At 69.1% G+C, this 57,671-nt stretch carries 41 protein-coding genes (1 of these 41 running past the window's edge); 20 read left to right on the forward strand and 21 right to left on the reverse strand.

Features of this window, described 5'->3' with window-relative positions; genetic code table 11:
* The first annotated feature begins 46 nt into the window (after positions 1-46).
* Positions 47-7,426 carry a hypothetical protein gene (locus AC07NI_RS04770; RefSeq protein ID WP_494616550.1) on the forward strand — a complete coding sequence of 2,460 codons (7,380 nt, stop codon included), beginning with the start codon at positions 47-49 and terminating at the stop codon, positions 7,424-7,426.
* Positions 7,427-7,432: 6 nt separating this feature from the next.
* Here the strand turns inward: AC07NI_RS04770 and AC07NI_RS04775 are convergent, their stop codons facing one another.
* The 7 genes from AC07NI_RS04775 to AC07NI_RS04805 form a co-directional block, all read right to left on the reverse strand.
* The gene (locus tag AC07NI_RS04775) at positions 7,433-7,843 is read right to left on the reverse strand and encodes a Ros/MucR family transcriptional regulator (RefSeq protein ID WP_494616552.1); all 411 of its coding nucleotides are present in this window, start codon (positions 7,841-7,843) and stop codon (positions 7,433-7,435) included.
* 90 nt (positions 7,844-7,933) lie between these two features.
* Positions 7,934-9,481 carry a SulP family inorganic anion transporter gene (locus AC07NI_RS04780; protein ID WP_494616553.1) on the reverse strand — a complete coding sequence of 516 codons (1,548 nt, stop codon included), beginning with the start codon at positions 9,479-9,481 and terminating at the stop codon, positions 7,934-7,936.
* Positions 9,478-10,173 (reverse strand): carbonic anhydrase, encoded by a 696-nt coding sequence (locus AC07NI_RS04785; RefSeq protein ID WP_125157796.1) that lies wholly within the window; start codon positions 10,171-10,173, stop codon positions 9,478-9,480. The genes AC07NI_RS04780 and AC07NI_RS04785 overlap by 4 nt, the downstream gene beginning before the upstream one ends.
* A gap of 145 nt (positions 10,174-10,318) precedes the next feature.
* Positions 10,319-11,641 (reverse strand): ATP-binding protein, encoded by a 1,323-nt coding sequence (locus AC07NI_RS04790; protein WP_494616555.1) that lies wholly within the window; start codon positions 11,639-11,641, stop codon positions 10,319-10,321.
* Positions 11,638-12,408 carry a response regulator gene (locus AC07NI_RS04795; RefSeq protein ID WP_494616557.1) on the reverse strand — a complete coding sequence of 257 codons (771 nt, stop codon included), beginning with the start codon at positions 12,406-12,408 and terminating at the stop codon, positions 11,638-11,640. The genes AC07NI_RS04790 and AC07NI_RS04795 overlap by 4 nt, the downstream gene beginning before the upstream one ends.
* Before the next feature lie 197 nt (positions 12,409-12,605).
* On the reverse strand, positions 12,606-12,836 hold the full coding sequence (locus tag AC07NI_RS04800) for a hypothetical protein (RefSeq protein WP_494616558.1): 231 nt from the start codon (positions 12,834-12,836) through the stop codon (positions 12,606-12,608).
* Positions 12,837-12,873: 37 nt separating this feature from the next.
* Positions 12,874-13,521 carry a hypothetical protein gene (locus AC07NI_RS04805; RefSeq protein ID WP_494616559.1) on the reverse strand — a complete coding sequence of 216 codons (648 nt, stop codon included), beginning with the start codon at positions 13,519-13,521 and terminating at the stop codon, positions 12,874-12,876.
* A gap of 203 nt (positions 13,522-13,724) precedes the next feature.
* Between AC07NI_RS04805 and AC07NI_RS04810 the strand changes: the two genes are divergently transcribed.
* Positions 13,725-15,095 carry a glycoside hydrolase family 28 protein gene (locus AC07NI_RS04810; protein ID WP_494616560.1) on the forward strand — a complete coding sequence of 457 codons (1,371 nt, stop codon included), beginning with the start codon at positions 13,725-13,727 and terminating at the stop codon, positions 15,093-15,095.
* A gap of 3 nt (positions 15,096-15,098) precedes the next feature.
* Here the strand turns inward: AC07NI_RS04810 and AC07NI_RS04815 are convergent, their stop codons facing one another.
* Positions 15,099-16,040 carry a LysR family transcriptional regulator gene (locus AC07NI_RS04815; RefSeq protein WP_494616561.1) on the reverse strand — a complete coding sequence of 314 codons (942 nt, stop codon included), beginning with the start codon at positions 16,038-16,040 and terminating at the stop codon, positions 15,099-15,101.
* A gap of 94 nt (positions 16,041-16,134) precedes the next feature.
* Between AC07NI_RS04815 and AC07NI_RS04820 the strand changes: the two genes are divergently transcribed.
* From AC07NI_RS04820 to AC07NI_RS04845, 6 genes are all read left to right on the forward strand, one after another.
* Entirely contained in the window at positions 16,135-17,322 is a 1,188-nt protein-coding gene (locus tag AC07NI_RS04820; RefSeq protein WP_494616562.1) for a mandelate racemase/muconate lactonizing enzyme family protein, read from the forward strand.
* 63 nt (positions 17,323-17,385) lie between these two features.
* A complete protein-coding gene (gene dctA, locus AC07NI_RS04825) occupies positions 17,386-18,642 on the forward strand; it encodes a C4-dicarboxylate transporter DctA (protein ID WP_494616563.1) in 1,257 nt (418 codons plus the stop codon).
* A gap of 21 nt (positions 18,643-18,663) precedes the next feature.
* Entirely contained in the window at positions 18,664-22,404 is a 3,741-nt protein-coding gene (locus tag AC07NI_RS04830) for a LamG-like jellyroll fold domain-containing protein (protein WP_494616565.1), read from the forward strand.
* Positions 22,405-22,442: 38 nt separating this feature from the next.
* Positions 22,443-22,649, forward strand: a complete 207-nt coding sequence (locus AC07NI_RS04835) for a hypothetical protein (RefSeq protein ID WP_494616566.1) — start codon at positions 22,443-22,445, stop codon at positions 22,647-22,649.
* A 154-nt stretch (positions 22,650-22,803) separates the two neighbouring features.
* Positions 22,804-25,635, forward strand: a complete 2,832-nt coding sequence (locus AC07NI_RS04840; protein WP_494616567.1) for a TonB-dependent receptor — start codon at positions 22,804-22,806, stop codon at positions 25,633-25,635.
* 116 nt (positions 25,636-25,751) lie between these two features.
* Positions 25,752-26,912 (forward strand): YncE family protein, encoded by a 1,161-nt coding sequence (locus tag AC07NI_RS04845; RefSeq protein ID WP_494616568.1) that lies wholly within the window; start codon positions 25,752-25,754, stop codon positions 26,910-26,912.
* Here the strand turns inward: AC07NI_RS04845 and AC07NI_RS04850 are convergent.
* The 10 genes from AC07NI_RS04850 to AC07NI_RS04895 form a co-directional block, all read right to left on the reverse strand.
* A complete protein-coding gene (locus tag AC07NI_RS04850; RefSeq protein WP_494616570.1) occupies positions 26,909-28,030 on the reverse strand; it encodes an alpha/beta hydrolase in 1,122 nt (373 codons plus the stop codon). The genes AC07NI_RS04845 and AC07NI_RS04850 overlap by 4 nt on opposite strands.
* Positions 28,031-28,084: 54 nt before the next feature.
* Complete coding sequence (locus AC07NI_RS04855; protein WP_494616573.1) at positions 28,085-29,254, reverse strand: alpha-hydroxy-acid oxidizing protein; 1,170 nt, start codon at positions 29,252-29,254, stop codon at positions 28,085-28,087.
* Positions 29,255-29,324: 70 nt separating this feature from the next.
* Complete coding sequence (locus AC07NI_RS04860; protein WP_494616574.1) at positions 29,325-30,980, reverse strand: hypothetical protein; 1,656 nt, start codon at positions 30,978-30,980, stop codon at positions 29,325-29,327.
* Positions 30,977-33,082 (reverse strand): DUF4175 family protein, encoded by a 2,106-nt coding sequence (locus AC07NI_RS04865; RefSeq protein WP_494616575.1) that lies wholly within the window; start codon positions 33,080-33,082, stop codon positions 30,977-30,979. The genes AC07NI_RS04860 and AC07NI_RS04865 overlap by 4 nt, the downstream gene beginning before the upstream one ends.
* Positions 33,079-34,212, reverse strand: coding sequence for a BatA domain-containing protein (locus AC07NI_RS04870; RefSeq protein WP_494616577.1), 1,134 nt, complete (start codon positions 34,210-34,212; stop codon positions 33,079-33,081). The genes AC07NI_RS04865 and AC07NI_RS04870 overlap by 4 nt, the downstream gene beginning before the upstream one ends.
* Complete coding sequence (locus AC07NI_RS04875; protein ID WP_494616578.1) at positions 34,209-35,096, reverse strand: DUF58 domain-containing protein; 888 nt, start codon at positions 35,094-35,096, stop codon at positions 34,209-34,211. The genes AC07NI_RS04870 and AC07NI_RS04875 overlap by 4 nt, the downstream gene beginning before the upstream one ends.
* Positions 35,097-35,105: 9 nt before the next feature.
* Positions 35,106-36,107 (reverse strand): AAA family ATPase, encoded by a 1,002-nt coding sequence (locus AC07NI_RS04880; RefSeq protein WP_494616580.1) that lies wholly within the window; start codon positions 36,105-36,107, stop codon positions 35,106-35,108.
* A gap of 28 nt (positions 36,108-36,135) precedes the next feature.
* The gene (locus AC07NI_RS04885; protein WP_494616581.1) at positions 36,136-36,855 is read right to left on the reverse strand and encodes a DUF4159 domain-containing protein; all 720 of its coding nucleotides are present in this window, start codon (positions 36,853-36,855) and stop codon (positions 36,136-36,138) included.
* Positions 36,856-36,862: 7 nt separating this feature from the next.
* Positions 36,863-38,194 carry a TldD/PmbA family protein gene (locus AC07NI_RS04890; RefSeq protein WP_494616583.1) on the reverse strand — a complete coding sequence of 444 codons (1,332 nt, stop codon included), beginning with the start codon at positions 38,192-38,194 and terminating at the stop codon, positions 36,863-36,865.
* A 22-nt stretch (positions 38,195-38,216) separates the two neighbouring features.
* On the reverse strand, positions 38,217-39,848 hold the full coding sequence (locus AC07NI_RS04895) for a TldD/PmbA family protein (RefSeq protein WP_494616584.1): 1,632 nt from the start codon (positions 39,846-39,848) through the stop codon (positions 38,217-38,219).
* Between the two features lie 261 nt (positions 39,849-40,109).
* Here AC07NI_RS04895 and AC07NI_RS04900 point away from each other — a divergent pair, with 261 nt between their 5' ends.
* Positions 40,110-41,006 (forward strand): LysR family transcriptional regulator, encoded by an 897-nt coding sequence (locus tag AC07NI_RS04900; protein ID WP_494616585.1) that lies wholly within the window; start codon positions 40,110-40,112, stop codon positions 41,004-41,006.
* Between the two features lie 119 nt (positions 41,007-41,125).
* Here AC07NI_RS04900 and AC07NI_RS04905 read toward each other — a convergent pair whose 3' ends face one another.
* Positions 41,126-41,413 carry a hypothetical protein gene (locus tag AC07NI_RS04905; protein WP_494616586.1) on the reverse strand — a complete coding sequence of 96 codons (288 nt, stop codon included), beginning with the start codon at positions 41,411-41,413 and terminating at the stop codon, positions 41,126-41,128.
* A gap of 222 nt (positions 41,414-41,635) precedes the next feature.
* Here AC07NI_RS04905 and AC07NI_RS04910 point away from each other — a divergent pair, with 222 nt between their 5' ends.
* The 3 genes from AC07NI_RS04910 to AC07NI_RS04920 are packed head-to-tail and all read left to right on the forward strand — an operon-like array spanning position 41,636 to position 44,815.
* Complete coding sequence (locus AC07NI_RS04910; protein WP_494616588.1) at positions 41,636-42,247, forward strand: glutathione S-transferase family protein; 612 nt, start codon at positions 41,636-41,638, stop codon at positions 42,245-42,247.
* A 22-nt stretch (positions 42,248-42,269) separates the two neighbouring features.
* Complete coding sequence (locus AC07NI_RS04915) at positions 42,270-44,318, forward strand: 2Fe-2S iron-sulfur cluster-binding protein (protein WP_494616589.1); 2,049 nt, start codon at positions 42,270-42,272, stop codon at positions 44,316-44,318.
* A gap of 32 nt (positions 44,319-44,350) precedes the next feature.
* Complete coding sequence (locus tag AC07NI_RS04920; RefSeq protein ID WP_494616591.1) at positions 44,351-44,815, forward strand: nuclear transport factor 2 family protein; 465 nt, start codon at positions 44,351-44,353, stop codon at positions 44,813-44,815.
* A gap of 23 nt (positions 44,816-44,838) precedes the next feature.
* Here AC07NI_RS04920 and AC07NI_RS04925 read toward each other — a convergent pair whose 3' ends face one another.
* Positions 44,839-45,477: a helix-turn-helix domain-containing protein gene (locus AC07NI_RS04925; RefSeq protein ID WP_494616593.1), complete on the reverse strand. Its 639-nt coding sequence runs from the start codon at positions 45,475-45,477 to the stop codon at positions 44,839-44,841.
* 128 nt (positions 45,478-45,605) lie between these two features.
* Here AC07NI_RS04925 and AC07NI_RS04930 point away from each other — a divergent pair, with 128 nt between their 5' ends.
* The 8 genes from AC07NI_RS04930 to AC07NI_RS04965 all read left to right on the forward strand — a co-directional run bounded on the left by AC07NI_RS04930 (position 45,606) and on the right by AC07NI_RS04965 (position 56,657).
* Positions 45,606-47,633 carry a serine hydrolase domain-containing protein gene (locus AC07NI_RS04930; RefSeq protein ID WP_494616594.1) on the forward strand — a complete coding sequence of 676 codons (2,028 nt, stop codon included), beginning with the start codon at positions 45,606-45,608 and terminating at the stop codon, positions 47,631-47,633.
* Positions 47,633-48,646 (forward strand): dipeptide epimerase, encoded by a 1,014-nt coding sequence (locus tag AC07NI_RS04935; RefSeq protein WP_494616595.1) that lies wholly within the window; start codon positions 47,633-47,635, stop codon positions 48,644-48,646. Before AC07NI_RS04930 ends, AC07NI_RS04935 begins: the two co-directional genes overlap by 1 nt.
* Complete coding sequence (locus tag AC07NI_RS04940) at positions 48,643-49,905, forward strand: peptide MFS transporter (protein WP_494616596.1); 1,263 nt, start codon at positions 48,643-48,645, stop codon at positions 49,903-49,905. Before AC07NI_RS04935 ends, AC07NI_RS04940 begins: the two co-directional genes overlap by 4 nt.
* A gap of 174 nt (positions 49,906-50,079) precedes the next feature.
* On the forward strand, positions 50,080-52,317 hold the full coding sequence (locus tag AC07NI_RS04945; protein ID WP_494616597.1) for a TonB-dependent receptor: 2,238 nt from the start codon (positions 50,080-50,082) through the stop codon (positions 52,315-52,317).
* Positions 52,318-52,321: 4 nt separating this feature from the next.
* A complete protein-coding gene (locus tag AC07NI_RS04950) occupies positions 52,322-53,377 on the forward strand; it encodes an N-acetyltransferase DgcN family protein (RefSeq protein ID WP_494616598.1) in 1,056 nt (351 codons plus the stop codon).
* Positions 53,374-54,489 (forward strand): YkvI family membrane protein, encoded by a 1,116-nt coding sequence (locus AC07NI_RS04955; RefSeq protein WP_494616599.1) that lies wholly within the window; start codon positions 53,374-53,376, stop codon positions 54,487-54,489. Before AC07NI_RS04950 ends, AC07NI_RS04955 begins: the two co-directional genes overlap by 4 nt.
* Positions 54,486-56,045 carry a serine hydrolase gene (locus AC07NI_RS04960; protein WP_494616600.1) on the forward strand — a complete coding sequence of 520 codons (1,560 nt, stop codon included), beginning with the start codon at positions 54,486-54,488 and terminating at the stop codon, positions 56,043-56,045. Before AC07NI_RS04955 ends, AC07NI_RS04960 begins: the two co-directional genes overlap by 4 nt.
* 99 nt (positions 56,046-56,144) lie before the next feature.
* Complete coding sequence (locus tag AC07NI_RS04965) at positions 56,145-56,657, forward strand: MarR family transcriptional regulator (protein ID WP_494616601.1); 513 nt, start codon at positions 56,145-56,147, stop codon at positions 56,655-56,657.
* Here the strand turns inward: AC07NI_RS04965 and AC07NI_RS04970 are convergent.
* Positions 56,654-57,671: the 3' portion of a PepSY-associated TM helix domain-containing protein gene (locus AC07NI_RS04970; protein ID WP_494616602.1), read on the reverse strand. It continues 488 nt past the right edge of the window; 1,018 of the gene's 1,506 nt are visible here — the last part of the coding sequence; the start codon falls outside the window, past its right edge; the stop codon is at positions 56,654-56,656. The two genes, AC07NI_RS04965 and AC07NI_RS04970, sit on opposite strands and share 4 nt — an antisense overlap.

Genomic DNA, 57,671 nt, shown 5'->3' on the forward strand with positions numbered 1-57,671 from the left:
GGCTTCTCGGGGGAGAGTGGCTGTGCGGAATTCATCGAGCCAAGCCATGACGCGTGTCGATCGTCTGGCGAGCCTGACTTCGGCCCTGGCCCAGCTGAACAGCCGAATCCGCGCCGAGAGCGCCGATGTCGCCACCGCCTTGGCTCTGCGCGAGCGCTTCCTGCCCGCCTTGCCGGCGCTGGACGAGACGCGGGCCGCGATCATCGCCCAGCTGGGCCGGGGCCGGGTTTCCAACGAGACGCTGCTGACCCTGTACGGCGCGCTGGGCGAGCTGTCCGAAGCCCTGAACTCGCCCTTGCCGGAGCAGGTGGTCGTCCCGTTGTCGCGGCAGGCCGATCGCCTGGCCCAACAGCGCGCCGAGCGGTTGGACGCCAGCGCCCGCAAAATGCTGGGCGCGATCGGCAAGGCCTTGGCGGCCGGGTCGAGCGCGGCGGTGCTGGTCGCGACGCCGGTCTCCGCCAGCCTGTCGAACAATCCCGCGTCGACCAATTTCGCGGTCCCGGACATGGCGATGGCCCTGGCGCCCAAGCCGGCCGTGCCCGTTGTGACGGTCAAGAACCAGGCCAGCGGCGGCAGCGGTGGCGGCGCCTGGTCGGATGGCGACAACGGCGACAGCTCCGCCAACCTGACGCGCAGCATCAATGACCCGAACCACGCCATCGTGGCGACCGGCGAGCCGGGCATCTTGATCAGCACGCGCGCCGGTTACGGCGGCAAGGGCGGCAACGCGGGCGTCGGCGGCAGCGGCGGCGACGGCGGCTGGGGCGGCCGTGGCGGGACCGTGACGCTGGACGCCCTGATCGACATCGTGACCAGCGGCGACGACGCTCATGGCATCGTGGCGATCAGCGCCGGCGGCGGCGGCGGCAACGGCGGCAACTTCGCTGTGGGCGTCGGCTCGGCCGGCGACGGCGGCCAGGGCGGTCCGGGCGGGGCGGTCAGCGTTCACTACGGGGCCAGCAGCATCGTCACCAGCGGCGTCCGCTCGGACGGTATCTTCGCCTCCAGCGTCGGCGGCCCAGGCGGCAGCGCCGGTAGCTGCGATGTCGCCATCTGCGGCAGCAGCGGCGGCGGCAACAGCGCGATCGGCGGGACGGTGTCGGTCTATACCGAGGCCGGCGCGTCGATCGCGGTGAACGGCGACTTCTCCAAGGGCATCCGCGCCGCCAGCCTGGGCGGGTTTGGCGGCAATGGCGGCGACTCCTATTTCGCGGCCGGCTACGCCTCGAACGGCGGCAGCGCCGGCGACGGCGGCCAGGTCGTGGTGACCAACAACGGCCTGATCGTCACCCACGGGGTCAATAGCGACGCCATCTTCGCCCAGAGCGTGGGCGGCGGCGGCGGCGATGGCGGCGACAGCGGCATCAGCATCTTCTCGCTGGGCGGTGGCGGTTCGCACGGCGGGGCCGGCGGCTCGGTCTCGGTCACCAACGGCAAGACCGGGGCCATCGAGACCTGGAACAAGTATTCGCGCGGCATCCTGGCCCAGTCGATCGGCGGCAGCGGCGGTTCGGGCGGCTCGGCCTCCAGCCTGGTGTCGATCGGCGGCAACGGCAGCGGCACGTCCAACGGCGGTGAGGTCACGGTCAAGAACGACGGCGCGATCGTCACCCACGGCGAAGGCTCGCAAGCCATCTTCGCCGAGAGCGTCGGCGGCGGCGGCGGTGACGGCGGCGGCGCGGCGGGCCTGGCGGCGGTCGGCGGCATCGGCGGCGGTGGCGGCGACTCCAAGACGGTCACGGTCGGCAACACCGGCTCCCTGAGCACCAGCGGCGCGGACGCCTCGGCCATCTACGCCCAGAGCGTGGGCGGCGGCGGCGGCGACGGCGGCGGTACGGGCGGCATGATCTCGATCGGCGGCTCGGGCGGCGACGGCGGCAAGGGCGGGGTGGTCGACATCGGCAACAGCGGCCAGATCCGCACCACCGGCGATCGCTCGATCGGCGTCTTCGCCCAGAGCGTGGGCGGTGGCGGCGGCAACGGCGGCGGCGCGGCCAGCGTCGGGGCCTTCCTGAACATCTCGGTCGGCGGCACGGGCGGCAAGGGCGGCGACGGCGACATCGTCACGGTCAAGGCCGACACCGGCAGCGACATCCGCACGGCCGGCGAGCGCGCGTCGGCGATCTTCGCCCAGTCGGTCGGCGGCGGCGGCGGCAACGGCGGCTACGGCGCCGGGGCGGCGGTCGGGGCCTTCGGCGCGCTCAGCATCGCGGTCGGCGGCTCGGGCGGCGACGGTGGCGACGGCAAGGCCGTGACAATCGACACCAAGGGCTATCTGGAGACCATCGGCGCGGACTCGCAGGGCGTCTTCGCCCAGAGCGTCGGCGGTAGCGGCGGCAATGGCGGCTTCGCGGTCGCCGCGGCCCTGGCCGGCGGCAAGGTCGCCGTGTCCGGCGCGGTCGCCGTGGGCGGCGCGGGCGCGGGAGCGGGCGATGGCGACAAGGTCTCCGTGACCAATGCCGCCAACATTAACACAACCGGTGACCGCTCCAGCGGCCTGCACGCACAGAGTGTCGGCGGCGGCGGCGGCCATGGCGGTTGGAGCGGCGCGATCGCCGGGGCGGGCGGCGTCGTGGCCGGCGCGATCTCGGTCTCGGTCGGCGGCTCGGCCGGCGGCGGCGGCGCTGGCGGCGTGGTCGATCTGAAGAACACGGGTGGCATCACTACCAAGGGCGAGGACTCCTACGGCATCCTCGCGCAGTCGGTGGGCGGCGGCGGCGGCACGGGCGGCTTCTCGGTCAGCGCGGCGGTCGGCGGCGGCAAGACGGCCGGCGGCGCCAGCCTGGCGCTGGGCGGTTCCGGCGGTGACGGCGGCAGCGCCAAGGGCGTCACGGTCGACAGCCAGGGCACGATCCTCACCGGCGGTGACCGGGCGGTCGGCATCCTGGCCCAGAGCCTGGGCGGCGGCGGCGGCGCGGGCGGCTGGAGCGGCGGCCTGGCGGTCGGCGTGGGTAGCAACGCCGGCTCGGCCTCGGTCACGATCGGCGGCTCGGGCGGCAAGGGCGGCGACGGCCTGATGGTTGGCGTCGACAGCGGCAGCAACATCGCCACCACGGGCGACGGCGCCCACGCCATCTTCGCCCAGAGCGTGGGCGGCGGCGGCGGCTCGGGCGGCTTCTCGCTCTCCGGCGCTCTGTCGGCGGGCGCGCAGAACAGCCTGGCCCTGAACGCCAGCATCGGCGGCAGTGGCGGCGTCGGCGGCGTCTCCAACGACGTCAAGGTCGAGGCCTCGGGCGCGACCTGGACCACAGGTGACGGCAGCCACGGCGTCTTCGCCCAAAGCGTGGGTGGCGGCGGCGGCGACGGCGGTTGGGCCGGCCGGCTGACCGGCGCGGTCGGCGCGAACAAGAGCGTCACCCTGGGCGTCAGCCTGGGCGGGCAGGGCGGTTCGGGCGGCGGCAGCGGCGATGTCGAGGTCGACATCATCGGCGACATCCTGACCGAGGGCGACGCGTCGCACGGCGTCTTCGCCCAGTCGGTGGGCGGCGGCGGCGGCACGGGCGGCTTCACGATCGCGGCCAATCTCGGGGCGACCAAGGCCGTCAATATCGGCCTGGCCCTAGGCGGCAGCGGCGGCGGCGCGGGCATGGCCGGCGACGTCCATGTCACCACCACCAAGACCATCAACACCAAGGGCGACGGCGCGATTGGCGTCTTCGCCCAGAGCGTGGGCGGCGGCGGCGGCTCGGGCGGTTCGGCCGGAAACATCGCCATGTCCGGCAGCCAGTCGGTCAATGTCACCGCCAGCATGGGCGGCTTCGGCGGCAACGGCGCGACCGGCGGTTATGTCGAGGTCGACAACATGGGCGCCATCTGGACGGTCGGCGAGCTGTCGCACGGCATCCAGGCCCAGTCGATCGGTGGCGGCGGCGGGCACGGCGGCGTCACCGGCCTCGATAAGGACGAGTTCGCCGACTACGCGTTCGGCGGCAGCGGCTCGGTCTCGTTCGGCGACCGCAGCCAGAACATCTCCATCGCCATGGGCGGCTCGGGCGGCAAGGGCAATCACGGCGGCGAGGTCAAGGTCATCAACTCGGGCGCGATCCGCACCGACGGCGCGCAGAGCAATGTGATCTTCGCCCAGAGCGTGGGCGGCGGCGGCGGCGACGGCGGCATCGCCACCTCGGTGTCCGGCGCGGTGGGCGCGGGCAAGAACGGCGTCTACTCGATCGCCATGGGCGGCTTCGGCGGCGTCGCGGGCAATGGCGGCAAGGTGACGGTGCAGAACACCGGCATGCTGCTGTCCAACGCCGACGGCAGCCACGGCGTCATGGCCCAGTCGGTGGGCGGCGGCGGCGGCGCGGGCGGCGACGCCCGGGGCTTCGCCCTGGCCTTCTCGAACACCAAGTCGAAGGGCTCGACGTCGGTGTCCGTCTCGCTGGGCGGCTATGGCGGCGCGGCCGGCGACGGCGGCGAGGTCACGGTCGACAATGACGGCGCCATCCAGACGATCGGAGCCCGTTCGTTCGGCGTCATGGCCCAGTCGGTGGGCGGCGGCGGCGGGGCCGGCGGCTCGGTCTCCGACGAAGGCGAGGAAATCCCCAACATCCTCGACCTGATCAACAAGGGCCAGGGCAAGGCCGCGCAGATCGCCATCGGCGGCAGCGGAGCCGCGGCCGGCGACGGCGGCTTCGTCCGCGTGCTGAACGACGGCATGATCCACACGATCGGCGAGGGCAGTCACGCCGTCTTCGCCCAGTCGGTGGGCGGCGGCGGCGGCCTGGGCGGCTCGGGCCTGGCCGGCGAGGTCAGCGTCGGCGGCCAGGGCGCGGCGGCCGGCGACGGCGGCGAGGTCTATGTCGTCAACAAGGGCCAGATCGTCACCGAAGGCGACATGGCCCGCGGCGTCTACGCCCAGTCGATCGGCGGCGGCGGCGGGGTCGGCGGCGCGACCGACGCCGAGAGCGAGGACAAGGAACGCGACGGCTACGCGGCGACCATGACCACGGTCGGCAACCTGACGGCCACGGCCGAGTTCGCCAAGTCGCTGAAGGAGCCCGCCTTCGGGATCGGCATCGGCGGCATGGGCGGCGCGGCCGGTAACGGCGGCAAGGTCACGGTGATCAACGAGGGCAAGATCGAGACCTTCGGCGTCAACGCCAACGGCATCTTCGCCCAGTCGGTGGGCGGCGGCGGCGGCCAGGGCGGCGAAGGCATCATGTCGGCCGTCGGCCAGGTGGTGTTCTCCGGGCTCGGCGGGTCGGCCGGCGACGGCGGCGAGGTGATCGTCACCAACAAGGGCGACATCGTCACCCACGGGGCGGGGGCCACCGGCATCTTCGCCCAGAGCGTGGGCGGCGGCGGCGGCCTGGCCGGCGACTATTCGCTGGGCCTGGCCTCGTGGGGCAACACCACGGCCTTTGGCGGCCAGAACTACAGCGACATCCTCGATTTGCAGCTGAACCCGATCCACGCCAATGGCGGGAACGGCGGCGACGTGACGGTGACCAACACCGGCAATATCACGGTCACCGGCACGGGCGCGGTCGGCATCTTCGCCCAGTCGGTCGGCGGTGGCGGCGGCCTGTTCGGCGGCAAGCTGCTGCTGGGCTTCATCGGCTCGATGGAAGGCGTCGGCGAGGGCGGCAAGGTCACTGTCGTCCAGAACGGCAATGTCATCGTCGGCGGCAAGAACGGCATCGGCGCGGTCTTCCAGAGCGCCTCCAAGGACGGCAACGACGACATCACCGTCACCCTGAACGGCGACGTGAAGGGCGGCTCGGTCTACGGCATGGGCGTCCTGATGGACGGGGGCAAGAACAACACCCTGACCCTGAACGGCGTGACCTGGTCGGATTCCAAGCTGGCCGTCACCGGCACCGGCGGCAACGACGCGGTGATCAGCAACAAGGGCCTGGTCGGCAATGTCGACCTGGGCTTGGGCGTCAACAGCGTCACCAACAACAGCAAGTCGTTCTTCGTCTCGCTGGACTACGTGAAGCTCAATGGCGGCGCGTTGGTGAACCATGGCCTGCTCAGCCCCGGCGACGCGGGCACGGTGCAGACCACGACCGTCCAGGGCAGCTTCACCCAGTCTGCCACCGGCAACATGCTGACCGACCTCGATCTGCTCCGCACCGGCAAGTCGGGCGAGATCGACCAGTTGAAGGTCAGCGGCCCGATCGACATCAAGGGCGCGTTCACGCTCAACATCCTGAACCCGGGCTATGCGCTCCCGGGCTCGCATACCGTCACGATCCTGGACGGTTCCAGCACGCTGACCCAGTCGGGCGTGACGCTGAACAAGCCGATCTCGGCCGTGGCCAGCTTCGCCCTGGCGGCGACCAGCCAGGACCTGAACCTCAAATACGACATCGACTTCTCGCCGACCGGCCTGAACCGCAACCAGACGGCGCTGGGCGACCACATCAACGCCATCCAGACGGCCGGCAGCTCGCCGACCTTCGCGCCGGTGACGGCGGAGCTGTTCTACGTGCCGACGGTCCCGGCTCTGGCCAAGTTCTACGACAGCTACTCGCCGCAGGCCTATGCCGCGCAGCAGGCGGGCCAGATCTTCGCCAGCCAGCAGTTCGCGGACTCGATGTTCAGCTGCCCGAAGACCAGCGAGGGGGTCGCCTTCTCGGAGCGCGGCTGCGTGTGGGTCAAGCCGGCCGCGCGCTGGCTGAAGCTGTCGGGGACCTCGGCGGCCCTAGCCTATAACGAGCACTCGACCGGCCTGTCGAGCGGCTTCGAGGCGGCGGTCGGCGACAACGCCTGGCGGGTCGGCGGCGCGCTGTCGGCCGAGGACGTGGGCGGCGGCGTCAACAATTTCACGAACGCCGACGGCCAGCGCTATCAGGCCGGCCTGGTGGTCAAGCGCGACCCGAACCACGGCTTCGGCGCGGGCCTGGCGATCCAGGGCGGCAAGTCCGACATGGACACGCGTCGCCTGGTCTACTTGCCGGCCTCGCCCTCGCGCCTGGCCAAGGCGACGCAGAAGATGGACTTCATGGCGGCCACCGCCCGCGTCTCGTACCGCTGGGGTTCGGACCGCGCCTACGTCAAGCCGATGGCCGAAGCCAGCGCGGTGAAGGTCGAGACCAAGGCCTTCACCGAGACCGGGTCCGGAGCGCTGGACCTGGTCGCGCCGAAGCAGAAGGACACCTATGCCCGCGCCAGCGTCAAGCTCGAGGCGGGGACCGAGTTCCAGGCGGGCGGCGCCGCCATCCGGCCCTATGGCCGAGTGGGCGCGACCGTCTCGTCGGACGCCAAGGCGGCGCTGTTCGCGGCGGCGTTCCAAGGCGCGCCGGCGGCGGCCGCCGGCGGTTTCACGGTCAATCCGGGTCTCGACAAGACCACCCTGGACACCGAGCTGGGCGTGTCGGTCGTCGGTCGCGGGGCCAGCGGCCGCCTGGCCTGGACCGGCCAATTCGGCGACCGGACCGACAACCAGACCCTGTCGCTGAAGATCGCGATCCCGTTCTAGGCGAGGCTACTCCGCCGCCACGGCCACGCCGCCGAAGCGCTGGGCGCGGGCGGCGTTGGAGCGCAGGTCCGAGAAGCTCTGGGCCACCAGCGGATAGTCGGCGGGCAGGCCCCACTTGGCGCGGTACTGCTCTTCGGACAGGCCTAGCTGGCTCAGGTGCCGGCGCAACGAGCGATAGCGGCGGCCGTTCTCGAAGCTGACGATGGCGTCATGCGTGATGCTGGCGGCGATCTGGTCGGGCGTCGGCGGCTCGACCGGCAAGGTCGCGGCGGCCGGGCCGGAGAACACCGCTTCCAGCGCGGCATAGGTGCGGGCGCTCAGCGCCGGCAGGTCGTCCGGCGAGACGGCGTTGCGGCTGAGATAGGCGCACAGCACTTGGGCGGCGATCTCGGCGGCGCGTTCCTGGGCTTTGTTCATTGGCGGTCTCCTCTCTCTGGTTTGTTTCTATGGAAGGGACCCAGGGGCGGATCGCACCCCTGGGCCAGTTGACGGACGCGCGGGTGGGTCTCAGTGCGCGCCCGCGGCTCTCAAGCGATCTCCGAAGGCGCAGGACGGCGGCAGCTCGACCTTGACGCCGGCCCGGGCCTTGCCTTTCAGCCAGTCGCTGAGGGCTTCGGCGACCGTGTGGTCCAGGCTGGTCAGGCCGCGCGTGTCCAGCTTCAGCCGGCCGTTGTTGCGCGCGCCATCCAGGACCTTGGCGATCTTGGGCAGCTGGATGAACGTGGCCGCGCCTTCCAGACGGATCTCGCTCTCGTCGGGGCCCAGCTCGCGCTGGAACACCTTGAGGCGCATCTTGGTCAGGTTCGGGATCAGCTCCAGCAGCGTCAGGCCCATGCCGACCAGCACGCCGGTCAGCAGGTCCGTGGCCACGACCATCACGAAGGTCGCGCCCCAGATCATGGCCGGCAGCAGGCCGTAGCGGGCGAACAGGTGACGGACGTGCTGCAGGCTGACCAGCTTCCAGCCCGTGACGACCAGCACGCCGGCGAGGGCGGCGCTGGGCACCATGCGCAGCAGCCAGGGCAGCAGGGCGACGAAGGCCAGGATCCACACGCCGTGCAGAATGGCCGACATACGGGTCATGGCGCCGGCCTGGACGTTGGCCGAGCTACGCACGATCACACCGGTCATCGGCAAAGCGCCGACCAGGCCGCACAGCATGTTGCCGACGCCCTGGGCGCCCAGCTCCTTGTTGTACTTGGTGCGCTCGCCGTCGTGCATGCGGTCCACGGCGGCGGCCGACAGCAGGGTCTCGGCCGAGGCGATGAAAGCCACCGCGATGGCGGTCACCAGCAGCATCGGATCGGACATGCGGGCGAAGTCGGCGACGCCGGGAATGGCGATGGCCGCGGCGATCGATTCCGGCACGACGATCTTCTGGACGTCCAGGCCCAGGACCGTGGCCAGCACGGTGCCGGCGACGACGCCGAGCAGGGCGCCCGGGACCAGCTTCAGCGCCTTGGGACGGAACTTCTCCCACAGCAGGATCGAGCCGATCGTCACCACGCCGACGGCCAGGGCGGCCTCGACCTGGGTCAGGGTCGCGAACTGCACGCCGGCCAGGGCGCCGGGGATGGCGGCCAGGTTCTGCAGGCCGTGGGCCTTGGGCGAGTCGCCGAACAGGACGTGGAACTGGCCCGCGACGATCAGCACGCCGATACCGGCCAGCATGCCGTGCACGACGGCCGGCGAGATGGCGCGGAACCAGTTGCCGAGCTTGGCGGCGCCGGCGAGCAGCTGGATCAGGCCGGCGACCATCAGGATCGGACCCAGCATGGACAGGCCGTGCTTGGCGACGATCTCGAAGACGATGACGGCGAGGCCGGCGGCGGGGCCGCTGACCTGCAGGGGCGAGCCGGCCAGGGCGCCGACGATGACGCCGCCGATGATGCCGGTGACGAGGCCGCGTTCGGCCGGAACGCCGGAGGCGACGGCGATGCCCATGCAGAGGGGCATCGCCACCAGGAAGACGACGATCGACGCGATGAAGTCACGCGACAGGATCGTCGAGAAGCCCGGCTTTACGCTGGAAGCGGGTACAGAAGCCTGGGTCATTCGGCGGCGATGCCCAGGTGGTCGGCGGCGACCATGCGGCGCGAGGGGCGCTGGGCGACGGGCAGGGGAGCGCCTTCGTAAACTTGCTCGAACTGGCCGGTGTCGCCGTTATAGGCCTGGATCTGGCCGGTCTCGATCTCGAAGAACCAGCCGTGCAGGGTCAGCTTGCCCTGGGCGATGGCCGAGGCCACCGACGGGTGGGTGCGCAGGTGGTTGAGCTGAACGACGACGTTTTCCAGCGACAGGGCGCGGGTCGTGCCGTGCTCGTCCAGGCCGTGATAGGCGTTGCAGACGACGCTGTGGGCCGCGTGGGCATGGCGCAGCCAGGCGGCGACGTTCGGCATCTTCTCCAGGGCAGCCGGGTTCGAGAACGCTTTCATCGCGCCGCAGTCCGAGTGGCCGCAGACGACGATGTCGCGGACGCCCAGCGCCATGACGGCGTATTCGACCGCCGACGAGACGCCGCCGTTGGCTTGACTGAAGGGCGGGACGATGTTGCCGGCGTTGCGGCAGACGAACAGATCGCCCGGCGCGGCCTGGGTGATCAGTTCAGGGACGACGCGGCTGTCGGCGCAGGAGATCATCAGGGCCGAAGGGCTCTGACCGTGGCTGGCCAGGCGTTCGTAGAGGGCGCTCTGGGCGGGGAAGACCTGGCCGCGAAAGAGAGCGGCGCGTTCGAGAAACTGTTCCAAGGGACCTCCGTCGACTGATCGCCGCGACGCCCAAAAGGGGGATGAACGTCGCGGCGAGCGTTACGGCGAGAAGCGCCGGACGCGTCGATGAAGGTCGTTCTGCGTCTTTGCTGCGATGCAGCGGCTTTGTGACAAAGGATGTCCGCTAGAGCGCGGGCAGGCGCAGCTCGACGCGCAGGCCGCCCTGCTGGCGGTTCTTCAGCACCAGGACGCCGCCCTCGCGCTGCAGGATCTGCTGCACGATGGTCAGGCCAAGACCCAGGCCCGCCGTGTTGCGAGTGCGAGCGCTGTCCAGGCGATGGAAGGGCTGCAGGACGTGGGCCATCTCGGAGGCGGGGATGCCGGGGCCGCTGTCCTCGACGGCCAGGACCGCCGTGTCGCCATCGCGCGTCAGGGTGATAGCCGCGTCGCCGCCATAGTGCAGGGCGTTGTCGACAATGTTGCTGATCGCCCGCTTCAGCGACACCGGCCGGCCCAGGACGGGCAGATGTTCGAGGCCCGTATAGGTCGCCGGCCGCTCGGCGTCGGTGGCGTTATCGACCAGGGTCATGGCGATGGCGGCCAGATCCGTTCGCCGCTGCGGCTCGGGATCTTCCTGGCCGCCCAGATAAGCCAGCAGCGAGTCGAGCATGGCCGTCATCTCGTCGACATCGGCTTCCAGCGCCTCGCGGGCGGTGGCGTCCTGCACGAATCCGGCCCGCAGGCGCAGGCGGGCCAGGGGCGTGCGCAGGTCGTGGCCGACCGCCGCCAGGGCTTCTGTGCGAGTGTTCAGCAGGCCGGCGATGCGGTCCTGCATGGCGTTGAAGGCCTTGGCCACCAGCTTCAGGTCGCCGGCGCCGCTCTCGGCGATGCTGACATGCGCGCCTTGCCCGACCTTGTCGGCGGCCTCGGCCAGGGCGCGCAGGGGGCGGCTGAGATTGCGCAGCACCAGGGTGGCGGCGATGATCACGCCCAGGCCCAGGGTGAAGGCCGAGCCGACGCCGCTCAGCAGCACGGCCCAGGGCGCGACGTGGATGCGGGTGTTCAATGTCATCCAGCTGCCGTCGCGCAGCTGAAGGGCGACCTTCAGATGGGTGTCGCGGGGCACGGCGTGGTCGATGCCGGCGCGAAGGCGCAGCTCGCGGCCTCGCAGGCCGGGCTCGGCATCGAGGAACTCCTCGCGGAAGTCGTTCTCGGACTTGCGACCGCCGTCGACCAGGGTGGGCAGGACCGACCAGCTCAGCTGGGTGGCCCGGGTGGACATCACGGCCGCCCGCGCCGCGCGTTCGCCCTGAGGCGCGTCTTCCAGGAGCGCCTCGGCGGTGACCAGCTGTTCGGCCACGCGCTTGGTCTGGTTCTCGATGTCGGGATAGAGGCGGCTGTGCTCGAACAGGATCGAGCTGCCGATGAACTCCAGGGCCACGGCCAGCATCAGGACCAGGGTGACCTGGCCCACCAGACGCTGAGGCCACAGCCGCAAGGGCTTCATCGGCGTTCGACGGCCGCAGTGAAGATGTAGCCGACGCCGCGCACGGTGCGCAGCAGCGGTTCGGCCTGGCCGACTACGGCCAGTTTGCGGCGCAGTCGGCTGACCAGCACGTCGATGCTGCGGTCCGAGGCGTCGGAGAAGCGGGCGCGCGACATCTCCAGCAGGCGCTCGCGGCCGATCACCCGCTGGGGCGAGCTGACGAACGCTAGCAGCAGGTCGAACTCGGCGCCCGACAGATCGACAAAAGCGCCGTCCGGCGACAGCAGCTCGCGGCGGCCCGGATCCAGGCTCCAGCCGGAGAAGGTCATGCGCTGGTGGCCGCGCGGCTGGCTCGATTGCGAACCGGCCTGCGTCCGGCGCAGGATGGCGCGGATGCGGGCGATTAGCTCCTTCTTGCTGAAGGGCTTGCCGATATAGTCGTCGGCGCCCAACTCCAGCCCGATCAGGCGGTCGGTCTCGTCCTGACGTGCACTGAGCATGACGATCGGCACGTCGCTCTCGCGGCGGACCATCCGGCACAGATCGAAGCCGTTGCTGCCCGGCAGCATGACGTCGAGCAGGATAAGGTCGACGGCGTTGGTCTCCAGCACCCGCGCCATCTCGGCGCCATGGCCGGCGCTGAGCGGCTGGAAGCCCTCCTCGCGCAGCAGACGCATCAACAGGGTGCGCAGGGACGGATCGTCCTCGACGACGAGAACCGTGGGGGCAATTGGCGCGGTCGCCAAGTCGCGCGGCAGCGCGATCGTTCCGGGGCCAGAAGAATCCATATGCTCAGGCTACTTAGGCGCCATAGCGCCGGTCACAAGACTGGAGCCGACGATTTCTCGCCGGCTCCAACCCAAAAGCGGGGGATACTCTCGTATCCCGCGAAACTGGGCCCTCGCGCGCATTTTGCAGGTAGGGGAGCACGCGAGGGCGGGCCGTCGGAGATGATGAAGCTCCGGCGACCGTCCGGGACACCGCGCTAGCTGGCGCGGCAGGTGTCGGGGGCTTCCTTGGACTCGGCGCTGGCCTTGTCGGCGGATTTCTGCGGGGCGCAGTCCGCGGCCGCCTGGGCCTCGGCGGCGGCGCGCTTCTGCAGGTTCTTCTTCATGACCTCCTCGGTGAAGGTCAGGCCGGTGCCGGCGGGGCCGGCCATGGCCGGGGTGGCCAACAGGCAAGCGGCGACGAGGCCGAGGGATGCGAAGGCTTTCATAGGGAAACAGACTCCAGGGAACTGGGAACGCGGGGGATTAGCCGCCCGCCGTGGTGTCGGCCTGCGCCTGGCTGGCGGGCAGGGTGCGGCGGTAGGTGTCGACGGCCTTCAGCAGGCCCTCGATCTCGGCGTGGGTGATGGCGGTGCGGTGCTCGTAGCCCTTGCCCGAGGTGAACTTGAAGGCCCAGGCGCCCGGCGTGGCGGCGGCGCGGCGCAGCTCGCTTTCGCTGATGCCGAACGAGACCTCCTCGCGGCACACTTCCGGCGCTTCGAACAGGAAGCAGTGGCTGGCGTTGTCGCGGATCTTGGTCAGCGGCGCTTCGACCGGCCATTGGCCCGTCTGGTACGAGACCTCGGTGAAGCCGCGGATCGAGCCCGGATAGATGAGGGTCTGGCGCACTTCGAAGCGGGTCGCGCCCGAGCGCTTGTCGACGACCGCCCGCAGGTGGTTGTCGTTGCGGGGCGACTTGAACATGCCCTTGCCGGTCTGGAAGCCGCGCTCGGTGCTGACCACGGTCTCGATGTCGAGCGGGTCGTCAATGACCTGGGTCTTGGCGTGGAAGTGGTCGGCCGACAGGGCGGTTTGCTTGGCGGGCAGGCGGACGGTTTCGGCGCTCGCGGCGCCGGCGACGGCGAATCCAGCGATAGCGGCCAGGGCCAACAGGCGGGTGTGTGTCTTGCTCATCCTTGTTCTCCCGAACAGGGGCCGCGCCATCGGGGAGCGGCCTTTCAACACGTTCGAGAGTGGCGAGGCCGCCTTGCGGCTCTGCATCGCGATTGTGACAAAGCATGACAGGCAATGCCCGGTCGGCATGACGAACTTCGATTTCGGCATGGGCGAACGGGGGGCGTGTCTCCTAGTCTCCGGCAAAATTCTGGGAGGCGAGTATGCGAAACGGTCTGATCACGGCGACCGCGTTGGCGGGCGGTCTGTTGCTGCTGGGTAACGCCGCCCAGGCCCAGTCGACCAACAAGTTCCCCGCCAAGATCTGCGACGTCCGTGAGTACGGCGCCGGCGGCACGCGCATCTGGTTCGACACCGAGGCCTTCCAGAAGGCCATCGACACCTGCGCGCAGGCCGGCGGCGGCACCGTGCGGGTGACGCGCGGCGAATACCTGATCGGCCCGATCTGGCTGAAGTCCAACATCCGCCTGGAAATCCAGAAGGGCGCCGAGGTGTTGGCCGGCACCGACGCTTCGCTGTTCCCGCAAGGCGAGCGCGTGGGCGTGATCAATGTCGATGGGGCCGAGAACGTCGCCCTCGTCGGCGAGGGCCTGGTCGACGGCCAGGGCCAGGTCTGGTGGGAGCGGATCCGCGCCGTGTGGCGCTCGATCCCCGACTACGCCACCAACGGCCAGGCCCGCCAGCAGCAGAAGGACGAGCGTCCGCGCCTGGTCTGGATCAACAAGAGCAAGAACGTCCTGTTCGAGGGTCTACGCTTCGAGAACTCGCCGTCGTTCCATCTGGTGATCAACAACAGCGACTACATCACCATCAACAAGGTCCGCATCACCGCGCCGGCCCACGCGCCGAACACCGACGCGATCGACCCGATGAATACGCGCCACGTCGTGATCACCAACAACGTCATCAGCGTCGGCGACGACATCGTGGCCATCAAGTCGAACGGCCCCGACGCGCGCTATCCGGACGCGGTGTCGTCCGACATCCTGATCGCCAACAACACCATCCTGGAAGGTCGCGGCATCTGCATCGGCAGCGGCTCCAGCGGCGGCGTCCAGCGCGTGCGGGTCGAGAACAACACCTTCGAGGGCTCGATGTACGGCCTGCGGATCAAGTCGATGCGCGGCAAGGGCGGGACGATCAAGGACGTGGTGTTCAAGAACAACACCATGAAGGACGTCGAGACCCCGCTGGTCTTCACCAGCTACTACGAGTACAGGCCGCTCGACATCGCCTCGGCCGAGAAGCAGCTGCAGCCGGGCGGCTTCATCCTGGGCAACCAGATCTGGCCGGGCCCGACCGATCCGGCCCAGCCGTTCGTCCGTGACAAGACGCCGGACATGTCGGGCATCGTCGTCGACGGCGTCACCGCCACCGGCGCGGACCTGGCCGGCATCATCGTCGGCCTGCCCGAGAAGCCGATCGGCATCACGCTGAAGAACATCAAGATTTCGGCCAAGAAGGGCCTGCTGGTCCGCAACGCCGAGGTGGTGACGCAGGCCGTGGCGATCGCCTCGACCGACAAGACGCCGCTTCGGCCCGAGGCCGGTGGTGTGATCAAGGCCGGGAAGTAGGCCTCAGCCGTTCACGGCCAGCGCGTCGCCTTCGGGCGGCGCGTCGTCCGTTCCCTTGAACGCCCCCAACTCCGACCAGAAACCCTCGGCCGCCAGGCTTTGGCGAGCGGCGGGGCGGAAGACGCGGATGTCGACCGCGACGTCCCATTCGGTCCCGCCGGCGCGGACCAGGCGGCCCTCGGAGACTTCGAGTTCGGCCAGCGTCGCCGGCAGCCATGCCACGCCGCGTCCGTCACGGGCCATCGGCATCAGGCTGGCGGCCAGGCGAGCCGAGAACACCTCGCGCAGGCCCGAGGCGCGATCGACGAACCGCTGCGATTCCAGGATCCGGCCCAGGCCTGACTCGGCGCTGTAGCCCAGATACGGGATGTCGGCGTCGTCCTCCGACAGCCTCCAGCGCGGCTTGCCCGCTTCATCGGGCGCACAGAACGGGACGAGCGCATCCCGACCCACCACCACCGAACGGAACTGCGAGCCGAAGCGCCCCGGCGCGGCGGCATGGTGATGGCACAGCAGGAACTGCGCCTGGCCGTGCAGCATCAGCTCCTCGCAGGCCTGCATGCTGTCGGAGATCAGGCGCACGGGCCCCAGCGGCGCGCGCGACTCCAGCAGGCGCATCCACTGCGGGAAGAAGGTGTAGGACAGGGCGTGGGTGGCGGCGAAGCGCAGGGTCGCGGCCTCCTTGCCGCCGGCCTCGCGCGCTTCGCGGCGCAGCTGGATGATCCGGCGGATCAGCTCGTCGGCCCCGGTGCGGAACTGCTGGCCGGCGGCGGTCAGGGCTACGCCGTTGGCGGTGCGGTCGAACAGCGGCGCGCCGATGCAGTCCTCCAGCGCCCGGATGCGACGGCTGAAGGCGGGTTGGGTGACGTTGCGGTTCTCGGCGGCGCGCGAGAAGTTGCCCGTCTCGGCCAGGGCCACGAAATCTTCCAGCCAGATCAGTTCCATGGATGATGCCTGTTACGCATAGCGACCGTCGAGAATGGCATTGGCCCGTCGAAAGGGTGTCGGCCTAGGGTTTGCCCGACAAGTGGAGAACCCCGTGCGCATTCTAGACATCCGCGAGAAGACGGTCTCAATCGCCTCGCCGATCGCCAACGCCTATATCGATTTCTCGAAGATGACCTGTTCGGTTGTCGCCGTCATCACCGATGTCGTGCGCGACGGCAAGCCGGTCATTGGCTACGGCTTCAACTCCAATGGCCGGTACGGGCAGGGCGCCCTGATGCGCGAACGCTTCCTGCCGCGCCTGGCCGAGGCCAAGCCCGAGAGCCTGATCGACGAGAAGAACGACAACCTCGACCCGTTCGCCATCTGGAACACCCTGATGACGAACGAGAAGCCGGGCGGTCACGGCGAGCGCTCGGTGGCGGTCGGCACGATCGACATGGCCGTCTGGGACGCCGTCGCCAAGATCGCCGAGAAGCCGCTGTACCAGCTGCTGGCCGAGCGCTATCGCGGCGGCCAGGCCGACGACAAGGTCTGGGTCTACGCCGCCGGCGGCTACTATTATCCGGGTAAGGACGACGCCCAGCTGCAGGCCGAGATGCGCAGCTATCGCGACCGCGGCTACAAGGTCGTCAAGATGAAGATCGGCGGCGCCTCGCTGGACGTCGACCTGCGTCGCATCGAGTCGGTGCTGGAGATCGTCGGCGACGGCCAGAACCTGGCGGTGGACGCCAACGGCCGCTTCGACCTGGAGACGGGTCTGGCCTATGCCGAGGCCCTGAAGCCCTACAATCTGTTCTGGTACGAAGAGGTCGGGGACCCGCTGGACTACGCCCTGCAGGCCGAGCTTTCGAAGCACTACGAGTTGCCGATGGCGACCGGCGAGAACCTGTTCTCGCACCAGGACGCCCGCAACCTGCTGCGCCACGGTGGCATGCGTCCGGACCGCGACTATCTGCAGTTCGACTGCGCCCTGTCGTACGGCCTGGTCGAGTATCTGCGCACGCTGAAGGTGCTCGACGAGAACGGCTGGTCGTCGCGCCGGATCGTGCCCCACGGCGGCCATCAGATGTCGCTGAACATCGCCGCCGGCCTGCACCTGGGCGGCAACGAGTCCTATCCCGACGTTTTCAAGCCGTTCGGCGGCTTCGCCGACGGCATCCGGGTCGAGAACAGCTATGTCGGCCTGCCGGACGTCCCGGGCGTCGGCTTCGAGGCCAAGTCGGAGCTCTACGCCCTGATGCGCACCCTGACCGAGGATGTCGCCCACCGCGCGGCCTGATACGAGCACTGAAACGGGACGACCCGGCGAAGACAGCCGGGCGTCCTCGGGGGGACTAACCACTTGAACGCCAAGCGCCTGCTCTCGCAGATCTACATCCAGGTCCTGATCGGTATCGTGATCGGGGCCCTGGTCGGCTATTTCTTCCCCCAGGTCGGGACGGCGATGAAGCCGCTGGCCGACGGCTTCATCAAGCTGATCAAGATGCTGCTGGCCCCGATCATCTTCGGGACCGTGGTGGTGGGCATGGCCCGCATGGGCGACCTCAAGGAGGTCGGCCGGATCGGCGCCAAGGCCCTGATCTATTTCGAGGTGCTGTCGACCATCGCCCTGGTGATCGGCCTGATCGTCGTCAATCTGGTCAAGCCGGGCGTCGGGATGAACATCGACGCCGGGGCCCTGGACGGCAAGCAGCTGGCGACCTTCACCGAGGCGGCCAAGGAGCAGGGGATCATCCATTTCCTGCTGGAGATCATTCCCACCACCTTCGTCGACGCCTTCGCCAAGGGCGCGATGCTGCAGGTCATCCTGCTGTCGGTGCTGACCGGCGTGGCCGCCAGCCAGATGGGCGAGCGGGCCAAGCCGATGGTCGACTTCATCGACGTCTTCCTGGAAGCCCTGTTCAAGATCGTCGGCATCGTCATGCGCCTGGCGCCGCTGGGCGCGGGGGCGGGGATTGCCTTCACCATCGGCAAGTACGGCCTGGACACCCTGTGGTCGCTGGGCCGCCTGCTGCTGGCGCTCTACATCACCTCGGCGGCCTTCGTGATCATCGTGCTGGGCCTAGTCATGCGCTCGACGGGCCTGTCGTTCTGGAAGTTCCTGGGCTTCATCCGCGAGGAGATCTTCGTCGTTCTGGGCACCTGCTCGACCGAGGCGGTGCTGCCCAAGCTGATGCAGAAGCTGGAAAAGATGGGCTGCGCCAAGCCGGTCGTGGGTCTGGTCCTGCCGGCCGGCTACACCTTCAACGCCGACGGCACCTGCATCTACCTGACCCTGGCCACGGTGTTCGTGGCCCAGGCGACCAACACCCACCTGTCGATCTTCGACCAGGTGGTGATCCTGGGCGTGCTGCTGCTGACCTCGAAGGGGTCGGCGGGCGTGGCGGGCGCCGGCTTCATCACCCTGGCCGCGACGCTGTCGACCCTGCACGCGATCCCGGTCAGCGGCCTGGTGCTGCTGCTGGGCGTCGATCGTTTCCTCAACGAGGCGCGGGCGGTGACCAACCTGATCGGCAACAGCGTCGCCACGGTGGCGATCGCCAAGTGGGACGGGGCCCTGGACATGGACCAGGCTCGCGCGACCCTGAAACAAGCTTAGTGAGTAAGAAGGAGCACCTCGGTGCGTCGATCCCATAAGGCCCTTCGGGCCGCGCTGCTCGCCTCCGCCGCTTTTCTGGCCCTGCCGACCATCGGCAGGGCCGACGGCCTTTTGTTCCACCTCACGGGCGACAAGGGCCTGAAGGCGGACGTGGCGGCCGGGGAGGCGACACCCAACTTCGTCGACAAGGTCAAGCTCAAGACCGATCCCGTCCACGGCGCCTATATCGAGGCCTCCAGCGAGCAGGTGCTGAGCTGGATGGCCCCGGGCAACATCTACGCCCAGCGTGGCACGCTCAGCTTCTACTGGCGCGGCCGCGACCCGATCGGGACCACGCCGTTCCCGCTGTTCCGCGTCGGTTACGCCGACCACGCCAGCTGGGACATGGCCTGGCTGCGCATCGACTGGAACGGCAAGGGCTTCGACGCCTTCGTCACCGACAACAATCTGTCCCGTGTGCGGGTCTCGACGACCCAAGCCGCGCCCAAGCCCGACCAGTGGGTGCTGGTGACCTTCACCTGGGACGAGGCCAAGGGCATCGCCCTCTATATCGACGGCAAGCCCGTGGCCGCGAAGGCGCAGACCGCCGCCCTGGACGCAGGCCTGGATCAGTTCGGACCGCACAGCCGGGTGGTTTCGCCCCACCAGGTGCAGAGCGCCTACCAGTTCATCCGCGGCGGCGATGTCGACGACATTCGCATCTACGACCACGCCCTGGGCGACGCCGACGTGGCGACCCTGGCCGGCGGCAAGGAACCCTCGGGCGCCGCGCCCGGGCCGGACATGAAGGCTTGGCTCTATCGTTATGGCTGGAACCGTCCGACCGATCCGCCGCCGTACCTGGCCGACGCCGCCACCAAGATCCGCAAGGTCGAGTTCACCGACCAGTTCGATCTGAAGGAACGCATGAGCCTGGGCTCGGACGGCATCCCCGAGACCACGTGGCCGGGCGTCTACAACCGCTCCAAGCTGCCGGGCCGCCACGACTATTTCGAGCTACCAGACTGGAACGTCTACACCGAGGGCGGTAAGGGCATCACCTTCACCCTGCCGAACGAACAATGGAACCGCCTGGAGTTTCAGGGCGCGGCCTATGGCACGCTGAACGGCCCCGACAAGCTGGTGATCAAGCGCCCGCAGGGCGAGCTGCGCACCCTCAACCAGTTCGCGACCCGCACCGGCGGCCAGCTGAAGTTCGAGAACGTCGTCCAGGAGACCCCGATCCAGGAGCTGGGCGCCTACTTCGTGGCTGGCGGCGCCGAGCCCGACGAGACGACGCTGAGCTACAAGGTCAAGCTGGAAGCCGACGTCGGCGTCTATCCGTCGCTGGACGAGCTGACGGCCTTCGTGAAGGGCCGCTTCGCCGCCGGCGAGCGGACCATGGTCGCGGCCCTGCCGGCCAAGGCCCCGACTTCGCCGCGCAAGGCTGACGCGGGTGCGAGCCTGCCGATCGCCCACATCCTGATCCCGGCCGACTTCCGCCAGACCCGCGCTGCGGGTCCGGTCGGCAAGTTCCAGTACGGCTGGCAGGGCATGGACGCCGGCCTCGACGGCGTGGCGATCGACATCCCGGCCCTGAAGGTCGCGCCGCTGGCTGGCGGCCTGTTCCCGCTGAACATCAAGGTCAAGGACCCGCTGTGGCCGGGCCGCGACCTGCTGGACGTCAATGTCTCGGTCAAGCCGGGCGAGGCGCGGACCGTGTTCCTCGACACCCGCGACCGGATGATCATGCCGGGCAAGAGCCTGCTGATCACCATCGCCGGAGCCGGCGCGGACTTCGACGCCCGCCAACTGGACGGCATGAACGTCCGCCTGAAGTTCAAGCCCGCCGAGGACGCCAAGGCCGAGCACGTCGCCGATCGTTTGGCGCAGGCGCGCGACAACCTGGCCTTCCTGGTGGAAGAGCACGACGTCTCCAAGCGTCTGGCCCGCTATGCGCGCCTCGATTTGGAGCTGTCGGACCTGCTGCGGATCGATCCGAAGAACCAGCATGGCCGCGAGATGTGGGCCGAGCTGAACCCTGAGCAGCCCGGCGTGCCGGTCACCGTCCCGACGACCCCGGCCGGCGTCCCGGCCTGGGCGTTCCTACAGACGGAAGACCTCAAACGGGTCCGCAAGTTCATCGAGTGGTGGATCGACAACCGCCAGGTCTCGTACGGCGACTTCGGCGGCGGCATCTCGGACGATGACGACCTGACCCAGCAGTGGCCGCCCTTGGCGCTGATGGGCGACATCCCCGACAAGGTCACCGCTTCGCTGAACGCCCTTGTCGATGCGGCCTACAAGAACGACATGCTCCCGAACGGCCTTGGCAAGATCAAGACCGACGAGCTGCACTCGTACGAAGAGGCGATCAACGCCAAGTCCGAGGCCATGTACACCGGCTATGGCGACCCCAAGGTCGTCGAGCGGCTGATGGAGACGGCGCGGGCCTATCCGACCGTCATGCAGAAGGCCGAGGACGGCCACGTCCACGTGATCAGCCGGTTCTTCTCGGCCACCGACGTGTCGCGCGACGGCCCGTGGGGCTGGTCGCACCCGTACTCGTATCTGATCCTGCATCCGGGCGTCGTTCTGTCCGACTTCAACGGCGACCCGACCATCAAGAAGCTGGTCGTCGACCTGGCCGACGGCCACATGGCCCACGGCAAGCAGCGGCCCGACGGCTCGTGGGTCTATCCGGAGGACATCCATTCGGCGACCGGCGAGAGCCGCGGTGAACTGGTGGCCGGCGCGCGGGGCAATGTCTCGACCGCCCAGCTGTTCTGGGCCGCCTGGCGCTGGACCGGGGACGACAAGTACCTGCGGCCGCTGAAGGGCGAGATGGTCAAGGGCAAGCTGGCCGATCTCGACGAGCTCAATGCCGATGTCGTCGAGAAGCTGGGCATGCGCGATACTTGGGGCGCCAAGCTGAAGGCCGACGCGGACGCCGGCGCGGACGACGCCTACACGCTGTACCAGGCCTGGAAGACCAGCGGCGACACCAAGTACCTGGAGAAGGTCTTCCACGACGAGGTCGTCACGGCCGAGCAGCGCATGTGGATGATGACCGACGCCCACTGGTGGTCGGATCGCGTGGAGCTGTTCAGCGACACCCTGCAGCGCACCCGCCTGGGCGGCATGGCCCTGCGCCGTAACCAGCTGGTCCCCGGACACTTGGTCAGCTGGCGCTTCGACACGCCGACCGCGGCCGAGGATGTCGGCATCCTGGTCACCGGCACCGGCGAGAAGAGCTTCAAGGTCACGGCCTTCAACCTGACCGACAAGCCGATGCACGCGGTGATGACCGGCTGGGACGTCTCGGCCGGCCAATGGAGCGTGGTCCGCGCGGTGGACGGCGCGGCCGAGCCGGCCGCCGAGGTCGCCTTCGAGCGCACCGCCGGCCTCGACGTGAGCTTCGCCCCCGGCAAGACCACGACCTGGGAATTCACCCTGAAGACCCCGGGCGAAGCCCCGGCCACGCGCTTCGACCTCGGCATCGGCGTCGACGACGTGAAGGCCAAGAAAGGCGGCGGCATCGACGTCACGGTCCACAGCCTGGGCGCCAAGCCCGCGCCGGCCAGCGTGGTGATCCTGGAGGACGGGCAGGGCAAGGAACTGGCGCGCGCCACCGTTCCGGGCCTGGCCGCGCCGCTGGACCTGAAGCCCAAGACCGCCAAGGTCGCGCTGAAGGGCGAATGGAAGGCCGGCTACCGCGTCCGCCTGAAGGCCGACGGAGCCGAGATCACCCAGCTCAACAACACCGTCGTCGCCAAACCGTAAGCATCAAGGAGGGCGCCCTTCGGGGCGCCCGCATTCCCATGGCCGAAACCGTCATCATCTCCCGCGAAACCTTCCAAGCTCTGCGCACTCGGCTGCCCGCCGTAACGCGCGAGCGGATCTTCGACTGCTACGCGATCAGCGAGACCACCTGGAACAAGCTGCGCGACGCCAAGCCGATCAAGCGCACCACGCTCGACCGCATCCTGGCGCGCTATGCGCTTCTGGAGCGCCGGGAAGCGGCTTAGGCCTGATGCCGAACCAGCATAACCGCGTTCCAACACGGCATTGGCCGCCGTCGGCCACCCGACCCTAGTCTTCCTGTCAAGACGCCAAGCTCGAGCGCTCTCCGCGCCGGGCCCAAGGACGTCGTCAATGGGAAGGCCCGACAGGGGAGGGAATATGCGTACCAAGGAACGCCAGCTGTGGCTGGCCAGCGTCTCGGCTGTGGCCATGGGTTTGGCTTTTGCGGGAGCCGCGTCGGCTCAGCAGGCCGCGCCCGCCGCACCGGCGGAAGACAACTCGGTGACCGAAGTGGTCGTCACCGGCTTCCGCTCCAGCCTGGACAAGGCTCTGAACGTCAAGCGGTCGGAAGCCGCCGCCGTCGACTCGATCCTGGCCGAGGACATCGGCAAATTCCCCGACCTCAACCTCTCGGAATCCATCCAGCGCATCCCGGGCGTGGCCCTGGCGCGTGACGGCGGCGAAGGCCGTCAGATCTCGGTGCGTGGCCTTGGGCCCCAATTCACCCGCGTCCGCATCAACGGCATGGAAGCCCTGACGACCGCCGGCGGCGCCGACGCCTCGGGCGGCACCAACCGCGGCCGCTCGTTCGACTTCAACGTCTTCGCCTCGGACCTCTTCAACTCGATCACGGTGCGCAAGACCGCCTCGGCCGACACCGAGGAAGGTTCGCTGGGCGCGACGGTCGACCTGCGCACCGCGCGGCCCTTCGACTACAAGGGCTTCACGATGGTGGGCTCGGCGCAGCTTGGCTACAACGACCTGGCCAAGTCGAAGAACCCGCGCGGCGCGTTCATGATCAGCAACACCTGGGGCGACGGCAAGTTCGGCGCCCTGCTGTCGGTGGCCTATTCGCAGCGCAAGCTGGTGGACGAAGGCTCGTCGACCGTGCGCTGGGCGACCGGCAACGCCTTCTCGCCGGGCTTCAACGCCCTGCCGGACGGCGCGGGCCTGCCGACCACGGTCAACCCGGCCGAGGCCGCCAACAACGCCGCCTTCCACCCGCGCTTCCCGCGCTTCGACATCTACAAGGATGACCAGAAGCGCCTGGGCGGCACCCTGTCGCTGCAATACGCGCCGACGGACAAGACCGAGGTCAGCCTCGACCTCCTCTATGCCGACTTCAAGGGCACCCGCGAGGAGCAGTATCTGGAGGCCCCGTCCTTCAGCGTCGGCGGCGCCTGTACGGCCGCCAATGTCAGCAACTCGTGCGGCATCGCCCAGACCCAGGTGGTCTCGGCGACGATCGACAGCACGACCAACACCATGACCAAGGGCGTGTTCAACAATGTCGACCTGCGGGTCGAGGACCGCTTCGACAAGCTGGACACCAAGTTCACGCAAATCGGCCTGTCGGGTAAGCACCACTTCACCGACGACATCGTGGTCGAGGGCCTGATCGGCCACTCCAAGTCGGACCACCAGAACCCGATCCAGACCACGGTCCAGTTCGACCAGTTCAACATCCAGGGCTATTCGTACGACTACACGCAAGGCCGCAACCCGGTCATCGGCTACGGCAACGCCAAGCTGACGGACCCGAACGCCTGGGTGCTGACCCAGATCCGCATCCGTCCGCAGTCGGCGGTCAACACCTACGACGTCGCCTCGCTGGACGGCACGTGGGACAACCTCGGCATCTTCAAGCTGTCGGCCGGCGTCTCGTTCAAGAAGTACGACTTCGAGACCACCGAGTTCCGCCGCTCGAACGGCACCAGCACCAATATCGAGCCGACCGTGCCGGCCGCCCTGGTGGCCATCGACAAGTCGACCTACGGCCAGGTGATCAACTTCGCCGGCTTCAACAGCCTGATCCCGGACACGCTGAAGGCCGCCAACGTCCTCAGCCTCTATGATCAGACCGCTTATGGCGGCACGTTCAAGATGGGCAAGGAACCGGCTCTGGGTAACAACCGCGGCGTCCGTGAAAAGGACAACGGCGGCTACGTCCAGGCCGACTGGAACACCCAGATCGGCGAGTGGCCCTTCCGCGGTAACGTCGGTGTCCGCTACGTCGAGACCGAGCAGGCCTCGAACGGCTACACCTACGTCTCGGGCGCGCCGCTGGCGATCACGGCCGAGCGCAAGTACCACGACACCCTGCCGTCGATGAACATGGTGCTGGAGCCGCGCGACAACTTCCTCATCCGCTTCGGCGCGGCCAAGGTGATGTCGCGTCCGGACCTGGGCTCGCTCACGCCGGGCGCCACGGTCAGCGTCTCGGGCGCCGGCCGCTCGGTCAGCGCGGGCAACCCGAACCTGGATCCGTTCCGCGCCAAGGCCTACGACCTGTCGTTCGAGTGGTACTTCGCGAAGTCGGCCCTGCTGTCGCTGGCCCTCTTCAAGAAGGACATCTCCAGCCTCGTCCAAACACTGCAGACCAACACCGCCTTCACCGGCAACCCGTTCGGCCTGCCCGACAGCGTGGCCATCGCCGCCTGCGGCACGACCAACGGCTGCAGCCCCTCGGCTCAATGGCAGTTCAGCACCCCGGTCAACACGCCCGGGGGCACGCTGAAGGGCTTCGAAATCAACTACCAGCAGCCCTTCAGCTTCCTGCCCGGCGCGCTCAAGCACACCGGCGTGCTGCTGAACTACACGGGCGTGAAGTCCGAGATCCAGTACCTGAACGGGGCCGGCGCGGTCATCGCCACCGGCGACCTGACCGGCCTGTCGCGCAGCTCCTACAACGCCACCCTCTACTACGAGGACAGCAAGTGGAGCGCCCGCGTCTCGGCGGCCTATCGTGACAACTACCTGACCCGCATCCCGGGTTCGGAAGCCGGCACCAACGCCGACGGCACCAAGGCGACCCTGAACGTCGACGCCTCGCTCCAGTACACGCTGAACGAACATTTCAAGCTGTCGCTGGAAGGCGTGAACCTGACCGACGAGTACCAGGACCAGTTCAACGACAGCGTCGCCGACCGGTCCTCGTTCTACCACCACACCGGACGCGAGTTCATCCTGGGCCTGCGGTATACCTTCTAGCCTGGGCATGAAGCGGTTCTGGCTTGTCCTCCCTTGCTAGAGCCGCCGCCAGGCGCGCGGACGCCAATTCTCCTCCCGGCGTCCGCGCGCCTGGCGATCTTTCGAACGGTGTGACGATGCGTCTTCGGCTTCTCAGCGGCGTGTTCGCCGTCGGTCTGCTGGCCCTGCCTTGCGGAGGGCAGGCCCAGATCGCCGTGTCGGCGAACGACGGCAAGCAGGTGCTGAACGACGGCGAGCAGGTGGTTCCGGCCAAGCCGGCCCCCGACACGGTCTCGCTGATCGATCTGTCCGTCTCGCCGCCAAGACTTCTCGGCTCGGTCGAGGCCCCGACCAGCATCATTGGCCCTCCCGCCAGTGTCGCCGTCGCGCCCGACGAGTCGATCGCCCTGGTCACCGCGGCCCGTAAGCTCTCCCCAGCTGGGCCCGGTGGCCAGGGGACCGATGACAAGGTCAGCGTCATCGCCCTGAAGGACGGCCCGCCGCGCATCGTCGCCACCTTGCAGGCCGGGCAGGGCGCCTCGGGCGTCTCGATCAGCCCCGACGGCAAGCTGGCCCTGGTCGCTAACCGCGCCGAAGGCACGGTCTCGATCTTCAGCATCGCCGGCCTTGAGGTGCGTCCCGCCGGGACCGTGGTCATCGGCGACGCCAAGTCCGCGCCCGCCGAACCGATCTTCTTCGACGGTGGCAAGCGGGCGCTGGTCAGCCGCGACGGCGACCACAAGATCTCGGTGCTGCGCATAGAGGGGACGACCGTGACCGTCGAGTCCAGGACCCTGGCCCCTGGCCTGCGGCCCTACCAGATCGACACCGTCGGTCCGCGCCGCTTCGCCGTGGTCGGCAATATCGGCGGCGGCGGCAAGGACATGGACACGGTCAGCCTGATCGACCTCGTCTCCGAAGCCTTCCCGCGCGTCGTCGATGTCGTTTCCGTGGGCCTGACGCCGGAGGGCCTGAAGATGTCACCGGATGGCCGCTTCGTGGCGGTCAATGTCAACGACGGCTCCAACGCCAGCGCCGAGTCGCCGCGCTATTCCAAGCAGGGTCTCGTGCAGGTCTGGCGGATCGACGAGCCGGGCAAGCTGGTGAAGGTGACCGAGGCCCGCACCGGCGCCTGGGGGCAGGGGATCGCCTGGTCCAAGGACGGCAAGACCCTGCTGGTCCAGTGCGCGGTCGAGCAGCGCCTCGACGTGTTCGGCTTCGACGGCAAGCGCCTGACGGCCAGGGGCGCGATCGCCCTGCCGGCCGGGCCGGCGGCGATCCGCACCGCCGAGCCCTAGTCGAGCTTTTTCGCCTTCAGCCAGTCCTGGATCAGCTTGGCGATCTGCGTCGAGTGCTTCTCGATCATCACCATGTGCCCGTCGCCGTGCAGGCCGACATCCTCCAGTCGCGTGAAGTCGGTGGTGACACCGGCCTGGCGCAGGTAGCGCACGGTGCAGTGGTCGTAACCCGCGTGGTACGAAGCCTCCGACACCAGCACGAAGATGGGAAAGCGCGACAGGTTCACCAGTTTGCGGGCCGGCTCGGGCTGCAGCCAGCAACGGACCAGATCGGGCTTCTCCGGCGCCGCTTCCTGGACCCTGCCGAGATCGGCCGGTGAGGTCAGCGCCGGCGCGTAGGCCAGCGGCGTCGTGGTCAGGCCGTAGGGCCGGGACAACTTGTCGGGATCGGAGTCGCCCCACGGTGGCGGCGCGCCGAAGAACGGCGGGCCGCTGGGCTCGACCGCGACGATGGCCTTGACCAGCGCCGGCCGCGCCTCGCCGATCGCCCAGCCGAACGCGCCGGATTGGGAGTGGGTGACGACGATCGCCGGCCCGATCTTGTCCAGCAGCGCCGCACCGGCGTCGGCCACGAGTTTCGCCGAAACGTCGCCGCCGGCGCTCTCGACCTGGGTGGCGTAGAACTGGTCGAAGATCGGGTCACCCGGCTTACCGGTTCCCGGGAAGCCCGAGTGCAGCTTGGCCTGCGGCCAGCCTTGCGGCTGTCCCAGGGCGGGCTCGAAGTTCTGTGTCGCCGTAAAGCGCTTCTGCAGGAACTCTGGCGTCTGGCGTTTTACCGCGCCGTACGAGGCCTCGTAGCCCGAGGCCCCGCGTCCCGGCTGGTCCATCAGATAGACCGTCCAGCCGGCGTCGGCGAACACCTGGGCCCAGCCCGGTCGGCCATCCGGCGTGGAGAGGAAGTTGGTCACCGTCTGGCCGGCGCCGGGGATGAACACCAGCGGCGTCCTGTGCAGCGGCTTGTCCGGTCGCATGAACAGCACGTGCGCCTGGCCGGCCATCGCCTGGCCTTCGCGGACGTAGTGGCCGCCGACGAAGAAGGTCCCGACCTCCGCGGCCTGGGTCGGGGCGGCGGCGCAGCAGAGCGCCAGGGCCAGGAGCGAAACGGCGAGCTTTTTCATGCCGTATCTCACCGCGTTCCTCCCGATCCTGGCCAATGCCGAAAAGGACTGAGGCTATGCCGGCAGGCGCACGGCGCCGGCCTCGCGCAGGGCCTTGATCGTCGGAAAGCCGTCGACGGCCATGAGCAGGTCCGCCTCGGCCAGGATCGAGCGCAGCACGTGGACCGCGCCCTCGGTCCCGCCCAGGGCCAGGCCGTACGAATAGGGACGCCCGACGCCGACCGCCGTCGCGCCGATCGCCAGGGCTTTCGCGACATCGCTGCCCGAGCGGATGCCGGAGTCGAACATCACCGGCGTATCGCCCGCCGCCTCGACCACACCCGGCAGCATGTCGATGGCCGCGATGCCGCCATTGGCCTGCCGGCCGCCGTGGTTGGAGCAGTAGATGCCGTCCACGCCCTCGTCCTTGGCGCGGCGCACATCGTCGGGATGGCAGATGCCCTTCAGCACGATCGGCAGCTTGGTCAGCGACCGCAGCCACGGCAGGTCGGCCCAGGTCAGCACCTTGCCGAAGGTCCCGGCCCAGGTCATCACCGAGGTCTGCAGGTCGGACGTCGGGTCCTTGCCGCCGATCATGGCGCGGAAGCGCGGGTCCGAGAAATAGTTGGCCAGCACCGCGCCGCGCAGCTGCGGGAAGTTGCTGTCGTTGAGGTCGCGCGGCCGCCAGCCGGTGACCCAGGTGTCCAGGGTGATGACGATGGCCTTGTAGCCGGCCGCCTCGGCGCGGCTGACCAGGCTGGCGGCCAGTTCGGGGTCCTTTGGCGTGTAGAGCTGGAACATCCCCGGCGTGTCGCCCATGGCGGCGGCGACGTCCTCCAGCGGGTCGTTGGTCAGGGTGGAGATCACAAGCGGCACGCCGGTCGCGGCGGCGGCGCGGGCGGCGGCCAGGTCCCCGTGGCCGTCCTGGGTGCAGAGCCCGGTCACCCCGATCGGAGCCATGAACAGGGGACTCGGCAGCCTCATGCCGAAGAGGTCGATCGAGAGGTCGCGCGTCGAGCAGTCGACCATCATGCGGGGGATCAGCCCCCAGTGCTTGAAGGCCGAGGCGTTGCTGTCCTGGGTGTGCTCGTCGCCGCAGCCGCCCTGGACGTATTTCAGGGTCGAGGGCGGCATGGCCGCTTGGGCCCGCGCTTGCAGGGTGGCGAAGTCGACGGGGTATTTCGGGACCACGCCTTGCAGGCCCCGGAAATAGATCTCGTTCTGATAGTCGCCATAGTGCGGCATGGTTCACTCCCTGGGAGCGCTCGACGGTCTTGGGCGTCGATGCGCGAGCGCCGATTTGACGCGATGGGCGCTAGTCCTTCAAGGGCGCTCGACGCTCCAGCCACCAGAGCAGACCGAGCATGACCAGGAGGCCGGCGGCCCAGGGCCAGGACGAGCCCGGCGTGGTGTGGCTGGCGTTTGCGCCGCGCGTGACGCTGGTCGCCACAGCGTCGAGCGTCGCCTGCCGGTTGTCGGCCTTGGCCAGCGACGGCGCGGCGTCGGCGGGATGGACGTAGAAGTGAGAGCCGCCCATGACCTGATGCCAGCCGATTTGGCGGGGCCAGTAAGCGGCGCATCCGCCGGGGCCGACGATCGGCCGGCTCTCGACGCCGTCGGGATCGACGACGCGGATCGGCCCGGCAGCGCCGCAGAGGATCGCGCGTTGGCCAGGGCGGGCAAGGCCGTCCAGGCGCGCGCCGAGGCCTTCGCTCGGACGAGCCAGGGCCGAGAACAGGCTGCTCCACATCTCGCCATAGCGGTCGGCGTGGCCGGCCAGGGCCAGGCCGTAGCTGTCGGCGACGATCCAGAGGCCGACGCGACCCTGGCCACGCGGACGCCAGGCGGCCAGCGGCGCGCCGGTCTTGTCGCGGATCATCGGCACGCCCTCGCGGCCGGCCTGGGCCAGGTCGTAACGGGTCAGTTCGAGGTCGCCGTTCAGGCGGAAGGTCTGGACCTCGCCGCCGCCGGTGGTCGGCATGCCCAGGCTGGTCCAGTCGCGGCGCGTGGCGGCCGAGAGCGGGCCGGTGGGGCGCAGCAGCAGGCCAAGGCCCTCCTGCGTCGCCGCAGCCAGGGTGGCGCGAGCGCTGGCCGACAGGGTCTCCCAGCGGCGATCGTCGACGACCACGAGATCGACCTCGGCCAGGCTGGCGCGGGTGATCGGCGTCGGCGGATCGCCCAGCACCACGCCGCCGCCGACGTCGATGTCGAGGCTCAGCGCGATGCTGGCATCCTGGGCCCAGCGGCGTAGGTACTTGGTCTCGGCACTCGGCGCGCCAGCTAGAACCAGTACGCGCGGCTGGCGCTGGGCGCGGGTCTCGACCGGGATTTCGATGTGCTCGGCGACGTCCTTCAGGCGCAAGTCGAACAGCGCCAGGCCGGGCGCGCGGGCGGCGGCCGACAGCTGGAAGCGTCCGTTGGCGGGCACGGTAGCCTGATCGACCACCGTACCGGCCGGATCCAGCAGCTCGACGGTTCCGGCATTCCCGACCTGACCAGCCACAGTGAAGCGCGCGCCCGGGGCGACGGGTTTGGGCAGGCTCAGCTCGACCAGGCCGCGCGGGGCGCGTGAGGGCGCGAACTCGGCGGGACGGTCCAGCGCGATCTGGTCGCGCGGCGTCAAGCCATCGCCCTCGATCCGGATACGGCCAGGCTCAGGATAGAGGCGCAGGGCCGAGCCGAGGTCGGGCACGCGCACCGCGCCCGGCAGCGCGCCGGCCTCGGGCAGGGCGACCAGCACGTCGCCGGAAGCGCGCAACGCCGGCTTGGCTCCGTGCGTGGCGACTACCAGGCGGCCCGGCGCCGTGCCGACCGCTGGCGGGAAGAGCGTCAGATAAAGCAGGATGCCGCCCACAACATTCAGAGCGATCAGCGCCGGCAGCCGCCAAGCCGGGCCGCGACGCCACAGGATCAGCCGGACGCTCGCCCCGCCGACGGCCAAGGCGATCAGGATCGCGGTCCACAGGCTCATCGCAGCGCGTCCAGATAACGGCGGCCGCGCGCGTCGGCCGGGTCACGGCGGTGCACGGCGGCTGGCGGGCGCTCCAGGGCGGTCCACAGCAGGGCGCGCAGCTTGCGGCGGCAGTCCTGGCACTGGGGCTCGTTGCGGACCGTGTCGATCGCGGCCGACAGGACCAGCGGATCGGTCAGGCGCTTGGCGTTGGCATTGACCCAGCGCGTCAGGGCGTCGAGCGGGACCGGCGCATTGGGACGCTCGCCCAGCGCGCGCCAGACCTCAACGGCCGGGGTGTCGGCGGGGTCGCGGGTCGTCGGTGCGAGACGTCCCGGCGCGATGCCCTCGCGCTTGCCGGTCATGCGGCGCGACAGGTCGACCGGCGGCAGCTTCGGCGGCGTGCGGGCCAGGAAGATGCGGCCGGCCTGCTGGGCGGTCTTCAGGAGGTTCAGGGCCTTGTAGGCGTGGGGCAGGGCGTCCTTGGGCTTGCCTTGGCGCAGGGCGCGCTCGCTGTCCCACATGGCGTCCAGCGCCTGGGCCAGTGTCGAGCGGGTGCCGGGGTCGAACAGGGTCGCCGCATCGCCGGTGTCGTGGGCGTGGCCGAACTCGGCGACGACCGACTTCATGTCGTTGAGATCGACCGCGCCGTGGCCATGGTCGTCATCGTCATGATGTTCGGGCGCGGGCTTGGCGGGCGCCGACGCGCCATCATCGATGGGCAGGGCGGGGGCGTCGCTGGTCGGCAGATCAAGGTGGGGCTCGCCCTCGGCCTTCTCGCCCATGAACTGGCCGTAGCGCAGGCGGAGCTGGGCTTGGTCGGCGCCCAGGCCGTTGGAGCGGTCCAGGAAGACGTCGGGCGAGATCTTGGCCCGCTGGGCGATCAGGACCTCGGCGTCGATGATGATCTGGCGCTGGCTGCGGAAATACACGGGCATCACCTGCTTGGCCATTCCGTCCAGACCGTCGGCCAGGCCCATGGCGGCGGGCCAGCGGAGGATGACGCTGGGGCCCTCGACCGTCTGGCGGTGATTGTCGCTGACCACCAGCTGCACGATCATGTCGCCGCCTTGCGCCAGGCCTTCGCGAGCCAGGTCGAGGCCGGCGGTGAAGCGCTTGAGCCTCGCGGGGCCTTGGCCGCTCAGCGGCTGGGTCCGCACGGTGGTGGTGATGTTCTCGCCTTCGCCCTTGGTGACGGTGATCCGCAGCTGGGCGACAGTCTCGACGCCATAGTCGTCGCGGACCTCGAACACCGGCGCCCAGCGGGTCTGGCCGGGCGAGATCAGGGTCAGGGCGCTGTCGGGCGTGACGACGCGGACGACCGGCGCGGCGTCGGGGATCATCTCCAGCCGATGCAGACGCTGGCGGGCCAGCCCCGCGCCTTCAATGCGGTAGAGCGCCGAGCGCGTGAACACCCGCTCGCCCAGCCAGCGGCCGCCGTCGCGGCGCAGCGGCAGCGCGGCTTCGCCAGGGAAGCTCAGGCCGGCGCTGTCGGGATGCGGCCGGAAGCTCACCGTCCATTCGACGCGCGAGCCCTCCGGCGCGCTGACGTCGAGGCCGTTCTGCTCGAACGGGCGCTGGCCGGTATAGGTCGGCGGCGTGATCCGCAGCTTGGCGCCGGTGAGCCTGGGCGCGCCTGGCGGCGATGCGGTCTCGGCCTTCTCAGGACCGAGTACCGTGCCGTAGGCCGTCGGCCAGAACAGGGCGGCGAGGATCACGACCGCGCTGACGCCGGCGGTCCAGGGGATCCAGCGGCGCGACCAGTTGGGGCGCAGGTCGATGGCGGCGGCCTCGGCGAGACGGGCTTCCAGGCGGGCGCGTTGCAGGGCGGCCAGACCATCTGCGGCGGGCTGGAACAGGAGGTCGCTGCTGTCCTCCAGGCCTGGCGCATGGGCGTCGAGGGCGGCGGTCAGCCAGGCTTGGTCGAAGCGCCGGGTTCGCTGGAGCGCGACCCAGCCCAGTACGCCCGCGCCGACGACGAGCACACCGATCGCACCCGGGACCCCGAACCAGCGCAGGCCCAGCGCGGCCAGCGCCAGGACGATCGGCAGACCGACGGCCAGCGTGTCGAACACGACGCGCTGGCGGGCCGCGCGCAGGTGATGGGCGAGGGCGGCGATCATGGGCGGTCGCGCCGCGTCGCCAGCCAGCGCTCGGCGACAAAGATCAGGGCGATCAGCAGGGCCAGCCAGGGACGCAGGCTGACGGGATGGGGGTTATAGGCCCCGGCCGTGGCGTGGACGCTGGGCGCATAGTCGGTCGCCGCGACTCGGCTCGGCGCGGGCGGCGGGGCCAGCAGCGTCCAGAGCTGTTCGGGGAAGTCGGGCTCGACCAGGGCCGGCATGGCGCTGGGTTCGAGCGAACGAGTCAGACGCAGCACGCGGCCCTTGCCGAAGCGGCCGCCCGTGGCCAGCGGCGCGCCGTCTGCGTCGCGCCAGATGGTGGGCTGGTCGCCTTCGACGGGCGAGGGGGCGTCTTGAGTCAGCAGGGCGACCCCGCCGGCCTCGATCCAGTCGAGCACCGGCGCCGGCATGGGCGCGCTGGAGAGCCAGACGAGATAGCGTGCGGTGCGGGGTACGGGGCTGTCGGTGGATGCGGCGTCGAAGGCTGGCGGTTTGCCGGGTTCGGCGAAGGCGGTCGCCGCCGCGCGGAAGTAGCCGACGGCGCGTTCGTTGGTCGGGCTGTAGCGGACGGTCAGCGCAGGCGGCGTCGGAGCCGGGATCGGCGCCGAGCGGCGCGCCATTCCGACCCGCCAATCCACCTTGCGCGACAGGTAGAGCCGTTCGGCGTCACCGCTCAGCTCCGGCGGCGCGACGACGGTGATCGCCGTCTTGCCGGGCGTCTCGGCGTCAAGCTGACGGACGAGGCTGGCGAAGTCGGCCGACTTGGGCGCTGGCTTGTCGAGGCTAGGGAAGCCGGGCGCGAGCCAGACGCGGCGCTCACCCCGGTCCGGAACGCTCTTGGCGTCAACCATCGGCGAGACGGCGACCACCGGCCGGCCATCGCCTGACGGACGCAGCACCGGCTCGGCCAGGGCCAGCACGATGGCGACCACCAGTGCGATCCGCACCGCTAGGAGCACGCGCTCGTCCAGACGCAGGCGCTGGACCGGCTTGGGGTTCGGGTTCAGCCAACGCAGGGCGGCGAAGTCGACGGTCTGGGTCTCGGTGCGGCGGGCGATGTGAATCGCCAGCGGGACCAGCGCCGCGAGCAGGGCGCCGAGCGCGGCGGGGGCGAGCAGGGCGGGGATCATCCGCGCGCCATCGGTCGGGACAGGTCCTGGATCGGCTGGTCCGGATCGCGGTCGCTGAAATGCTCGACGAACCGCGCACCCTTGGCTTCCAGCCGCGCGCGAAGGGTCGCACGAGCCTCGGCGAACTTGATCAGGAAGTCGGCGCGAAGGCTGCGGCCGTCGCCGGCGAGCTGAGCGTCGCTCTCGGGATCACGGAACAGCAGGCTGCGATCGAACGGGAAGTCGCGCTCGTCGCCGGTCAGCAACTGTACGAACGATACGTCGCGACCCGACATCGCCAGCCGCTCGGCCGCCGCCACACAGGTCTCGTCGAAGCCGTCTGAGACGAAGATGACGAGGTCGCCCGGCGTGATCCGCTCGCCCAGCACTTTCAGGTCGCGCTCCCACTGCGGGACGCCGCCCGGCTTCAGCGGGCTGAGCGCCAGGCGTATGCGGTCGCGGTGACGGCTGTCGCTGGACGGCGGCAGGACGATCGCGCCCTCGGCGCGGGCGACGACCACGCCGAACCGGTCGGCCTGGTTCAAGGCGACCTCGATAATCGCGGCGGTCAGGCGGCGAGCGGCGTCGAAGCGCGTCCAGTTCGGTTTACCGACATCGGCCTGGCCCATCGAGGCGCTGGCGTCGAGCACGACCCAGATCGCCACAGGGCTCTCGCGCTCGGCGTCGCGGACGAAGAAGCGGTCCGAGCGCGAATAGAGCTTCCAGTCGATGCGCCGCAGGTCATCGCCGCGTTCGTAGGCGCGGTACTGGGCGAACTCCATGGCCCCGCCACGATTGCGGCTGGCGTGGTGGCCGTCTCCGATCAGCACCGCGGCCGCGCGCGGCGTCAGCGACAGGCGTCGCAGACGGCTACGCAGGTCCGGGGGCAGGTCGAACGGGGACATTGGCCGGTCTTAGTCGCGCGCCGGCGCGGGCAGGGCGGCCAGCAGGGCGACCACCACGTCGTCGGTCGACTTGCGCTCGGCCTCGGCGGCGAAGGACAGTAGGATGCGGTGGCGCAGAACCGGCGCGGCCAGGGCCTTCACATCCTCGCGCGTGGCGGCCAGGCGTCCGTGCAGCAGGGCGCGGGCCTTGGCGGCCAAGACCAGCGCTTGGCCGGCGCGGGGGCCGGCGCCCCAGCGGACATATTCCTGCACGGCGGCAGGCGCTTCCGGGCCGGGACGAGTGGCGCGGACCAGCGAGGTGATCCAGGTCAGCAGGCCATCGCTGATGTGCGCCTGGCGCACCCACTTCTGCAGTTCGATGATGTCGGCGCCGGTCATCACCGCCGCCGGGGCGCTGACGCCGCTGCCGGTGGTCAAGGCAAGGATGGCGCGCTCTTCCTCGGCGGTGGGATAGCCCACGCGGATGTTCAGCAGGAAGCGATCCAGCTGGGCCTCGGGCAGGGGATAGGTGCCGGCCTGCTCCAGCGGGTTCTGGGTGGCCAGCACGAAGAACGGCTCGGACAGCGGATGGGTCACGCCGGCGTAGCTGACCTGGTGCTCCTGCATGGCTTCCAGCAGGGCCGCCTGGGTCTTGGGCGGCGTGCGGTTCATCTCGTCGGCCAGCAGCAGGTTGGTGAAGACCGGACCCTGCTGGAAGCGGAAGTGGCGGTGACCGGTGCCGTGGTCCTCTTCCAGCACCTCGGTGCCGAGGATGTCGCTGGGCATCAGGTCGGGGGTGAACTGCACGCGGCGGAAATCCAGCGACAGCGCCTGGCCCAGGGTGCGGACCAGCAGGGTCTTGCCCAGGCCCGGCACGCCCTCGATCAGGCAGTGGCCGCCGGCCAGCAGGCCGATCAGCAGCTGCTCGACGACCTCGTCCTGGCCGACGATGGCCTGGCCGATCGCCGCGCGCAGCTGACCCAGGCGCTCGAGCTTGGCCGCGATATCGGCTTCGGTGGGGGTGACGCTCATCGGAACTCCGGACAGGTCGTAAGGCGGATCAGGCAGTCAGGGCGTAGAGGACGATGTTGACCGCGAACTTGGTGTTGTCCTCGGCCAGGAAGCGCTTGTTGCGCCAGTCGTAATCCCACTCGCAGCCGTAATCCTTGTTGCTGTAGAGCACCCCGAGGCGCCCGTTGATCTCGATGCCCTTGAGGTAGTCATGCACGAGATCGTCGCCCCAGCCGTTCAGCTCGAAGCTGGTGGCGGGCGGGCCGTCGAACTTGAAGAAGCTGCGATAGATCGCGTGGTCCTTGGGGAGCTTCTTCAGAGCGTCGCCGCCGAACAGCTTGGCCATCTGGCGCTCGAACGACTTGGCGAACAGGCCGTCGATGTCGTGGTTGCAGTCATCGACCAGCACGAAGCCGCCGTTGCGGACGTAGCGTTGGAAGTTGGCGGCCTCGGCGGGGCTGAACTCGACCAACTTGTGGCCGGCGATGTAGCAGAACGGCGCGGTCAACATGGCGGGGTCGGCGAGGCGCACGACGCGCTCCTCGGTGTCCACGCGCAGGTTGGTATAGTCGACCAGCGAAGTCAGGATGTTGGACGGCATCCGCTGGTCGACGTCCCAGTCGCCGGAGTCGTAGCGCAGGCGCGTGAACCAGAAATCATACGTCGGCGCGGCCTGAACGGCGGATGGTCGACTGGCGAGCCAGCTTCCCATCGCGCCGCCCGCCAAGAGACGCAGGCACTCGTTACGCGTTACGCTCTTACTCGGCATGTCGAGGTCAGACGGCGTCCGACAGCGAGGTGAAGGTGAAGTCCCGCAGACGCATGGCGGGGATCATCATCGACATGCGACCGCCTTCGCTGACCCGGACCGGACGGCCCAACTCATCGATGTTGTTCAGCATGATCACGGGCGACTCGTTGAAGCGGAAGTTCTTGATCGGGTGCTTCAGCTGGCCGTTCTCGATGTAGAAGGTGCCATCGCGGGTCAGGCCGGTCAGCAGAACGGTCTGCGGATCGACCATGCGGATGTACCAGGTGCGGGTCACCAGGATGCCGCGTTCGGTCTCGCGGATCATGTCGGCGGTCGACTTGGTGCCGCCCGACATGATGACGTTGCCCGGACGGCCGGTGACCTTCTTGCCCTGCTTCTGGGCCCAGTAGGGGCTGTAGAGCAGGTTGGCGATCTTGCCGTTCTCGACCAGCGGCATGCGCTCGCGCGGACGGCCCTGTTCGTCCCACGGATAGACCGGCAGTTCCTTGTCCCACGGGTCGGCCATGAAGGTGACGCGCGGATCGAAGACCTGTTCGCCCAGCTTGTTGCCGCCGCCCTTCTTGGACAGGAAGCTGCGGCCTTCGTCGGCCTGGCGGGCGTCGAAGTAGTTGAACATGAACGAGATCAGGCCCGAGGCCGCGTTCGGCTCCAGGATGACCGTGTACTTGCCGGGCTCAAGCGCCTGGGCCTCGGCCGAGGCGCTGGCCTTGCGCATGGCGATCTCGATGTCGCTGGACGCCTTGAAGGCCGCCGAGTCCTGCAGGTTGCGGGCGACCCAGCCCGAACCCTTGCCGTCGGCCGTGCGCACCGTGCAGGTGTAGTCCATCGACGTGGCGCGTTGGTAGCCGAACGCGCCCTTGCTGTTGGCGAAGGCCACGAAGCTCTGCTGGTCCTGCAGGAAGCCGGCGGCGACCAGCTTCTGGGCGCGGCAAGGCTCGATGGAGGCGCGGGCGACCTCGGCGCGCTGATCCGGCGTGATGGCGGCGGTCGCTTGGCTGAAGGTGTCGCTGGGCTTGTAGGCGGTGGCCTCGACGGCGGTGACGAACTCGGGGTTCTCCGGCGCCAGCTTGGCCAGCTCTTCGGCGCGCTTGACCACGCGGGCCAGGGCGGCGTCCGAGAACTCGTTGATCGTCGCGGTGCCGACCCGGCGCCCGAAGGCGACTGTGACGGCCAGGTCGGTGTCGCTGACGACGCCGCTGGTCGAGACGTTGTTCAGGGCGAAGCGGATATTGCCCTCGATCGAACCGGTAAGCTGCGCGGTGCACTCGTCGGCCGTCGACAGCTTGATGACTTTCGCGAGGATCGTCTTGGCCTCGGCTTCGGTCATGATGCTCATTGGATAATCTTCCCCGAACCGATCAACCGAGCGAACGCGCGGTGTTGATGACGTTGATGCCGTTGAACCGCGTGGTCGACGAGCCGTGGCTCACGGCCGAGACCTGGCTGGGCTGGCCCTTGCCGTCGAAGAACGAGCCGAACAGGCGGTAGTCGCGCTCGTCGCAGATCGCCGAGCAGGCGTTCCAGAACTCGGGCGTGCGCATCTGGTAGGCGACGTCTTCCAGCGGCTGGGTGATCTTGCCGTTCTTGATCTCGTAGAACAGCGTGCCGCCGAACTGGGCGTTGTAGCGCTGCTGGTCGATCGAGAACGAGCCGCGGCCCAGGATGTAGATGCCGTCCTCGACGCCCGCGATCATCTCGCCCAGGCTGAGCGGCTTCTTGCCCGGCTGCAGCGAAACGTTCGGCATGCGCTGGAACTGCACGGTCGACCAGCTGTCGGCGTACGAGCAGCCGTCGCTCTCGGTCTTGCCCAGGATGTGGGCCTGGTCGCGGGTGGCCTGGTAGTCGACCAGCTTGCCGTCCTGGATCAGCGGCCAGCGCTTGGTCTTGATGCCTTCGTCGTCGAAGCCCACGGCGCCCAGGCTGCCCGGCTGCAGCTTGTCGGCCATGATGTTGACCATCTCGCTGCCGTACTGGAAGTGCGCCTGGCGCTTGTCCAGGGTGGCGAAGCTGGTGCCGGCGTAGTTGGCCTCGTAGCCAAGGACGCGGTCGAGCTCGAGCGGGTGACCGACCGACTCGTGAATGGTCAGGCCCAGGTGGTTGGGGTCCAGCACCAGGTCGTAGCGGCCCGGCTTGACCGACTTGGCGGTCAGCTTCTCGCGCGCCTGGACGGCGGCGGCCTGAGCGTCCTCGACCATGTCGTAGGAATTGCCGTAGCTGATGATGCCGTTGGGCGAGAGGGTCTTATCCTTGGCCTGCGGGTCCAGGTATTCGTAGCCCATGCCCATCGGGGCCGAGAGGCCGTCGCGCGAGCGGAACTTGCCGGTGGTCTTGTCGACGGCGGTGACCGTGAACGGCGACCAGATGCGGTGGACGTCCTGGTCGATGTACGAGCCGTCGGTGCTGGCGAAGTACTTCTGCTCGTTGATCAGGAACAGGCTGGAATTGACGAAGTTGGCGCCGGCCTTCATCGCCGCGCCGTTGACCCGCATCAGCAGATCGACCTTCTCCTGCAGCGAGACTTCCATGCCGTTGCGGCGCAGGGGCGTGGCCCACTTGACCTCGCCGACGCCCTTGGTCGGGGCCAGCTGCACGGGGGCGGTCTGGTTCTTGGCGTTGGCCTTGGCTATGGCGACCGCCAGGCGGGCGGTGTCGGCCACGGCCTCGGCCGAGAAGCTGTTGGTGGCCGCGAAGCCCCAGGCCCCGCCGGCGATGACGCGCACGCCGACGCCGCTGGATTCGGTGTTGGTGACGCCTTGGACATTGGCTTCGCGCGTCTGGATGAACTGGCGCAGATAGCGGCCCACGCGGACGTCGCAATAGCTGGCCCCGGCGGCCGTGGCGGCGGTCATGGCCGCGTCGGCCAGGCGCTTCTTGACGGCCACGTCGAGGGTCTCGACCAGCTGTTCGGCGGCGATGGCGCGGCCGAAGCCGGGCAGCAGCACGCCGCCGGCGCCGATCCCGCAGGCGGCAAGGAACTGACGTCTATCCAAGGTTTCTTCTCCCCAACGGCCCAGCAACTCAGGCGCTCGCGTGATCCCCCTCCCGTCGGGAATCTTGCGCGAACGAAGTTCTGTAGCGCCCCGCCGCCGAGGTCAAATCTTTCTCGTATATCGTAGTCGATATGATCGGATTGCGCGCATCGGCGGCTGGGCGCGACGCAAAGCCTCCGGCTGGGTTCCGAAGCGCAAGCATGGCCTCGGTTATTGCATCCCGGATATAAGGTCGCAGACTCGACAAACAGGGACGGGCTTATGGATCGCTGGCAGGCGATGAGAGTGTTCGTGAAGGTCGCCGAGACCAAGGGCTTTGCCGAGGCCGCGCGGCACCTGCACATGAGCCCGCCGGCCGTGACCCGTGCGGTCGCGGCGCTGGAGGAGACGATCGGCGCGCGACTGCTGGTGCGCACCACGCGCTCGGTGACCCTGACCGATGCCGGGGCGCGGTTCTTCGAGGACTGCTCGCGGATCCTGGCCGACCTCGCCGAGGCCGAAGCCAGCGCCGCGGGCAGTTTCGCCACGCCCAGCGGGACCTTGACCATCACCGCCCCGGTGATCTTCGGCCACCGGTACATGCTGCCGATCATCCTGGACTATCTGGCCGCCTATCCGCAGGTCAGCATTCGCACCCTGTTCGTCGACCGCATGGTCAACATCGTCGAAGAGGGCGTGGACCTGGCCCTGCGGATCGGCAACCTGCCCAATTCCGGCTTCAGCGCCCTGCGCGTGGGCTCGGTGCGGCGGGTGATCTGCGGCTCGCCGGCCTATTTCGAGAAGCATGGCGCGCCCGCGACGCCAGCGGACCTCTCCGACCACGCGGTGGTCGCGACGACCAGCGCCTGGGCCTCGACGGAATGGCGCTTCGGTCAGGACGACAAGACCATCGTCCACGTCTATCCGCGCCTCTACTGCAACACCAACGAGGCGGCGCTGCAGGCGGCGACCGACGGGTTCGGCCTGACGCGGGTGCTCTCGTACCAGGTGGCCCCGGCTCTGGCCTCGGGCGCCCTGCAGACGGTGCTCTCGGCCTATGAGGAGGCCCCACTGCCGGTCCATCTCGTCCACCCCGAGGGGCGGCACGCGCCGGCCAAGGTCCGCACCTTCATCGACTTCGCCGCCGAACGGCTGCGGGCCGACCGGCGGATCAACTAGCTACAGCAGGCCCATCCACGAGATCGCGTCGACGGTCTGGCCCTCGGCCAGTTTCGAGAAGATCTCATGCAGGCAGCGCTTGGCGCGCCAGTGGCGAAGGAAGGGGAGGCGGGGCATGGCTAGTCCTCCTCCGTCAGCGTCGCGATCGCCGAGACCTCGCCGTCCCGCAGGCCGACGTGCTCGGCCTGGCGGCGGGCCGCGATGGTGCATTCGCCGGCGCGCAGCCTGAGCGCCAGGGCAATCGCCGCCTCGGCCTGGATGTCGAAGCTGCGGCCGGCGCGGGCGGCGTCGATCTCTTCGCCGGTCAGGCCGGCGCGCGAGGCGTCGGCGGCCAAGCTCTCGACCGTGTCCTGGGACAGGGCCAGCCGGACCTGCAAGGCCAGCCGTGGGGGCAAATCGGTGCTCATGATCATCTCCGACGTGGGGAAGACCCGCAGAGTGATCGTCATCGATCATCGGAAGAACGGCGAACCGGAGGAATGGATTGTTCCGGTTTTCGGAACGCGAACCATTCCACAGCGCGGAACAGTGACTTCCCCCGGTCGCGGCTTCAGTCCGCACGATGATTGGAGTGTCCTTGGCTCATCGGATGGACGCCGTGTCCAGCCGCCCCGCCAAAGGACACGACCATGCGCCTCCACTACTTCCCGCTGTCCGGCCACGCGCACCGGGCCCGCCTGTTCCTGTCGCTGATCGGCGTCGACGCCGAACTGGTCGAGGTCGACCTGCCCGGCGGCGCGCACAAGACGCCCGCGTTCCTGAAGCTGAACCCGTTCGGCCAGGTGCCCGTGCTGGAAGACGGCGATGTGGTCGTCTCGGACTCCAACGGCATCATGGTCTATCTGGCCAAAAAGTTCGGCAAGACCGACTGGCTGCCCGACGACGCGCTCCAGGCCGCCCAGGTGCAGCGCTGGCTGTCGGTCGCCGCCGGTGAGCTGGCCTACGGTTCGGCCGCCGCCCGCCTGGTCACCGTGTTCGGGGCCAAGCGCGATCCGGACGAGGTCATCGGCCGCGGCCACGCCCTGCTGAAGACATTGGACGCTCTGCTGGCCCAACAGGACTGGCTGGTCGCCGGCCGTCCGACCATCGCCGACGTGGCCCTCTACAGCTACACGGCCCGCGCGCCGGAGGGAAACGTCGACCTCGAGCCCTATCCGGCCGTCCGCCAGTGGCTGGCCCGGGTCGAGGCTCTGCCGGGCTTTGTGCCGTTCGCCCGCACGCCGGTCGGCCTGGCCGCCTAAGCCTCAAGCCAGGGAGCGGGCCATGACCACGATAGAAAAGCCCTCTCCCTGGCATCGCGGCGAGGTCGCGATCCAGCGCAGCGTCGGCGTCGACGCGAAGATGGAGACGGTGGGGCGCCGGGTCATCCGCGATTACCTGCTGGATCAGCATCGGGAGTTCTTCCCGCAATTGCCGTTCCTGGTCGTCGGCAGCGTCGATCCGACTGGCGCGCCGTGGGCGACCATCGTCGCCGGCCAGCCTGGCTTCATCAGCTCGCCCGACATCGACCGCCTGGCGATCCAGGCCGTGCGCCAGCCCAGCGATCCCGCCGATGCGGGGATGGAGGACGGCGATCCCGTCGGCCTGCTGGGTATCGAGCTGCACACCCGCCGCCGCAACCGCATGAATGGGACCGTGCGTCGAACGACCGAAGGCTTCGACGTCGTCGTGGGCCAGAGCTACGGCAACTGCCCGCAATACATCCAGCTGCGCGACTTCGCGGTGGTCGGCGACCCGGCCGCGCCCTATGCCGGCGAGGTCGAGACCTTCGAGACCCTGGACGCCGACGCCCGCCGGGTGATCAAGGCAGCCGACGCCTTTTTTGTAGCCTCCTACAGCGAGGAGAACGGCCGGCAGGTCGACGTCTCGCACCGGGGCGGCAAGCCCGGTTTCGTGCGGATCGGCGAGGACGGCGTCCTGACCATCCCCGACTTCGCCGGCAACCTGTTCTTCAACACGTTGGGCAATATCAGCCTGAACGGCAAGGCGGGCCTGGTGTTCGTCGACTTCGCGACCGGCGAGCTGTTGCAACTGACCGGGCAGGCCGAGGTGATCCTGGACTCGCCCGAGATCGCCGCCTTCCAGGGAGCCGAGCGGCTGTGGCGCCTGCGCCCGACCAAGGTCGTCCGCCGGCGGAACGTCCTGCCGGTCCGTTGGGTCGATCGCGCCGGCGGCGCCTCGCCCAACGCCCTGATCACCGGCGACTGGGACGAGACGGCGGCTCGCCTGAAGGCCGCCGAGCTGGCGACCCAGTGGCGGCCGTTTCGGGTCAGGAAGGTCACCGACGAAAGCGCCACGATCCGCTCGTTCGAGCTGGAGCCCGCCGATGGCGTCGTCGCCATTCCGCACCTGGCCGGCCAGCATCTGCCGATCCGGGTCCAGTTGCCCGGGACCGAGCGGCCCGTGATCCGCACCTACACCTTGTCGGTCGCGCCGTCGGACCCGTTCTATCGGATCAGCGTCAAGCGCGAGGGCGCTGTCTCCCGGTACCTGCACGACCAGGTCCGCGAGGGCGACCTGATCGAGGCCCGCGCCCCGGCTGGCGATTTCACCATCGACGCCCTGGAGAAGCGTCCGGCGGTGCTGCTGGCGGCCGGGGTCGGCATCACCCCGATGATCGCCATGGCCCGGCACATCCTGTTCGAGGGCTTCCGCAAGCGCGGCGTCCGGCGGACCTGGATTTTCCAGGCTGCGCGGACCAGGGCAGAGCGAGCGTTCGACGAGGAGCTGGCTGCCCTGATCGAGGCCGGGCAGGGCGCCATCCACCTGACGCGCATCCTCAGCGACACCGAGGGCGCGGAGCCCGACGACTACGACCTGCTCGGCCGGCTGGACATCGACGCCCTGCGCGCCGAGTTGCCGTTCGACGACTACGACTTCTACCTGTGCGGCCCGCCGGCCTTCATGCAGGCGGTCTATGACGGGCTGCGCGGCCTGAACGTCGCCGACAGGCGCATCCACGCCGAGGCGTTCGGCCCGGCATCGATGCAGCGCAAGCCGGATGCAGACGCCGCGCCCGTCAAGGTGGGGCCACCGCCGGCGACGACCTCCAAGCCGGTGTTCTTCATGGAGTCGTCCAAGGAGGCCCGTTGGGAGCCCGGCTCGGGCACGCTGCTCGACCTGGCCGAGGCGCGCGGCCTACAACCCGAATTCAGCTGCCGGGCCGGGACCTGCGGCTCATGCAAGACCAAGATCGTACAAGGCGCCGTCTCGTATCTGACGCAACCTAGCGCCCAGGTCGCCGACGACGAGGCGCTGATCTGCTGCTCGGTCCCCGCCGCCGAGGGGCCAGCGCTGCAATTGGCCCTCTGACCCCTATCTACGCCTCACACCAGGAGTTCCCGATGTCCCGTCCGCCCCTGCCGCCGTTCACCCGCGAAAGCGCCATCGAGAAGGTCCGCCTGGCCGAGGATGGCTGGAACAGCCGCGACGCCGCCAAGGTCGCCCTGGCCTATACGACCGACACCCGCTGGCGGAACCGCGCCGAGTTCCTGAACGGCCGCGACGAGGCCCAGGCGTTCCTGGAGCGCAAGTGGAACAAGGAGCTGGACTACCGGCTGATCAAGGAGCTGTGGGCGTTCGAGGGCAATCGCATCGCCGTGCGCTACGCCTACGAATACCACGACGACAGCGGCAACTGGTTCCGCGCCTATGGCAACGAGAACTGGGAGTTCGACGCCGACGGCCTGATGCGCAATCGCCACGCCAGCATCAACGAGCAGCCGATCGCCGAGGCCGACCGCAAGTTCCGCTGGCCGTTGGGCCGGCGTCCTGACGACCATCCGGGCCTGAGCGACTTCGGCTTCTAGGCCTTCATGAAGCGCGACAGCGCCTAGCGCTGCGTCTGCTTCTGGTCCTCGTGGATGTCGAGGAGCACCTTCATCAGCTCCTCGTCTTCACTGGACATCACGCCCAGCACGTCGGCCTCGTCGCAGCCTTCCGCGGCGAGGTAGGCGTGACCCATGCTGGAGTCGATATAGATCGACTGGCCTTCCTCCAGCACCACCGGATCGTAGAACTCGGTGTTCACGACGACCCGGCCCTTCAGCACGAAGATGAACTCCTCGCCCGCGTGGTGGACGAGGTCGCCGAACTGCTCGGCGCTTTTGGCGCGGATCTTGGTGATCACCGGGATCATCCGCTTCCCGCGCAGCTCGGTGCACAGATAGTAGTAGTCGTAGTTCGGGGTCTGGACGCGCACGGCGCGCTCGATATCGCCCAGGCTGCGACGAGCCATGACCGCCTGGGGCGGGCTCGACGTCTCTTCCGCGAACAGCTCCGACATCCGCATGCCCAGCCGTTGGCTGAGCTGCTGCAGCTTGTCGTAGGTCAGGGTCAGGCGATCGTGTTCGACCTTTGAGAGCGTCGAGACGGGGATGCCGCTCTTCTCGCTCATCTGCTTGAGGGTCCAGCCCTCACGGTCTCTCAGTCCACGAAGCAGGGTTCCGAGCGTGTGGACATTAGCAGGCACGCGCCATGGCTCCTCAAGGCGGTTGACGAATTTTCCAATCAGGATAGCAATTGTCCTGATCAGGATTGTTACACCCAATCTATCGGCTGGGCCGTACGGGGGCAATCCTAAGCCAGGGGAGGCAAGGGATGCGAACGTTCAAGGGGGCCGCGGTCGCGGTGTTCGCGCTGTTGGCGGGGCTGGGCGCCGCGCACGGCCAGACGAGACAGGAGACGGCGTCGCCGCCGGTCGCCAAGCTGGCGACCCCGGCTCCGGCCGCCGCGCCCGCGCTGCCGGCCTCGACCGCGCCGGGCCTGACCAAGGCCGATGTCGATCTCTGGCTGGACGGCTACATGCCCTACGCCCTGCGGACGGGCGACATCCCCGGCGCGGTGGTCACGGTGGTCAAGGACGGCCAGATCCTGACGACGCGCGGCTTCGGCTACGCCAATCTCGACAAGCGCACGCCGGTCGATCCCTACAAGACCCTGTTCCGCCCGGGCTCGATCTCCAAGCTGTTCACCTGGACGGCCGTGATGCAGCAGGTCGAGGCCGGCAAGATCGACCTCGATGCCGACATCAACCAGTACCTCGACTTCAAGATCCCGGCCTACCACGGCAAGCCGATCACCACGCGTCAGCTGATGACCCACACGGCCGGCTTCGAGGAAGTGGCCAAGGCGCTGATCTTCTACGACCAGCCCGAGCCGGTGCTGGGCGACTACCTCAAGAAGCACCTGCCGCACCGCATCTTCGACGCGGGGACCACGCCGGCCTATTCGAACTACGCCACGGCCCTGGCGGCCTACATCGTCGAGCGCGTGTCGGGCGAGAAGTTCAATGACTATCTCGACCGCCACGTGACGGGCCCGCTGAAGATGGCCAACACCACCTTCCGCCAGCCGCTGCCCGCCAATCTGAAGGGCACGGACTCGGTCGGCTATTCCAAGCCCGGCAAGCCTCCGAAGGGCTTCGAGATCGTCGGTCCGGCCCCGGCCGGCGCGGCCTCGTCGACCGGCGCGGACATGGGCCGGTTCATGATCGCCCACCTGCAGGGCGGCGAGCTGGACGGCGCGCGCATCCTGTCGGCCGAGACGGCGCATACGATGCACTACAGCCCGCTGGACAAGGTCGATCCCAAGTCGCTGATCCCGCCGCTGGACCGCATGGAGCTGGGCTTCTTCCAGACCTCGATCAACGGCCGCTACGTGATCGGCCACCTGGGCGACACCGAGGGCTTCCATTCCTCGCTGCACCTCTACATGGACGAGCATGTCGGCCTCTATCTGTCGGTTAACAGCGGCGGCCGTCAGGGCGCGGCGGGCACGCTGCGCACCGCCATCTTCCGTGACTTCTCCGACCGCTACCTGCCTTACGCCGGCCCGGCGGACGGCAAGATCGATCCCAAGGTCTCGGCCGAGCACGTCAAGGCCATGGCCGGTCCCTGGTGGGCCAGCCGCCGCGCCGACAGCAGCTTCCTGTCGCTGTTCTACGCCGTGGGCCAAGCCAAGATCGCTGTCGGTCCCAAGGGCGAGCTGGTCATCCCCAGCGTGCTGGGGCCAAACGGTCGTCCCAAAGAGTGGGTCGAGATCGCGCCCTATGTCTGGCGTGAAGTCGGCGGTCACGATCGCCTGGCCGCCCAAGTCGTCGATGGCAAGCCGGTCCGCTGGAGCTGGGACTTCGGCTCGCCGTTCATGGTCTTCGATCGTCCGCCGGCCGGCAAGGACATGGGCTGGGTGCTGCCGGCGATGATCGCCAGCATCGGCGTGCTGCTGCTGACCTTCCTCTACTGGCCGGTCGTGGCCCTGGTGCGCCGCCGCTACAAGACGGTCGTCGACATCTCGGGGAAGGCTCTGACGGCTTCGCGGGCTTCCCGCATCGGCGCCGGCCTGCTGCTGGCCCTGCTGGTCGGCTGGGTCGTGGGCATGAGCAAGCTGACCTCCAGCGCGGCGGCCCTGGCCGGCGCCATGGACGGGGTGATGATGCTCCTGCAGGGCCTGGGCTGGGTGGCCTTCCCGATCGCGGTGGTCACCGCCGGCTGGAACGCCTGGCTGACCTGGACCGACGGCCGTAGCTGGGCGCGCAAGCTGTGGAGCGTGCTGCTGCTGCTCTCCACGCTGCTGCTGTTCTACGTCGCCCTGGTCTTCCACCTGCTCGGCATGTCGGTGAGCTACTGATGGGCCGGCTGACCTTGGACATCGCCAGCGAGACCCTGCGGCTGGCGCAACCCTTCCGCATCGCCGGCCACGTCTTCGACACGTCCGACATCATCGTCGTGACGCTGTCGGAGGGCGGGCGGCGAGGGCGTGGCGAAGCGTCCGGGGTCTTCTTCCTGAAGGAGACCGTGGACGGCATGCGGGTCCAGCTCGAAGCCGTCCGCGAGGCCATCGAGGCCGGGCCGACGCGGGAGGCGCTGCGCTTCATCCTGCCGCCCGGCGGGGCCCGTAATGCCGTCGACTGCGCCCTGTGGGAGCTGGAGGCGGCGAGGACCGGCCTGCCGGTCTGGCGGCTGGCGGGGCTGGACGCGCCCCAGCCGCTGCGCACCACCTTCACCCTCGGCGCCGATACGCCGGAGGTCATGGCCAAGGGCGCGGCCGGCTACGTCCAGGCCAAGTCGATCAAGATCAAGCTGACGGGCGATCTGCCGCTGGACCAGGCGCGGGTGCGGGCCATCCGCGCGGCGCGGCCGGACGCCTGGCTGGGCGTCGACGGCAACCAGGGCTTCGTCCGCGCTGACCTGGACGCGCTGGTCGAGACCCTGGTCGAGGAACGGGTTTCGCTGCTGGAGCAGCCCCTGGCGCGTGGCCACGAGCACGAGCTGGACGGCTTCGATGCGCCGATCCCGCTCGCCGCCGACGAAAGCTGCGTGTCGTTGGCCGACGTGGCGACGATGCCGGGCCGCTTCCAGGTCATCAACATCAAGCTCGACAAGTGTGGCGGCCTCACCGAGGGCCTGCTGATGGCCGCCAAGGCGCGACGGCTGGGCCTGGGCGTCATGGTCGGCACCATGGTCGGCACCAGCCTCGCCACCGGGCCGGGCTTCGTGCTGGGCCAGGTCTGCGACCTCGTGGATCTCGACGGCCCGACCTTCCTGGCCCAGGACCGACCGCCCGGCGTCGTCTACAAGGACGGTACGGTCTGGGCCGGCGAGAGCGTCTGGGGCGCGCCCGCCGCATTGGTCGCCGCATGAGCGGGAAGCCGCTCGACGCCTCGCCGTGGTTCGGTCAGCCGCGCGGTCTGACCATCCTGTTCCTGACGAACATGTGGGAGCAGTTCTCCTACTTCGGCATGCGCGCTCTGCTGGTCTACTACATGACCAAGGAGCTGCTGATCGCCCAGGGGACCTCGTCCCTGATCTACGGGACCTATACGGCCTGCGCCTATTTCACGCCGATCGTCGGCGGGGTGATCGCCGACCGGCTGCTGGGCAAGCGGCGGGCGATCATCATCGGGGCCAGCGTCATGGCGCTGGGCCACTTCATGATGGGCTTCCCGAACCTGCTGTATGTCGCCCTGGCCACCATCGCCCTGGGCAATGGCCTGTTCCTGCCGACCCTGCCCAGCCAGATCAACGACCTCTATGCCGAGGGCGATCCCCGGCGCGGCTGGGCCTACAACGTCTACTATCTGGGCATCAATATCGGCGGCTTTCTCGCCCCGCTGCTGTGCGGGACGCTGGGCGAGCTGTTCGGCTGGCACGTTGGCTTCGCGCTGGCGGGCTTCGGCATGCTGGCGGGCCTGCTGATCTATCTGTGGGGCCAGCGCTATCTGCCGGCCGAGCAGAAGGTGACCAAGGAGACGCCGGCCCCCAAGGGGCGGATGGGCATGCCGACCGTGCTAGCCCTGGCGGGCGTGGCGCTATCGGTCACCGTCTTCCGCGGCGCCTACGAGCAGGCCGGCAACACCGTGGCCCTGTGGGCCGACGCCGGCGTCGACCGCGCGCTCGGATCCTGGACCGTGCCGATGACCTGGTTCCAGTCGCTGAACCCGCTGCTGGTCATGGCCATGACGCCGATGCTGCTGGCCGGCTGGAAGAAGCGCGCCGATGGCGGGAAAGACACTTCTCCGGCCCAGCGCATGGCGACTGGGGCCCTGATCGTGGCCGGAGCCTTCCTGCTGCTATGCGCGGTCGATGCGTTCAGCGGGGGCAGGGCGCACTGGCTGTGGCTGGTGGCGTTCTTCGGAATCTACACCTTCGGCGAGCTCTTCATCCTGCCGACGGGCCTGGGCCTGTTCGCGCGCCTGGCCCCGCCGGGGTTCGGCGCGACCACGGTGGCGGCCTGGTACCTGACCATCTTCGCCGGCAGCCTGAGCGCTGGCCTGGTCGGGACCTTGTGGAGCCGGATGAGCCACACGGCCTATTTCGCGCTGCTCGCGGGGCTGGCCGTGTTGGCGGCAATCCTCCTGCGTCTGATCGATCCTTGGGCGCGCAAGGCCGAGGCGGGCTGACCGCACGATTGGCGTTGACAATTCTCTGATTGGGATAACAGTGTCCTAATTAGGATTACATTTGCGTAATGGGTATGGCCGAGCACGGAAAAATCCGAGCGGCCTCAAGCGTGCTGCGGAAGGGGCGAGTCTCTCCCCAGGGGCCGCGAGCGCGCATCAACGAGGGGGAATGAAATGAAGCTCAATCGTGCAGCCCTGCTGATCTCCAGCGCCGTCGGCGCCTTGATGATGCAGGCCCCGGCCTTCGCGGCCGATGAAGCGCCCAAGCCTGCGTCCACCGTCGAGGAGATCGTCGTCACCGCCCAGAAGCGGGAACAGACCTTGATCGACATCCCGCAGGCGATCTCGGTGGTGTCGGGGGACACCCTGGAGACCCATCAGGCGTCCAACTTCAGCGACTACTTGAAGCTCGTTCCGGGCCTGCAGCTGGTCCAGAGCACGCCGGGCCAGGGTCGCTTGGTCATGCGCGGGGTCAACACCGGCGGCGTAGCCTCGACCGTGGCCGTTTACATGGACGAGACGCCGTTCGGTTCCAGCAGCGGCCTGGTCAACGGCGCGGTGCTGGCCGGCGACTTCGACACCTTCGACGTGTCCCGCATCGAGGTGCTGCGCGGTCCGCAAGGCACGCTGTATGGCGCCAGCTCGATGGGCGGCCTGCTGAAGTTCGTGACCAACACGCCCGACACCGGCGGCTACTTCGCCCGGGCGCGCGCGGGCGTTGAAGGCGTCAAGGGCGGCGACGCCTCGTACAACGCCAACGCCATGGTCAACATCCCGCTGGGCGAGACCGTGGCCTTCCGCGCCTCGGGCTCGTACCGCAAGGTCGGCGGCTTCGTGGACTCGATCGGCACCAGCGGTTCGGACGTCGAGGAGAACATCAACGACGCCAAGATCTATGGCGGTCGCGCCTCGCTGCTGTTCAAGCCGACCGAAGCCTTCGACCTGCGTCTGACGGCCGTGGTCCAGAACATCAAGGCCGACGCCCCGACCGTGGTCGAGAGCGATCCCAACACCCTGAAGACTCTGTATGGCAAGCCGACCCTGTCGCAGTACGTGCCGGCGTTCTCGGACGTCGACTACCGCGTCTACAACGCCGTGCTCAACTACGACCTGGGCTTCGGGACGCTGACCTCGTCCAGCAGCTACAGCAAGCTGAACCAGACCAAGCGCGACGACGCCTCGTTCAATCTCAGCGGCCTGATAAAGGCGGCGCTGGGCCCGGCCAACGACCTGTATCTGGGCCAGCTGACCAACAACCGGAAATATACCCAGGAAGTGCGCCTGGCCTCGAACGCGGGCGCCAAGTTCGACTGGATGGTCGGCGGCTACTTCACCGACGAGAAGGGCCTGATCTTCCAGGAATATGTCGCGGTCACGCCCGGCACCCTGAACAAGATCACCACCCTGCCGAAGCTGGCCGAGGTCAATCTGAGCTCGCGCTACAAGGAATATGCCGGCTTCGCCAACGCCACCGTGCACCTGACCGACAAGGTCGATATCGATCTGGGCGGCCGCTACAGCCACAACAAGCAGACCGCCGCCCAGACCGCCTCCGGCGTGCTGGCCGGCGGGACCCCGGTCAATACCGGCCTGAAGTCGTCGGACAACGTCTTCACCTATTCGATCGCGCCCAAGTACAAGCTGGATGACAACCGCGCGGTCTATGCCCGTGTCGCCAAGGGCTATCGTCCCGGCGGCCCGAACGTGATCCCGCCCAGCGCCCCCGCCGGCACCCCGGCCACCTTCGCGCCGGACAAGGTCACCAGCTACGAGGCCGGCTTCAAGGGCGAGAGCGCCGATCACCGCCTGACCCTGGACGTTGCGGCCTTCCATATCGACTGGAAGGGCATCCAGCTGCTGACCGTGGTCAACAACTTCGGCATCAACGCCAACGGCGCCGACGCCAAGAGCGACGGCGTCGAGTTCAACGCCACGGCGCGCCTGGAAGGCGGCCTGACCCTGTCGGCCAACGGCGCCTATACCGACGCCAAGCTGTCGGGCGACACCAGCGCCCTGGTCGGCGGCAAGAAGGGCGACCAACTGCCGTTCACGCCGAAGCTCAGCCTGGGCTTCAATGGCGACTACAGCTGGGCCGTGGGCGACAAGCAGGCCTATGTCGGCGCTTCGCTGCGCGTGCTGGGCAAGCAGAGCGGGGCCTTCGACGCGACCTATCGCGCCGCCCACAGCAGCCAACGCAAGGTGCCGTCCTACGAGGTGGTCGACCTGCGGGCCGGGATCGACTTCGGCAAGGTCGACCTGGAAATCTACGCCAAGAACGTGACCGACGCCGACGGCAAGACCTCGACCTCGACGATCTTGGCCAACGGCTCGCCGGTCTATCCGGGCGGGGCCATGGGCACGGGCGTGATCCGGCCGCGTACGATCGGCGTCAGCCTGACGGCCGGCTTCTGATCGCATGACCGCCATCGCCAGAGCTACGCGCAATGAGGCCAGTGAGGAGGTCGGCGGCTTGCCGTCGCCCTACCTGCTGTTCCTCGGCGACACGGTCGAGCCCGGCTACGCCAAGACCGCGTTCGGCCTGCGCGACTGGGTCGGCGAGCGCTGCGTCGGCGAGTTCGTCCTGCCCGGCTGCCGGGTCAGCACGGGCCTGCCGGCCCTGGCCCCCGCGCAAGCGGCGGCCGAGGGCGCGCGCGGCCTGGTGATCGGCGTCGCCAACGCCGGCGGGGTCATCCCGCCGGCCTGGGTCGCCGGCCTGGTCGAGGCGCTGGAGGCGGGGCTGGACATCGTCTCGGGCATGCACGCCAAGCTCGGCGATATCCCGGAGCTGAAGGCCGCCGCCGAACGGACCGGTCGCCGGCTGATCGACGTGCGGACCCCGCCGCTTGGCATTCCGGTCGGCTCGGGCAAGCCACGCTCGGGGCGGCGGATCCTGACCGTCGGCACCGACTGCGCCTTGGGCAAGAAGTACGCGGCCCTGGCCATCACCCGAGGTTTGCGGGGGAGGGGCGTCGATGTCGACTTCCGGGCCACCGGTCAGACCGGGATCATGATCGCCGGCGCCGGCATGCCGATCGACGCGGTGGTTTCCGACTTCATCGCTGGGGCGGCCGAGATGCTCAGCCCCGCCGCCGCCTCGAGCCATGTCGATGTGATCGAAGGGCAGGGGAGCTTGATGCATCCGGCCTACGGCGCGGTGTCGCTGGGTCTGCTGCAGGGCAGCCAACCCGACGTCTTCGTGGTCTGCCACGAGCCGGGCCGCACCGAGGTCCTCGGCCATCCAGGCCACGCGGTCCCGTCGATCGAGGCGGTGATCGAGGCGACGATCCTGATGGGCCGAGTGACCAGTCCGAACATCCGCTGCGCGGGGGTCAGCCTCAACACCGGCAAACTCTCGCCCGAGGCCGCCCAGGCCGAGATCGAGGCGGTGGCCCAGCGCCTGGGCCTGCCGGCCGCCGATCCGCTGCGCGGCGGGCCGGCCTTCGAGCGGTTGCTGGACGCCTGCCTCGCATGACGGCGAAGGGCTGGTTCCGCCGCTGGCTGCTGCCGGGCCTGGCGTTCAAGGCCGCCGTCATCGGCGGCGGCTACGCCACCGGCCGCGAGATCGCCGAGTTCTTCCTGCCTGCCGGGCCCTGGGGCGGTCTCGTTGGCCTGACCCTGGCGACGTTGATCTGGAGCGGCATGTGCGTCCTGACCTTCCTGTTCGCGCGAGCGACCGGGGCGCGGGACTATCGGAGTTTCTTCCAGGCCCTGCTGGGGCGCGGCTGGATCGCGTTCGAGCTGGCCTATGCTTTCTTCGTCATCATCGTGCTGGCCGTGTTCGGCGCGGCGGCGGGCGAGATCGGCCACGCGGTGTTCGGCGCGCCCAAGTGGGCGGGGATGCTGGCCCTGCTGCTGGGTGTCACGGGCTTTGTCGCCTTCGGCAGCAAGGTGGTCGAGCAGCTGTTCGTCTGGGTCTCGATCCTGCTCTATGGGGTCTACGCCCTGTTCTTGGTGCTGGCCCTGACCACCTTTGGCCATGACATCGCCGCCACGTTCTCGGTCCCCGTCCTGGTCGGGACGGACGCCTTTGTCGGCGGGACCACCTATGCCGGCTACAACATCATCGGGGCGGTGATCATCCTGCCGGTGACCCGCCACCTGCTCAGCGACCGCGACGCGGTGACCGCCGGCCTGATCGCCGGGCCGCTGGCCATGATCCCGGCCTTCGTCTTCTTCGTCTGCATGTGCGCCTATGCGCCGGAGGTCAGTGGCGCGGCCCTGCCGTCCGACGTGCTGCTAGCCAAGCTGAACCTGCCGATCTTCCGGATGCTGTTCCAGCTCATGGTCTTCGCGGCCCTGCTGGAGAGCGGGACCGGCGCGGTCCACGCCATCAACGAGCGCGTGGCCGGGGCCTTCCAGGCGCGGATGGGCCGGCCGTTCGGCGTCCGGGCCCGGGCCGGCTTCGCCCTGGCCTTGCTGGTCTTCTGCATGGTGTTGGCCGAGAAGGTCGGGCTGGTCGGCCTGATCGCCGGCGGCTACCGCTTGCTGGCCTATGCCCTGATCGCCCTCTACGTCGCGCCGCTGGCCACGATCGGCCTCATCCGTCTTTCCAAGCGTCCCGCCTTCCAGCCGGAGGTCCCATGATTAGCCTCGTCCTCGCCGCCGCGCTCGCATCGGGCGCGGTCGTCCAGCCGCCCAAAGGCTTCGACGCCCATGTCGAGGCGCTGCGTCAGAAGGTGGGCGCGCCGGGCCTGTCGATCGCCATCGTCGACGAGGGCCAGACCGTACTGGCCAAGGGCTATGGCGTGCGCAAGCTGGGCGACCCGGCCAAGGTCGACGCCGACACCCTGTTCATGACCGGCTCGACCGGCAAGGCCTTCACCACGGCGGCCCTGGCCACTCTGGTAGACGCCGGCAAGCTCGCCTGGGACGACAAGGTCGCCGACCGCCTGCCGGGCTTCCAGATGTACGATCCGTGGGTCACCCGAGAGCTGACCGTGCGCGACCTGCTTGTCCACCGCAGCGGCTTAGGCTTGGGGCAGGGCGACCTGCTGTTCGTGCCGCGCAGCAACATCCCGCGCGCCGAGGCCGTGCGCCGCCTGCGCTATCTGAAGCCCGCCACCAGCTTCCGCAGCGGCTATGCCTACGACAACGTCCTCTACATGGTCGCCGGCCAGCTGATCGAGGCGGTCACCGGCCAGACCTGGGAGGCCTACACCCGCGACCACGTGCTGGTCCCGGCCGGCATGACGGCGTCCACCACCGACGAGCGTCGCTTCGACAACGCCAACCGCGCCCAGCCGCACGCCCGCATGAACGGCGGCCTGAGGGGGGCGGGCGACCAGGAGGTCCTCGACGAGCGCGACGAACTGGCCCGCAGCGCCGCGCCGGCCGGCGGCATGGCCGTCAGCGCCAACGACATGGCCAAGTGGCTGAAGCTGCAACTGGCCCACGGCGCCCTGCCGGACGGCCAGCGGCTGTTCAGCGAGGCCCAGTCCAAGGCCATGTGGCAGCCGACCGTGATCGAGCCGATCGATCGCGTCCCGCCCGGCATGGAGGTCACCAAGCCCAACTTCCAGGCCTATGCGCTGGGCTGGCAGATCCAGGACTACCGCGGGACCCAGATCGTCTGGCACAGCGGCGCGGTGCTGGGCTTCAAGACCGTGGTGGTGCTGATCCCCGACCGCAATGTCGGCTTCTCGATCGAGCTGAACAGCGAGGACGGCGAGCTGCCGCGCGGCCTGATGCTGGAACTGCTGGACCACTACCTTGGCCTCAAGCCCGAGCCGTGGGGCGAGCGCTACATCGCCTACAAGAAGCAGCTGATCGCCGGGGCGCTGAAGACCCTGGGCGGCGTGCAGGCCAAGCCCGCTGGTGTCGGACCCTCGCTGCCGGTGGCCAAGTACGCCGGGACCTATGCCGACCCCTGGTACGGCGACATCGCGGTGACGCAGGGCGAGGGCGGCCTGCGCATCGACTTCAAGTCCACGCCCCGCATGACCGGCAAGCTGGAGCACTGGCAGTACGACACCTTCGTCACCCGCTTCGACGACAAGACCCTGGAGCCGGCCTATGTCACCTTCGGGCTCAACGCCGACGGCGGCGTGGAGCGGGTGACCATGAAGGCCGCGTCGCCGATCGCCGATTTCAGCTGGGACTATCACGACCTGCTGTTCACGCCGAAAGCCGGCATTCAATAGGATTTCTCAAATCGGGCATAAATTCTCTGATTGGAGAATTTCGTTGATCGTCAGAGGTTTCCGCGCTTAACTTCCCTGGCCTCGGGGGAGGAGGCGCGGATGAACCAGCTCAGGCCCGGATCGCTTCAGCCCTCACGGACGAGCCCGGCGCCGCGTCACGATGTCGAGGCTGATCTCGCGATCATGGCCCGGCTGGAGGGCAAGCCGCTGCCGACCGTGGCCGAACTGGCCCAGATGCTGGACGTCTCGCAGACCACGGCCTTCCGGATCATCACCCGCTTCAAGCAGAGCGGCATGTTGAAGGTGGTCGATCGCGTGCGGCTGCCGGTCGATGTCTGCCATTGCATCGCCGACCTGCGCACGCGCCTGACCGATGGCGCGGCGCTGGACCGGCTGGAGGCGCGGCTGCGCGACGACCCTTGCGTGTCGCGAGCGGCGGCGGTGACGGGCCGGCACAGTTACCGCGTCACCGCCCTGCATCGCGGCATGGCCGAGGCCAATGCCTGGTTCCGGGCCCTGCTGAGCGAGGACGCGGTCATCGACGGCGCGCTGCTGTTCTGCCGGCCGATCATCGACCGCCAGCACTACGCCAAGGCCCTGACCGGCGGCTAGGCCGGCCGCGACAGCCGCACGCTCAATGCCAACAGGACAGCGGCGGCCACGAAGCCCAGGTCCACCGCCCAGGCGACGGGATCGGCGAACCGTCCGCCGTTCAAGGCGATGTGGACCACCGCTACGCCCGCGAACAACGCCGCTGACAGCAGCCGCAGCCGGGCCGAGATCACCGGCGGCGTCCAGATGATCGCCGCGCCCATGCTGGCCAGGGTGGCGAGACCCCAGACGGCGACCGGCGGCGCGGGCGCGAACAGGGCGACCAAGGCCGAGGCGGCGTAGCCCACCGGCTGGCTCCAGACGAAGGCGATCCACACCCGCTCCCAGCGCGGGGCCGGGCGGCCCTTGTCGCGCCGGCGAGCCAGCCAGATGGCGACGCCGCTGGAGGTCACGGCGGTCAGGCCTAGGCCCAGCAGGAAATAGGCGACCTTGATAGGCCAGCCGCCGAACCAACCGAAGTGCAGCGGGGTCATCGCCCCCAGCACGCGGAGACCGACCGAGCCGCTCTCGTAGCCGACCTCGCCTCGGATCTTGCCGTCGCCGTCGACGACCACGGTCTCGCCGCGCGATAGGCGGCCCTCGGTCAGGACGTTGACGCTGGCGTGCTGGCCGGTCTCGCCGGGATGCTCGACATAGAGGTACGTCGGGCGACTGTCGGGATAGCGGGCCTTCACCGCGTTCAGCGTCGCGGCGATGTCGATGACCTTGGCGGCCGGGCGCGGATCGTCGGCCACGGTCGGGCCTCGGAACAGGGCGTAGGCCTTGCTGGTGTCGCCCTTGAAGGTGGCCACGGCCAGGACGCCGACGATGATCACCGTCAGGCCCAGGAAGGCGCCAGTCAGCGAGACGATCAGGTGGAACGGCAGTCCCCAGACCGAGATGCGGTTGTGCAGGTCCGCCTCCTGCAAACGCTTGGAGCCGCCCCAGCGGAAGGCGAAGGCGTCCTTGAACACGCGCGGGTGCGACAGCACGCCCGAGACCAACGACGACAGCAACGCCACGCCGGTCAGGCCG

This window comes from Caulobacter sp. GW821-FHT10E02 (genome assembly GCF_059415225.1).

Excerpts from the sequence above, each read along its gene's own strand:
- AC07NI_RS04770 (WP_494616550.1), top strand. The coding sequence starts at position 47 with ATGACGCGTGTCGATCGTCTGGCGAGCCTGACTTCGGCCCTGGCCCAG.
- AC07NI_RS04775 (WP_494616552.1), bottom strand. The coding sequence starts at position 7,843 with ATGAACAAAGCCCAGGAACGCGCCGCCGAGATCGCCGCCCAAGTGCTG.
- AC07NI_RS04780 (WP_494616553.1), bottom strand. The coding sequence starts at position 9,481 with ATGACCCAGGCTTCTGTACCCGCTTCCAGCGTAAAGCCGGGCTTCTCG.
- AC07NI_RS04790 (WP_494616555.1), bottom strand. The coding sequence starts at position 11,641 with ATGAAGCCCTTGCGGCTGTGGCCTCAGCGTCTGGTGGGCCAGGTCACC.
- AC07NI_RS04795 (WP_494616557.1), bottom strand. The coding sequence starts at position 12,408 with ATGGATTCTTCTGGCCCCGGAACGATCGCGCTGCCGCGCGACTTGGCG.
- AC07NI_RS04800 (WP_494616558.1), bottom strand. The coding sequence starts at position 12,836 with ATGAAAGCCTTCGCATCCCTCGGCCTCGTCGCCGCTTGCCTGTTGGCC.
- AC07NI_RS04805 (WP_494616559.1), bottom strand. The coding sequence starts at position 13,521 with ATGAGCAAGACACACACCCGCCTGTTGGCCCTGGCCGCTATCGCTGGA.
- AC07NI_RS04810 (WP_494616560.1), top strand. The coding sequence starts at position 13,725 with ATGCGAAACGGTCTGATCACGGCGACCGCGTTGGCGGGCGGTCTGTTG.
- AC07NI_RS04815 (WP_494616561.1), bottom strand. The coding sequence starts at position 16,040 with ATGGAACTGATCTGGCTGGAAGATTTCGTGGCCCTGGCCGAGACGGGC.
- AC07NI_RS04835 (WP_494616566.1), top strand. The coding sequence starts at position 22,443 with ATGGCCGAAACCGTCATCATCTCCCGCGAAACCTTCCAAGCTCTGCGC.
- AC07NI_RS04840 (WP_494616567.1), top strand. The coding sequence starts at position 22,804 with ATGCGTACCAAGGAACGCCAGCTGTGGCTGGCCAGCGTCTCGGCTGTG.
- AC07NI_RS04845 (WP_494616568.1), top strand. The coding sequence starts at position 25,752 with ATGCGTCTTCGGCTTCTCAGCGGCGTGTTCGCCGTCGGTCTGCTGGCC.
- AC07NI_RS04850 (WP_494616570.1), bottom strand. The coding sequence starts at position 28,030 with ATGAAAAAGCTCGCCGTTTCGCTCCTGGCCCTGGCGCTCTGCTGCGCC.
- AC07NI_RS04855 (WP_494616573.1), bottom strand. The coding sequence starts at position 29,254 with ATGCCGCACTATGGCGACTATCAGAACGAGATCTATTTCCGGGGCCTG.
- AC07NI_RS04860 (WP_494616574.1), bottom strand. The coding sequence starts at position 30,980 with ATGAGCCTGTGGACCGCGATCCTGATCGCCTTGGCCGTCGGCGGGGCG.
- AC07NI_RS04865 (WP_494616575.1), bottom strand. The coding sequence starts at position 33,082 with ATGATCGCCGCCCTCGCCCATCACCTGCGCGCGGCCCGCCAGCGCGTC.
- AC07NI_RS04870 (WP_494616577.1), bottom strand. The coding sequence starts at position 34,212 with ATGATCCCCGCCCTGCTCGCCCCCGCCGCGCTCGGCGCCCTGCTCGCG.
- AC07NI_RS04875 (WP_494616578.1), bottom strand. The coding sequence starts at position 35,096 with ATGTCCCCGTTCGACCTGCCCCCGGACCTGCGTAGCCGTCTGCGACGC.
- AC07NI_RS04880 (WP_494616580.1), bottom strand. The coding sequence starts at position 36,107 with ATGAGCGTCACCCCCACCGAAGCCGATATCGCGGCCAAGCTCGAGCGC.
- AC07NI_RS04885 (WP_494616581.1), bottom strand. The coding sequence starts at position 36,855 with ATGCCGAGTAAGAGCGTAACGCGTAACGAGTGCCTGCGTCTCTTGGCG.
- AC07NI_RS04890 (WP_494616583.1), bottom strand. The coding sequence starts at position 38,194 with ATGAGCATCATGACCGAAGCCGAGGCCAAGACGATCCTCGCGAAAGTC.
- AC07NI_RS04900 (WP_494616585.1), top strand. The coding sequence starts at position 40,110 with ATGGATCGCTGGCAGGCGATGAGAGTGTTCGTGAAGGTCGCCGAGACC.
- AC07NI_RS04905 (WP_494616586.1), bottom strand. The coding sequence starts at position 41,413 with ATGAGCACCGATTTGCCCCCACGGCTGGCCTTGCAGGTCCGGCTGGCC.
- AC07NI_RS04910 (WP_494616588.1), top strand. The coding sequence starts at position 41,636 with ATGCGCCTCCACTACTTCCCGCTGTCCGGCCACGCGCACCGGGCCCGC.
- AC07NI_RS04915 (WP_494616589.1), top strand. The coding sequence starts at position 42,270 with ATGACCACGATAGAAAAGCCCTCTCCCTGGCATCGCGGCGAGGTCGCG.
- AC07NI_RS04920 (WP_494616591.1), top strand. The coding sequence starts at position 44,351 with ATGTCCCGTCCGCCCCTGCCGCCGTTCACCCGCGAAAGCGCCATCGAG.
- AC07NI_RS04930 (WP_494616594.1), top strand. The coding sequence starts at position 45,606 with ATGCGAACGTTCAAGGGGGCCGCGGTCGCGGTGTTCGCGCTGTTGGCG.
- AC07NI_RS04935 (WP_494616595.1), top strand. The coding sequence starts at position 47,633 with ATGGGCCGGCTGACCTTGGACATCGCCAGCGAGACCCTGCGGCTGGCG.
- AC07NI_RS04940 (WP_494616596.1), top strand. The coding sequence starts at position 48,643 with ATGAGCGGGAAGCCGCTCGACGCCTCGCCGTGGTTCGGTCAGCCGCGC.
- AC07NI_RS04945 (WP_494616597.1), top strand. The coding sequence starts at position 50,080 with ATGAAGCTCAATCGTGCAGCCCTGCTGATCTCCAGCGCCGTCGGCGCC.
- AC07NI_RS04950 (WP_494616598.1), top strand. The coding sequence starts at position 52,322 with ATGACCGCCATCGCCAGAGCTACGCGCAATGAGGCCAGTGAGGAGGTC.
- AC07NI_RS04955 (WP_494616599.1), top strand. The coding sequence starts at position 53,374 with ATGACGGCGAAGGGCTGGTTCCGCCGCTGGCTGCTGCCGGGCCTGGCG.
- AC07NI_RS04960 (WP_494616600.1), top strand. The coding sequence starts at position 54,486 with ATGATTAGCCTCGTCCTCGCCGCCGCGCTCGCATCGGGCGCGGTCGTC.
- AC07NI_RS04965 (WP_494616601.1), top strand. The coding sequence starts at position 56,145 with ATGAACCAGCTCAGGCCCGGATCGCTTCAGCCCTCACGGACGAGCCCG.